Raw genomic sequence first — 57,129 nt, 5'->3', positions numbered from 1 at the left:
CTGTAATCGAATACCACGCCGGAGATAATTTTTACGAGTTTCCGGGGGATCACCATGCAGTGAACGGAAATGCAAGCAAGACAGGGCCGGCACGGCTTCTTGCCGGTATTGGCTACTGACAGTAACGCTCCAAGTGTTCCTGCTCCAATCTGGACCGCCGAACGAAGATGACCTCGACTTTTGCTGCCGAACTCACAGGATATCACAAAGATGCCCATTAACTCGGGTGAGCTCACAATCGCACCAATGATATGGCTGGCAGTCATAGGCATTGTCGGAATGATCGTCTGGAAGTTGATTGGCCCGAAGCGCTCAAATCTGCGTTTGATTGTGCAGATTGCATTCTTCGCTGCCATGACGTCAGTCATCATATTCGGAGACATCCCGTTAGGTCGCTCCGATGCCGGGGGCATTGATAATGCGAGCACGATACTGATTGCCTTCGCAAAACTTCTTTGGTGGCTTCATTTGTCATGGGCAGTGATCGGATTTGTACGCATTTTCCTTGTCCTCGAGGGCCGGCCACGTGAAGCACGGCTCCTCCAGGACATAGTCGTGGGCGCCGTCTATACATTCGCAAGTTTGTCCGCTCTTGCATTTGTGTTTGGGGTTCCAGTTGGGACTTTGGTAGCTACATCCGGTGTTATAGCCATAGCATTTGGGCTTGCCCTCCAGAGCACGCTTGGCGACGTCTTTTCTGGTATAGCACTTACGCTGGGACGTGCTTTCACGCTTGGCGACTGGATTCGTCTCAGCGATGGAGTTGAGGGGCGAGTTATCGCAAGTACTTGGCGTTCGACGCAAATACTAACCGTCGCCAACAATGTTTTCGTCTTACCCAACAGCGCACTGGCAAAACTTTGCCTGACCAACCTCAGCCGACCAAATGAAACGCATCTTCTTCAGATGAATTTAAGGATCAAGCCCACACGGGTTCCTTCTGCAATTGAGAATGTTTTGAATACAGCTCTGTGTGGTTGTAATTCCATCATCAAAGACCCTCTGCCGGTCGTGGCTCTCAAAGGCCTAGACGCGACGGCATTGGATGTCGATCTCTACTTCAGAGTCAAAAACCCTTCGAACATGATCAAGGCACGCAACGAAGTAATTGATCTGATCATGCGTCATTGCGAAGCGGCTGGGCTGGTATTAGCTCCGGCGTCTTCGCAAATCATAGTCGACGATGGCTCATCCGGTGTGGAAAACGACGAAACGATCGATACCCGGCTGCGTACAATGATCACGGAAACCCCGATCTTTGCAGAGCTCTCGGAGATGGAAAGAGAAAATCTGATCCAGGCTGGGGAATTCAAGGTCTATCAACAGGGCGATGCCATTGTCCAGGAGGGACAAGAGTTTTCATCGATCATGATAATGTGTGCGGGCGTTGTTGCGATGTCGCGAAACGATGAAGAACAATGGAGATTATCGCCGGGCGACTTCTTCAGTCATACGGGGTTGGGCGATAAAGCGCGGACAGAGTTTGGGCTGAACGCCTTGACGCCTGCGACGGTCTTCGAGGTCAACAAGGATGATCTCTCAAAGTTATTCAAGGAGAAGCCGTCTCTGGCGCGAGAGATTGCGACTAAACTTTCAAGGCAGGTTGATTTGAACAGGCATTCTACGGGGATGGAGATACATGGTGACCGTAATCCACACTCAGTATTGAAGGCAATTCGTACTATCTTCACCCATTAAGTGTTACGGAAATATCGAAAGCACATTGCGTTGTTAAGCAGAGGCAACGTGCTTTCTCTATCCCGATCGGCTACTTCCCGATTTGTCTCGCAGCTTTTGCGATTACTTCCGCAACTTTCTCGGGCTGGGAAGCAAACACCGCGTGACTTGCTTCGATCTCGGTCACATTGCTGCCTGCACGTTTTGCCATTTCACGTTCGAGGTCGGTGGTGGGGATGTGATCGAAGAAGGTGGCGTAGCCGATCTTGATGCTTTTCGGCAGGCTAATAAGATCGAGCGGACCTTGCCCGCCCAGCACCGGTCCGTACCAGCAAAAAGTACCGGAACGACGGAGTGAGGCCAGGGAGTCGTGGAAAGTCTTCGGTCCCGATCCGTCGTAGACGACGTTGACACCCACCCCATCCGTAAGTTGCAAGACTTCATCTGCGAACTGTCCGTCGGGCGCCATCCAGACATGACAACACCCCTCTTTGGACTGCGGCTGACAAGCTGCGCCGCAACATGGATGGCCGCATTTCCTTGCCTCGTTCGACGGAGTACTGTTACGATTGGATTAACGTTGGAGGTGATCGTCAGATGAAATTCCGGGCACAAATCATTCCTTCCGGCAATGCGACAGGCGTCGAGGTGCCTGACAACGTTATGCAGGTGCTCGGGCCTGCGGGCCGCCCACCCGTGACGATCACGATCAATGGGCACACCTGGCGCAGCAGGGTGGCGGCAATGCGCGGGCAGAGGCTTATAGGGATCAGTGCCGCCAATCGCGCTGCCGCCAGGATCAGCGAAGGCGATATCGTCGAAATCGATGTCGAACTGGACGAGGCGCCGCGAGAAGTTGCGGAGCCCGCCGACCTAGCGGACGCGCTCAATGATTGTCCGCAAGCCAGAGCGTCTTTCGACCGTCTGCCGTTTGGGCTTCGACAAAAACACGTCAGAACGATTGAGGAAGCCAAGAGCGCGGATGTTAGGAAACGGCGCATCGGCAAATTGATCGCCACTCTCGAAGGCTCGCCCCCGCGTAAAGTCTGAAAGCATTCTATCGAACCCATATGCCGCTGACCTGCCCAGAGGACATGTGACGAGGTTGTCATTTTAACTTTGTGCTTTCGAGAGATTATCTGAGTTTGGGTTTTTCACGCGATAGCGGTCGCAGTTTTCCAAGTGTCGAATGCATCGAGGCGATGGTAGCGAATTGTTTGTGTGGCGCGGCGACGAGATGGAACAGAAAAACCATTGCGGGCCGCTGAGTTCATGGAGACGAACCGTTGCAACGCTCCAGGTGACCAATGACCTTGCATGGTTCGATCCCGTTTTCGAAATCGCCAAAATTTAATCCCACCCCGTCAGGCAGGCGACTGCAGCCACAGTTAACGTGACGACACCGTTTAGTGCTTCCTACCACTTAGCATAGGATATTTTCTCCGTTTAGAAGATAGTCCCCCATAGCCAATAGTGCGAAAATTATCTCTCTAATTTGTTTCTCAAAACAAAATCGATAGGAGGACCGAAACGTGGTCTTGTTGCTGCTGCGCGCGGCACTTCATAACAAACAGGGTAGCATACCAATCTCGGCATTGGTGATGGCCTTCCTGTTATTCGGGCTTGTTGCGTGTAACTACAAGCTAGAGCGAAGCGCCGCGAGTTTGTCGTTTTCTCGAACTGCCTGCAAACGCGTGACAGTGTATGTTTCTACTGTCAGGGCCCCAGCGGATAATTCCGGGACTACGTTTACGAGTGGTTACTCACCGCACCTGAGATTTGTAAAGCATGTAATATCAATCCCACCTACTCACAAAGCAAACTTGGTTGAGTGGCCCAGTGCACCACCAGATCCGGCCAAGGAATTTGTTACACTCACATCCCGGAGCCTCACTGCAGACGAGTTTTATTCGGCTATAGTTTCTGCCAATCGTATCCCTTCTGTCCGACTATTTGTACATGGATATAATAACACTTATCAGGAATCGGTCTATCGGCTCGCACAACTTACAGCAGATTCCCATGATGGCCAGACCGCAGTGTTATTTGCCTGGCCGTCCCAGGGTAACGCGCTTAGCTACAACATGGACAGGCGCGCTGCGCTAGCTTCGACCGCCGGTCTTGCCGAGACAATTGAAATCCTCGTTCAGGGAGGAAAGATCAAGGTCGGCCTCCTTGCACATAGCATGGGAGCGTTGCTTGCGATGGAAGCCCTATCCGGGTTGAGCCGAACCTCTCGACTTCAAGTGGCTAGGCGTTTGGAAAATATAGTACTAGCCGCCCCAGATATCGATACTAATGATATGATCCGTCAACTAAATACGATCGGGCGACTTGCGCACCCACTGAACCTACTAGTATCTGGTGACGATGAAGCGCTGGCAATGTCCCGGATTATATCCGGTGGTCAACGAGTAGGGGCAGAAGACGTTTATAATCCATGGGTCAAGACGGTGGCTATGCGATATGGGGCGCGGGTTATTGATATTTCCGAACTCAGCGCTTCTGATAGTTTTCGGCATTCTCGGTTCACCGCGATGGTGTCACTCTATTCGAAGTTTCACAGTCAATTAGACGATCAATCAGCCACGAAATATGCTGGACCGGGTACTTATGTTTTTCATGCTGCGACCGCTCAGTTGGAGCCCACTGATCAATGAGTACATGTAGCGTCCACCATCGGTGTGAAGTTCGTTAACTACTGTACATCACAATTTACGTTGACATTCGAGTGTTACTTCGCGGTCAAACTATGGAATAGCCCCTTAATTGCCCGGACAGTTTCTGCCACTTAAATAAGTGATAGGACTACTGTTCACATTATGACTGGTAATAGCATTAAGATGGAAATTCTTTCCGGCCCTGAGCGGCGTCGACGCTGGAGTACAGCGGAGAAACTTGCGATTGTCCACGAAACCTACGAGGCGGACGCAACGGTCAGTCTGGTCGCCCGTCGTCATGGCATTGCGCCTAACCAGCTGTTCGCGTGGCGCAAGCTTGCGTCACAGGGTGCATTGGTCGCAACGGCAGCCGAAGAGGAGGTTGTCCCTGCCTCGGAATACCGGGCGCTTCAGGCTCAGGTGAAGGAATTACAGCGCCTGCTGGGCAAGAAGACGATGGAAGGGGAAATTCTCAAGGAGGCCCTCGAAATCGCCAGCGGCCCAAAAAAACGCATGCTGCACTCAATCTCGCTGCCGAAGGACGTTTTGCGATGAAAGCGGTATGCGAGACGCTAGGTGTTGCCCGGTCGAATATCGCGGCGCGAGCCACAGGCACCCTTTCCAAAGCCCGAGGGAGACCTCCGCTTCCCGACGCTGATCTGGTTGCTCAGATCAAGGCGGTCATTGAAGAAATGTCGACCTATGGCTATCGGCGCGTTCATGCCGTTCTGCGGCGCAAGGCCCGTGAACAGGGGCGTTCATGGCCGAACGCCAAACGTGTTTATCGCGTGATGAAGCAGCATGATCTGCTCCTTCAGCGCCATACCGGAGCTGCCGGTGAACGCAGACACGACGGGCAAGTCACCGTCGAGCGCTCCAATACCAGATGGTGCTCCGATGGCTTCGAGATCACGTGCGACAACAAGGAAAAGGTCCGCGTTGCATTTGCGCTCGACTGCTGTGATCGGGAAGCAATCGCTCATGTGGCCACGACAGAAGGCATCAAGAGCGAAGATGTGCAGGATCTTGTCATTACGGCGGTGACCTTGCCCCGTTGAAATAATCCATTTTGAAGTAAGCTCTGGCCCATTGAGAGGACCAGAGAATGAAGCGCAACCGTTTCACAGACGAACAGATCATTGGCATCCTGAAGGAGCACGAGGCGGGCACGCCTGTCTCGGAGCTTTGCCGCAAACACGGTGTCAGCGATGCGAGCATCTATAAATGGAAGGCCAAGTTCGGCGGGATGGACGTGTCTGAGGCCAAGCGGCTGAAGACGCTGGAGGACGAGAACACGAAACTGAAGCGGCTTCTGGCGGATGCGATGCTCGACAACGCCGCGTTGAAAGACCTTTTGGGAAAGAAGTGGTGACGCCCGCAGCCCAGCGGAACGCTATCGCGCATCTGATGAACCAACATCGGATGAGCGAACGGCGGGCGTGTAAAGCCATCGGTGTTTGCCGGATGACAGTTCGTTACGAAAGCAGCCGCATCGACGACCATGACCTTCGCGAGCGAATGAAGGCGTTGGCGCATGAACGCCGCCGCTTTGGCTACCGACGCATTCATGTCCTACTCAGACGCGAGGGGCACCTTGTGAACCACAAGAGGCTCTTCCGGCTCAATCGGGAGGAAAAGCTGATGGTGCGCAAGCGCGGCGGTCGCAAGCGAGCGATCGGCACACGAGCACCGATGCTGGTTCCGATGACGGCCAATGATCGTTGGTCACTGGACTTCGTGTCGGATCAACTCACCGATGGACGCAGGTTCCGGATTCTGACGGTCGTCGACGATTGCACCAGGGAATGCCTGGTATTCGTCGCCGATACATCGCTTTCCGGTCTGCGCGTTGCCCGCGAGCTTGACCGGATCATCGACGTGCTTTCTGACCTCTTCATCTTAAGGGGCATCCCGACGCACATTCGTTCCGACAACGTCCTAAGTGCGGAAGAAAATGGGCTTGGCAGACAAAGTTTCTCTGCTCGTCAGCATGCTCACGCTGCATGACGCTCGTCAAGTCACATCGTCGAACCAGGCGGCTTCCACTGGCATGGGAAAAGGTCTCGTCCATAGCAAACACAGGGTCCATCATTTTGGCCCTCACCGTCCTTAACACGAGCTTCTGATCCAGGTGGAAGACCCAAGCATTGTCTACAGGATCATCCGAAGGGTGCCCTCACGGCTCTAACTGAAAGAGGTTCTTCCACCTGGTACCCGCCCTTCAACGAAGGGCCGGTAGTCTGAACCGCTTTTGACGACGGCGTGTACGACACGCGCCATCTTGGCGGTAATAGCGGTCATTGCCTTGCGGCGCAGATCAGGATTGTCACGATCTCTCGCGATGTAACGTTCGAATTTATGTCGGAAGCCGTTCTCACGCTGGCGGATGGCAACTTGCCCAGCAATCCACAGGGTCCGCCGCAGCCGCGCGTTGCCGAATTTGGAAAGCCGGGTCTGGCCGCGATACTGACCCGATTGCTGTGTCGACAGATCCAGCCCGCAAAATTTGAGAAACTGACGGTGATGATGAAAGCGGCGTAGGTCCCCAGCCTCTGCAATGATCGTTAGCGCGTTGATCGGACCGATCCCGGGAATCTGCCGCAGGATCTGATAATCACGGCTGTGTCGCAGCAGCTCATCGGCCTGTGCTTCGATCTCGTTGCGTTGGCGGATCAGGCTGCGGGCTTCGGCGACAACCATCCGAAACATGCGAATTGCAGGCGCATCCAGCGGCAATGGCAGGCCAATAGAGGTGCGGGCAGTCTAATAAATATCCATTAAAATCTGTGACTTGCTGACTTTCCTGCCGACAACATCCCATGCCGCTTCGACGAACTTTTCCTTCGTCAGTATCGTGATGCTCGATGGTGTGGGGAAGGCATCAAGGAATGCGAAGAACCAGTCGCTGCGACTGTTACCTCGGAAACGCTCGATCTCTGGAAAATACAGCGGCAGGTAATGCGTCAGGATGCGATGTTGTATCTCGGTCTTGGCGTTAGCAATGGCTTCGTGTGTCTTCGACAATTCCTGAACGTCGTTGATGCCAGCACGCAAGGGATCGTGATAAACCTGCGTCGAATGGATCCTCAACATGTGCAGGATCACCTGCGCATCCTTAGGATCGTTTTTGTCCCAACCGTTGTGCAAGGCTTCTCGCGTGCGGGCAAGCGCCAACGACGACACCAACCGCGTTTCGAAGCCGGCTTCCACCAACCGCCAGGCGATCGGACGATGATAATTACCAGTTGCCTCAAAGGCGCAGACAACCGGTCGGTCATATGATTGCAAAATCTCGATCAGATGGTCATGTTCTGCACGCGTATTGAGAACAGACAACCGACGGCGGCGTTTATGGCCGGGTGCTTCGATCAACACTTCATTGCGAACCTTGGCGATGTCGATGGCTACCAACACGGCATCGGCAGGTATAGAATTCTGACTGGTCATGGTTGGTCTCTCCGGAATGAGTTGTGAACACTCACATTCTAGAGCTACTTCGACTGGCCATGGCCACCTCAAACGGTGCGCGCTTGCAGCAAAAAAGCTGCGCGCACTGTTTGAGGTGGCTCCAACTCTTCCTTCCGTAGGTGCTACGGCAGCGAGTTCACCAGCAACGCGATCCTGCAATGGACGGACAAGACTAAGGTGGATTGGCACTACATTGCGCCTGGCAAACCCATTCAGAACGCTTTCATCGAAAGCTTCAATGGACGGCTGCGAGACGAGTTCTTGAATGAAACCCTCTTCTCGTCACTGACCCATGCTCGATCAGCGCTTTCAAACTGGCGCGGCGATTACAACGATCACCGTCCACATTCTGGCCTCGGCTGGCTGACACCTGCCGAGTTCGCTCAGACCATCAACCCGCGACGTGATGCGGTGCTGCGCAGCCGAAATGGCTCCGCACTGCAACCCGCCGCTACCGCCCCAAATACAGCAACCCAAAACCGCTGGAGCGAACTCAAAACTGGATAAAACTTGGGGGCAAGGTCACCTTCGTCAAAACATTCAAGCGCGATTATGTCCGAATAAATCCGACGCCGGACGCCGAAACTGTCATGGCTCAACTGCCATCATGGTTCGAGCACTACAACAATCTTCACCCGCACAAGGCTTTAGGATATCAATCTCCACGAGAGTTCCTGAGCCGAAATGCTCAATCCTGAAAATGTCCGATGGTGTGGACACCTCCTACCGGCATCGCAATATGCCAAGATAGTGGTGTCTTTAACGGAGAGGTTGTTATGAACGGTCGCTTTATCATCGGAATTGATCTCGCAAAGAATGTATTCCAGTTGCACGGAATGGCGTCTGATGGATCAGTCGCCTTTCGAAAAAAGCTATCACGCGCAAAACTTTTGCCTTTCATCGCCGAGCATCCGACTTGCCTTGTTGCAATGGAGGCCTGCGCCGGAGCCCATCACTGGGGTCGCGAAATTGGAAAGCTGGGCCACGATGTGCGCCTTATTGCCCCTCAGTACGTCAAGCCTTTTGTAAAGCGTCAGAAAAATGATGCTGCCGACGCTGAAGCCATCGCTGAGGCGGCTTCACGACCCACCATGCGATTTGTTGGCGTGAAAACTCACCGCCAGCAGAGCCAAGCCATGGCGTTCAAAACTCGCGACCTTTTGATGGCTCAGAGAACGCAAACTATAAATGCCCTTCGCGGACACTTTGCGGAATACGGAATTGTCGTCCCAACAGGCCCGCAAAACATTCGCCAACTTGCCGCAGTCTTACACGAACCGGAGCCAGATTTGCCGGAGGCAGTTGTCGAGCTCGGTCGAGAACTCCTGAAGCACCTTCAGATGCTCAATGAACGCATTCAAACACAGGACGAGGTCGTGAGAAAGTCCGCACAGTCGGATGAAACGGCACGACGGCTTATGAAGGTTCCGGGGATAGGGCCGATAACTGCTGCAGCAATGGTCGCTCTTTCTCCAGATACATCAACCTTCTCCAAGGGCAGGGATTTTGCGGCCTGGCTTGGACTCACGCCGAAACAGAACTCTACAGGGGGTAAAACACGTCTTGGAAAGATGTCAAAGATGGGCCAACGTGATCTTAGGCGACTCTTGATTATCGGCGCAATGGCAGTTGTTCGACACACTGCCAAACAGGTCAGTGAAAAAGAGTCGTGGCTTGGACGGATGCTAGCGCGCAAACCAAAGATGCTAGTGGCAGTGGCGTTGGCAAACAAAATTGCTCGTGTCGCTTGGGCGTTGATGGCTCGCGGCGGGGTATATGAATCTCCAGCTACCGTCTGACTGCGGCGGCTAGAGTGTCGGCATGTGGGTGATCTAAGCGGAGGTTTATGGGCGAAAGTTGAGAGTGACGGGATCGGAAACCCAGTTAAAAACCACGTGCCCCGAGCACGCCTGTCCGATGTGGACCGAATCCCCGCACGAACCATAATGGCCAGCATCTAAAGCGATGCACTTCAACAGGCCGGACACACGACGGAACTCAACCACATGCTCATGACCGAAGAAAAAATCACTTGCATTGCGAGAGGTGTCCACACACGGTTTTTATGGGGCAACTCCAAACTAGGCGAAAACTCGAAACCAATTTAGATTATTGCCCCAGGCCAGTTGGCAAATTTATAATGAACTTCGCTCCTTTTGGCTGGTTGGGTTCTGCCACTAATCGTCCACCATGGCCTTCGACTATGGAACGGCAAATGGCAAGTCCCATGCCCATTCCGTTAATCTTCGCGGATACAAATGGTTCAAAGATGTTTTCGAATTCGGTGAGACCAATACCAAGATCGCTGATTTCGATGCGTATTCCTGCGTTCGTTGGACCCGCATTTATTCTGAGGACTCTCTCATCTTGAGAACTTTCCATGGCTTCTATCCCGTTGCGCATTAAATTCACTAGTACTTGGAGTATTTGTGTTCGATCTAAAATCAACCGTGGTAAGCTAGACTGTTCTTCGATGAATATATCGATTCGGTGTTGCAATGCATTTCCAGCCAACAGGGCTCGCGCTTCAGATATTATGTTTCCAATATCTGTAAGTATGCGCTCATCTGCTGAGTGTTTAAATAATGCTTTGATTCGATTAACTACATCGCTGGCGGTGTTAGCATCCCGTATGAGACGTTCAGCCGTTTGTTTTGCCCGCTCTAGATTCACCGGTGTTGCTGACAACCAACGATGACATGCATATGAATTTGCCACGACGGCAGCGAGTGGCTGATTAACCTCATGCGCAATTGAAGCCGATAGCTCGGCCAGACTTGCCGTTTGGCTAGCGCGAAAAAGCCTCTCCTGAGCCAAGCGCAGTGCTTCCTGAGCCCGCACTTCGCTATCGATGTCAATGCATATAACGTTCCATTGTACTATTTCACTAGCAGTATTATGCATTGGCACTGCGCGAGTTTCGACCCATCGGTATTCGCCGTCGAAGCGCTGCAAACGGTGCTTATGAGCGTAGGGTTCTCCTGACGAAAGGCATTGCGAATATCTCTTCTTAACTACTGCTACGTCGTCAGGATGAACACTTGTATCAAGCGTGGCCGCCAGCCGTGATTTTCCTGAACTATCCAACTCCTCGAGCTCATATCCAAGAAATTCACGAAATTGTTGGCTCCGGTAAACTGGCTCACCATTCGGCGCAGCACAGTCAACCATTGCCGGCAACGTCTCAACCAAGCGCGAAAGGAAACGTTCTTTTTCACGCAATTCATTTTGAGAAACTTCTTGTTCATGAATGTCAATGTTGGCGCCATACCAACGGATTATATTGCCCTCCTCGTCGCGAAGCGGGTTAGCATAACCCTGGGTCCATCGATATTCACCATCCCAGCGGCGATTTCGAAACTTGTGTTCGAATTTTTCTCCGGTTTTGACCGAATCGGTTATCTTGTCCAAGTAAAGCAGTCTGTCGTTCGGGTGTACGCTGCTTTTCAATGTCTCTGCAAGTCCTGGCTCGTCATCGCTTTTTCTTGGGTGAAGCCCCATATAGTCCTTCATCGTCTTGTTGATATATGCGGGGTGGCCTTCTGCCGAAATAGACCAGAGTTGGACCGGTACCGTATCAACTAGTTGTTCAAGTTCCCTCTCACGATTGCGCAGTGCCAACTCTGCATGCTTGCGTTCAGTTAAATCAAGGATATAGGCGACACCCTGTCTGCGCTGACCTTCGAAACAAGCGGCACCTATCAGTACGGGTACTCGACCCCCGTCCTTCCTGAAAAACTCTTTCTCCCTTGGTTGCATTAGACCTGTACTGGCAAGTTCCTGAGCTTCTTCAAGTGCGTGCGCCTCCTGCCACTCCGGAGGCGTTAAATCTAGCCAGCTAAATCCTCTTTCAAATTCTTCACGACTATACTGGACCATGTTAAGAAATGCGTCGTTCGCATCCAAAAGTTGTCCATTTAGATCCCACGTCACAATTCCGATAATGTTGGAATCGACCAGCCGACGAAGCTGACTCTCGCTGCGTCTTAGCGCTTCTTCCATCATCACTTGATCATGTATGTCATGACATAAACCGTACCATTGGATTATACGTCCGCCCCGATCACGCATGGGCTCGGCCCGACTAGACATCCAATGAAAAGCCCCATCCGCCCGGCGTAAGCGATAACGCATCGCGAATACCTCGCCAGTAGCGATACACCGACGAAGCGTCGAACTGAATTCCTTGGCGTCATCTTCGTGTATACAGTCAATAAGCACGTCCAACTTTGAGCGGCCAGGGCTTTCTAGGTCATCAGCGCTGAAACCAATGAAATCGACCATACGCTTATTGAAAAAACTAGGTTCGCCTTCATCCGTTAAACGCCACAAATGACTTGGAACCATATCTACTAATAATGAAAGTTCTTCCTCACGCGACCAATGTGCCCCGTTATCCACGGCGTCATTTTCTAAAGAGGTCCGATCTGCCATCGCCAATCTCCTGCCAATCTGTTAGATGCAGAAAACTCCCTTTTGCTATCATACCATATTTGAAATAAATCTGCCTTGTCCTCATCAAGTGCAGCGCAAACGTCTAGGAATAACAAAGGCCCATCACGAATACTATGGCTCGTGATGGGCAAATTATCGTAGATAGTAACTTGTCGAATCGTCGTTATCGACTGATGAATCTCAGTAAATCTTCATTTATAGTGTCGGCGTGGGTGGTTGCCATGCCGTGCGGAAAGCCTTTGTAGATTTTAAGTTCAGCATTCCAAAGCAGCTTCGCGGAGAGCAACGCCGAATTGGCATACGGAACCACTTGGTCGTCATCACCATGTAGCACCAGCGTGGGAACGGTTACGGCCTTCAGATCCTCGGTAAAATCTGTTTCCGAAAACGCCTTGATGCCTAGGTAATGCGCATTTGCCGCGCCCATCATACCTTGCCGCCACCAGTTCTGGATCAAGGCTTCGGAGGGCACGGCGTTCTGTCGATTGAAGCCATAGAATGGTCCGCTCGCGACATCCTTATAAAACTGTGATCGATTTGCCGCCAAGGCAGTTCGGAATCCATCAAACACTTCAATGGGTAATCCATCCGGATTCGATGACGTTTTTGCCATAATCGGTGGGACGGCACCGATCAGTACCAGTTTAGCGACGCGTCCGTCGCCATATTTGGCTGTATAGCGGGTTGCTTCTCCACCGCCGGTGGAGTGCCCTACATGGATAGCTTTTTGAAGATCAAGATGCGTGATGACCGCTGAGACGTCGGCCGCATAGTGGTCCATGTCATGCCCATCACTGACTTGGCTCGAGCGACCATGACCTCTGCGATCATGCGCTATTACACGATATCCCTTCGCCAGGAAGAAGAGCATCTGGTTGTCCCAATCATCTCCGCTCAAGGGCCATCCGTGATGGAAGACAATCGGTTGGGCGTCCTTTGGACCCCAGTCCTTGTAAAAAATCGCCACGCCGTCTTTTGTGACGACATATCCATGTCGGTCACTGAATTCCGTTCCGGAAGATTTCTCAGCTGAATTTGCGGAAGCTGGACCAAATGTGGCGCCGGCAGCTGCAAGACCAAGGGTACCGGACATGACTGTACGGCGGGTGGCCGTGATTGATAGCTGTTCCATATTATACTCCTATAGGCAGTCGAGACTGCATTTTCTGAATTTCATGAGCTGATCGGCTCACATGGGAACGCTAACAAAGTTGCCACTTGAGGTGACCTATCCCCGGGCTCAGTTCCGCTCCATCTTTGGGAGCAGTGTATCTGTCGCTTTGTTGAATGCGCAAAACCGCTTCCGCCCTAGCGACGAGCGGAGGTATCCGATATGAAGTTGTGCCCAAGCAGGCGGCGAAAGCTGAAGGACGAAGATTTCACCGGCCTTCGATCTAGTGATCAAATTGCTGCAATCATCGATCCCGCCGAGAGCGAGGCTTCATCGCAGGTGCAGCATGGTACATGCTTACCGATTACGAACATAGCTCAGGGAATAGAGATGTATCTACCATCGCATTGAACAATCAAAGCCTTGGATGAATAGTGTCATGGGACAATGCAGCTCATGCTCTTCTGACGGCCTCAACAAAGGACGGTGAAGAATAACCCTGAAGGAAAGATCATGACAAATCATGTACCAAACAGAGGGCTCGAATGGGCGAGTCTGACACTGGGTCTGGCCCTGGCTTATTGTATGTTTCCATATATTGATCGACCGTTGGTTGCGTGGAATGCAGGCTTTGTGGGTACGATCATTATTTGTTGTTCGATTACGGCAATCTGCCATTATCGTAGCTGGACCGAATGGGTCAATTTTGTACTTGGCTGCTGGACAGTGATTTCACCTTATGCACTCGGTTTCGAGGCACTGCTCTCGGCTACTTTGGTTCATATAGCGCTCGGTATCTGCATCGCTGCAAATGCTGCTATTCAATTAATTTGCGAGCCTGGAACAAAGACCTCGGAGCAGCCACAAAACGAACCCTTTTGAAGAAAGGAAACCGGAATGCAGCCAGGAGCTTGGTTCAGTTCCAACGTGACCGGATCGGGAGATATTGTTGGATGTGCCGGGCTCTGCGTGTGGTCTTGCTGTAACGCTCTTACCGCGATCGCACGCCATTGAGAAACAGAGTTACGGCGGAGGCCACCGTGGCCCGTGCCTCGCTTTCGGTAGGTGGAGTGCGCAATCCCAGCACAACCTGTAAATGAAGATTATCCCGGATCATTCCGACGAAATGCCCGGCTACAAGCAAAGGATCGTCTATCTGAATTTCTTTGCGATCGGCGGCAGCCTGGAGAACTTTAGCGAGATGAGCCGTGGTATGACCCGGCCCCCTTTCATAGAACACGCGCGCAAGATCGGGAAATCGCCCGGCTTCAGTGATGATGATGCGATAAATGCCCAGGACCGAAGGGCTCATGTAAACGTCCAGTAGGTGGTTACCAAAAGTCGTCAGCGTACCGGGCAAGTCACTTTGGGTAGTGTAGTCTAGAGAGAGTGCAGAGATCGCGCGATCCGCATTATCGGCAACCAGAGCCAGGAACAACCCCTCCTTGCTGCCAAACTCACTATAGATCGTTCGCTTCGAGCCACCGGTACGCTCTATGATCGCATCGATGCTGGTGGTTGCGTAGCCCTGCTCGAAGAAAAGCTCAGCTGCAGCACGAAGAATAGTTTTCCGTCGAAGTTTTGTCCGTTCGCTTTTCGTGTCGGTCACTTTATCGGCCTTCTTCAATAACTTCCGCTTGACCGGTAACCTACATTACCATAACCGTCAACGGTAACGGCAATTACCAATTGGTGCACAAGATGATGACCTGGAAGAAAAAGCAAATCGTTGGATTGGTGTTTTGTCTCAGCGCGATTGCAACCGCTGCAGGAGGTTGGGCGTGGGCGCGCTCGAGCGAGCGGACGACAACGGACAATGCCTATGTTCGCGGTAATACGACAGCAATCGCATCGAAGGTAACCGGATATGTCACCGTGGTTGATGTAGCCGACAACCAGACTGTACGGGCAAATGATGTTCTGTTCAGAATTGATGACAGGGATTTCCACGCACGTCTGGCGCAGGCTGAAGCAAATGTGCAGGCAGCACAGGCACATACCGACAATGTTGAAGCGGAGATCCAGCTTCAGCATATTCTGGTCAAGCAGGCGACGGCACAGAAACGGGCAGCAGAGGCAGATCTTGCTCTCGCGGTCAAAGCGTCTCAGCGACAGCGTGAACTTGTTCGCACAAATTCGGTCAGCAGAGCTCAGGTCGATGAAAGTGACGCTGCGAGGTCAAAAGCGGAAGCTGGCTTATTAGGCGCAGAGGCCGCGCTGGAGGCACAAGAAACACGTATCAAGGTTCTCACCACACAAAAGGAAGCTGCCCTGGCTGCTGTGCTTCAAGCCAGGGCTGCGCGTGACCTGGCCCGAATTGATCTCGACAATACAGTCGTCCGTGCTCCCTTTGATGGTGTTATTGGTAACCGTCAGGTTCGCGTCGGACGCCTGGTATCCCCCGGAGCTTCCTTGATCGATCTGGTGCCAATCAAGGACGTTTGGATTGTCGCAAATTTCAAGGAGACACAGATTGAGAATATTCAACCCGGTCAGTCGGCCCAGGTAACGGTCGACGCCTATCCCGGCATAATTATCGAGGGAAAAGTTGACAGTTTTGCACCGGGTAGCGGATCGGCCTTCAGTCTCCTGCCCGCTGACAATGCGACTGGCAATTTCGTCCGTGTCGTGCAACGTGTTCCAGTCAAGATCAAACTTGTTCAGAACCCAATTCCCGGCCGCCTGCTTCCCGGACTTTCTGCCCGAGTTCAGATCATTCTGGGGAGCGAGGGCTGATGATCTCTCCCCCAAGCGTCTCAAGCCAAACCAGGCAGAATACAGGATGCCTCCTCCTTGCTGGCATTGTGATTGCCACTTTGACTGAGGCGATTGCGGGTACCGCTTTGACGCTTGGCAAAGGTGATATAATTGGTGACGTTTACGCTACTCCCGACGAATTCGCCTGGCTCGACATCGGATATACGACACTAAAGATGATCGCGTTCCTTACAGCATCCTGGATTGCGACGACCGTTAATTTGCGGATTATCGTTGTTGGGGCAACTATGATGATAACATTGGCAAGTGCGGTCACTGCCTTGACGACCCGACTGGATTTGCTGATTGTTCTGCGCGCATTTCAGGGGTTTTCGGGAGGTCTCCTACTGGTAATCGGGCAAACTGTTATCTTTCGAGACTTTTCGCCTTCTCGCCAACCTGTTCTACAAGCCTTGTTTGCAACAGGGGCTGTGGTTGCACCGGCGACCATCGTACCGGCACTGCAAGGATGGCTATTGGACAGCTATTCCTGGACGTGGATTTTTCTCTCAGTAGTTCCTATCGGATTGCTGGCAGCAGGGCTTGTTTTCCTATCAGAAGAAACCATCGACACCCATATTCCCTATAGGCGCTTTGACTGGAGTGGCCTTCTGCTGTCATCAATCACGCTTTTCTGTCTCGTCTATGCGCTCAACCAGGGCGACCGCTGGAACTGGTTCGATGAACGTCGCATCCGGTGGCTGACCGGAATAGGTGTAGTGACGCTTTGCCTGTTTGTTGGTCAACAAGCGAGCCGGCCTGAGGATGAGGGACTGCTCGAGCTCAGTGTTTTCAGGTCCGTCGATTTTACGTTCGCATTCATAGTAAGTTTTGTAGCTGGTGCGGCATTGTTTGGAAGCACTTATTTGATTCCGAGTTTTGCAATCTCGGCCCTGGCTTTCACACCAACGGATACCGGTATGCTTTTGCTCGCCAGTAGCATTCTTTTTGTATTTTCGCTTTTCTTGTCTGCCTTCGTATTCCAGAGCCTGGGCGTTTCTCCAATTGCCACCGTACCCTTCGGGATCGTGATGATCATGATCGCTATGTGGCTCCTGTCAGGCTCCGCAGGCGACAGCGGAATGGACGACATGATGAACGCCGTTCTCCTGCGGGGCTTGAGCCTTGGCTTTCTATTTCTGTCTATTACCTTGATCGCATTCAGTAGGGTGGGTGCACGTAGTCTCCCTGCCGCAATCGGCATCTTCAATACTGGCCGCCAGTTTGGCGGTCTTCTGGGAATAGCTTGTCTTCAGTCTCTTATGACGCGGAATATCGCAGGCAATGTATCTGTGCTCGCCAGCCATATCACAGCTGGATATTCTGCTGTAGGCGATCGGTTAGGAACAAGTGTGGCAGTTCTCGAGGCCCGCGGGATGACTACGGCTGCTGCAAATCAGGCGTCCAAGGCGTTATTGAGCAAGGCTGTCGCGTACCAGTCTACGGTAATCGCTTTCGATACGGCATTTTTCACGATTGCATTGCTTTTCGTTTTTGCTGCGCCGACACTGATCGTTACCAAGATTATCTTGACGCGAATGGCGAGCGCCAAAAAGGGCTCGCATTCAACTTGTGTGGATTATCAAGACAAGGACATATCCACCGCTAGCCCTATCCAAGGTTACAAGAGCAGCCACAAGCGTTGACAACTAGTGCGAGGGCTGTTTAAGCGCTCAATGATCAAGCACGACCGCCACTATTCATAGCCCCCGCTTTTAACCTTTGTCACGTCTCAGGAGTAATTGTCAGTATTATCACTGACGCATAATCGGTGCAGTAAATTGCTGAAATTACCTTTGCTCTATTGCCAAAGCACTCTTGCGCTTGGAGCGCCAAGTCGTTGCATCGGGCTGGATCGCCAAACGGATTCGATACCGGTAACCGATGCGCAGCTTGATAGTTTCAGTCGAATTTCTTGAATAGCTCGTGTCGCGCTATTCTATTCGTTCGTTGTAATATTCTCCAGGCAACCGGCTGAAACATAACTCCTATACTTAGGTGTGGCGAGTATTAGACATAAAGTGTGTAATCGAGACACTTCCGATCAATAGCCATTCGTCGCCGTTCTCGTACATCATGGCCATGCAAGCGATAAGCACTCGATCGCTTTCGGAGGACGATCGCATGCATGTTCATGCAGAATTGCATCGGCGGTCCTACGGCAAATTGCCATTGCAAGTGATCCTTGAACTGGCGAGATCGCGAATCTGTTCCAACATACAATGGCAAATATGAGTGCACCTTTTCCAACAACGCCCGTCAAATGGGTGAAAACGGAGACACCTTATGAAACACGAAACCAACTTGAGCAAATCAGGACCCGACGAACTGGTGCCCTCCCGCTATGCATTGCACATCGGTGAGATTGACGTTCTGGTCATCAGCGATGGTGTGTTGCCTCTTCCAACCGAAATGTTGGGGCACAACATTGACCCGGACGTACGAGCAGAATGGTTTGACGATATGTATCTGCCACCGGATTCCTTTGATTGGTCGCTGAACGTGGTCGTAGTGCGTAGCGGTAATCAGACGATCCTCGTCGACGCTGGATTGGGTCTCGATCCTGACCTCAACTTGCCGCGCGCGGGACAGTTGGTCAAGCGACTGGCCGGTGCCGGTATTGATCTTGCTTCGGTCACTGACGTAGTCCTCACCCATATGCATATGGATCATATCGGTGGTCTTCTTGTCGAGGGCGTGAAGGAAAGATTGCGTCCTGATCTGCGGATTCATGTGGCGGCCGCAGAAGTTGAGTTCTGGGAATCGCCGGATTTTACATACGCTCACATGCCTGATGGCTTTCCGGATGCGCTCAGGGCAACTGCCAAACGATTTGTCGAGCAGTATCGGGATCAACTGTGCCTGTTTGATGAGCAATACGAAGTGGCACCCGGTGTGGTGGCCCATCGCACCGGCGGACACACGCCGGGCCACTGTGTAGTTCGTCTGGCATCTGGTGAAGACCGACTAACATTTGCTGGTGATGCCATCTTTGCTGTCGGATTTGATCATCCAGACTGGTATAATGGTTTTGAACATGACCCCGAGGAGGCAGCCCGAGTTCGTGTACGTCTTTTAACCGAACTCGCCGAAACCGGTGAACAACTGGTGGCGACCCATCTACCGTTTCCATCTGTGGGCCGTGTCGCGGTCGATGGTGACGCTTATCGTTGGGTCCCTGTCTTCTGGGATTACTGATTGATTTCATGATCAGGATTTTCCGGGCACACTCTCGCGAGTGTGCCCGGTGTTTTTTATCGTGCCAGATACCAGCATATCTCGTGAAAGAACATCTTCCTGGACACAACCAGCGACCTATCCAATGTATGGATAGGATTTGCTCTCTGCTCAGCCGTTCAAGGGCCCTGTTTGTCAAAGAACGGTTGGTGTCCATTCATTCCATTACAAATAACGACTGCCAGGCTTTCGATGAAGTCTCTGCTCTTCAGCTCCTGAGGAGGATCCGGATTTGATCTGTGCCTGATATGCTGTCTGCTTATCCCTTCGAACGGCAAAACGACTTTTATGACCCGAAGAATACATTGGTTTTCGGTCAAGCTGGGTAAGGGGGAAAATGCCTGCCGGATGCATTGAGAGATAAATTAATCAGACAGAACACCAGCGCTTACTGGATGGATTATCTGTACATCTTGAATGCCGACGCCGATGGGCTCTCAGCCGTGATGCAACGGAATGCGGATCGCTGCGTGGGAGGGACGCAGCGATCCGCCAATTGAGCGACAAACGTGGGAGGATATACGTTCCAGGCCCGACAGATAGTGTCAGGTAGTCGCTCAGTCTGACGGCTGGGTGACGTGAACCGCGCGAGCGTCGATTTGCAGGCGATTCCACAGATTGATAGTACCAACCATCACCGTCAGATTGACAATTTCGTAATCCTTCAATTGCGTTTTGATCAGTTCTTGATCGCCTCGCAGTTCTTCACGTTTTTCACCATTGATGAGTGCTTCGGTCAATGCGAGGGCTGCTCGCTCCTTGACGCTATAGAGAATTGATTTTCGCCAAGCGCTGACCATGAATAAACGCATCTCTGCTTCACCATTCGCGCGCGCTTCCACCACACTTGTTTTCATGCAGGATGCGCAGCCACTCATCTGTGAGACCCGCAACCGCACCAATCCGCTCAACGGATGCTGCCACACACTCGCATTGATCATTCTTTCAACCACCAGCAGACCTTTAATCGCTTCTGGCCTGGTAGTGTATGAGGGAATAGGCGACATCGTATTTGCCTCCCTTTCTGGTTGAAGATGACCTACTATGTTCAAAACTGGCATTCAGTTCCATTGTGCCGGGTAACTGGAACAGCCATACTTTGGTGCAATCCCATGTGTACTGACGATGGACGTAGCATTTCTAAAAGTCCAGATATGAATACTGATCTTGTTAAGTCGAAACGGCCGCGTTTTAACGGATTTGGCGTATTAGTTGAAACTGCGTCAAAATTGCAGTACGGCATAATCGCACCGTGCATATGATCGAGACTACCAAGTTAATAAATATAGGGTTCCCGACTACCCAGCTTTCTTGATGCGATCATCAAACAGGGATAACCGCGACTGAATGATTTTGCAGCTCACCTCGTCCGGTTCTAAGGCTTCAATCAGCAAACTGGTCATTTCCAGTTTCCAAGGGCAACTCCGGTGACGCTCGGCAATACTTGTTGACGAAGCTGGAAGGGACGTGAATGTGTCAAACGAAATTGGTTTGTATCTACCGGTAGTGATGCAATTTTAAACAGCACATCAGTTGCAGTAAGTCCGATCGTTCTTCAAGAAATGGCGGCGCTAGGTGCTTAGCCCTTATTGATAAAAATTAGGATCGGCAATGCCGATCCTCAGTCTAACCATATTTTGTTGTTTTATCATTGGCCCCACAGCAACCGACCTGGTTCCTGGGTGGAGCTGATTGGTTTGTATACGGTCTTGGGAGCATCTGGACCGTGACCAGCACGCACCTGCTTTACAGATGACGTTGGACGGCTGTCGGTTCTCGTTGATGGATATTGCCAATCCGATCCGATATGGTCACTTTGGGCAAGGACACTTCCACTCGAAAGAAGAAGTGCTGCAGCGGTTAGAATTATCGCTTTCATTGTGGTTCTCCAATGTTTCCGTTGTGCGATCTGCACAATTCGACGGTAGGAGCTTATTAATCCCTTGACGATCATCTGATCGAAAGGGGTGACCTATCATGATGCATAGTAATCAATCGGCGTTTGAATAGCTGAGACAATTCGTTACGGCATTAATCCATATGGTGGATAGTATTATCGAGGCTCGAGGCCGTACCGGATCACCTGGAGTAACCACAATCATTCTGACGATCATCGCAACGATGTGCTGAACCTAGACCTTGGTACAACCGGACAGATCCAACTGTTCGATAGGAGATGCTGGGAAGATGGAACATAGTTGACAACAACTTGTAAGAAGAAGTTGTTGGAGAAAGAGATGAAGAAGCTGACCAAAGTCCTGGCCTTTGCAGTAATGTTTTTGTCTGGAAACACTATCGCACAGCCAGTATTTTCCCAATCCAAGCCCACCATTGTTCTTGTTCATGGCGCCTTTGCAGAGTCCTCGAGCTGGAACGAAGTTATCTCTCGGCTCAAGCGCGACGGTTATAAAGCGATAGCTGCCGCAAATCCGCTTCGGGGCGTCATGGCAGATGCGGCAACTGTCTCCGCAGTTATTCGATCAATATCGGGGCCAGTTGTCCTCGTCGGACATTCCTATGGTGGTCCCGTTATTACAGAGGCCGCCAACGGCAATCCCAACGTGACTGCACTCGTCTATGTTTCTGCGTTCGCGCCGGACCGAGGTGAAACGTGCCTTGGCCTTTCGAACAAGTTCCCCGGCAGCACATTGGCGGATGCTATTTTTTCAGTAGAGCAGGGGCAGGGCGCCCATGATCTCTTCATTCGGTTAGACCGGTTCCATTATCAGTTTGCAGCGGATCTATCCGAAGACCAATCGGCGTTGATGGCGGCCACCCAACGTCCGGTCGCACAAGCCGCACTAGAAGAGAAATCTGGTTTTCCCTCGTGGAAGAGGTTGCCCTCCTATTCGATCTATGGATCGCAGGATCGAAACATACCGCCGGCCGCAATGGAATTTATGGCCAAACGTGCGGGCACAGTAAAAACTGTTGTCGTAGATGGAGCTTCCCACGTGGTGATGATCTCGCATCCGGAAGAAGTCGCTGCGCTGATAGAGGAAGCAGCTTCCGTACATTAGGCGCTCGGGCAACTACCGCCGTAAACAAATCTCCTGACAAAGACAATGACCCTGGGGCACGTTTGGCGAGCGGGGTCGGCTTGTGTGTCACTCCATTTTTGCAGACATGACAGGAACCCACCATGATCAAGACGTTTATCCGCATTGCGTTGGCAACCACTATTCCGGTTTCGACAGGTTTTGCACATGAAAAACCCAGTGAAACATCCACAGTAAGGGTCATTTACGACCAGGTGCTTCCGAATGTGCCGGGAAAGAGCATGAAGAGCGTGCTCGTGGAGTATGAACCGGGCGGTACTTCGCCTGCTCATACCCATCCTGCTTCTGCCTTCATTTACGCGACGGTTCTGGAAGGAGCTATCCGCAGTCAGGTCAATGATGGTCCGGTTATTACCTATCACGCAGGTCAGAGTTTCTCGGAATTTCCGGGTGATCGACACAATGTTAGTGAAAACGTCAGTCCGACTAAGCGTGCCCGTCTTTTGGCGATCTTTATCGTTGACACTGATGAAACGAACCTCACCACCAATGATTAGTAAAACCCTGACCTGTCGAGGAAGAAGAATATGTATATCCCGGCAAAATCTTTCATGAGTTCATCCAGGCAGAAAATGAAGGAGAGCGAGCAGTCCTCCAGTCGAGTGGGGGCTCGCTCCCAGTTTCATTCGTCCTGCAGGGAAGATGGCGGGATTGAAACGCCTCAAGAAAGTACGGGCTGCCCACGCGGACTTAATCCAAGCTGCCCATTCGCCTTGACTTGCAAGTCGGAAGGCCAAGTTTGCACTACCAAGACAAGGCATTCCCTTGTATTTTGACCCCTTGTATTTTGATGGTCAAGTTCTGGTTTCGGTCGCAGACTGGCAAACCGAATTGAAGAGGACGAAGAAGCACTTTTCTCCTCGGGTGGTATGTCAGTTGCCCCGAGCTAGTACCAAGCCTTGTTATCGAAAATCTTGCCTGCTGTTCCAGGCGCTGTTCTAGTAGAAATATCCGGTAAGCCGCACGCTTTCGGACCACAGGGCCTCTGCGATATCGGGATTGATTGCAAAAGGTCGCACGCCAAAGCGCTTATGGCTTTCCACCGGTGCGATATCGCAATCCTCACAATAAACGCCGCCAATTCCCGCCAACTCGGGGGCCGTGGCGCACCAGATCGTCGTGGCAGCGCCTTGCTGAGGCGTCTTCATATCGCGATCGGGATCTATGACTGGTGTTCCGTTTTCATCGATTGCGCCGAATGTGTCGATTTCCTCCCGGCTGAGGTGTCGCGCTAATGGACCGAATATAGAGCCGGGATGTACCGAAAATGCCCTGACACCGTGATCGAAACCACGAGCGTCGAGCGCTACGGCGAAAAGTGCATTGGCTGTCTTGGCTTGACCGTAAGCGAGCCATTTGTCGTAGGGTCGTTTCACAAAATCGAGATCTTCGAGCGCGAATCCTCCCAATTGATGTCCCCGTGAGGACATTACGATGACGCGCGCATTTTTGGTCGCACAAAGAGCTGGCCATAAAGCTGCGGTCAAGCGAAAGTGACCAAGATGATTAGTCGCAAACTGGCCTTCATGGCCTTCCGCATCGCGAAATAAAGGAGTGGCCATCACTCCCGCGCTGAGGATCAGAATGTCTAGGGAGCCATGCTCAATGACAAACCTATCCGCAAAGCTGCGGACAGAGGCGGGGTCGAGGAGATCCATCTCGAATAGTTCAACATTTGGAACATTCGATAACACCTTGCGGGCGGTGCTGGTGTCGCGCACCGGCACGATCACGCGGGCCCCTCTCCATGCCAACACGCGCACGGTTTCAAGGCCGAGATTTGACGCGCCGCCTGTCACAACGGCAGTCTTTCCAGTGAGGTCGATGTCGCGAATAACCTCTTGGGCAGTAGTATATGGGCCGAATGGGGTGCCGAGCGGCGTTTGACCATGCTGCATGTTCTTCTCCTGATTGTGCCACGAAAAGGTAGAAATTGATGACAGGAAAATCTATAGTCATATGGCTCGTTTAATGTAGAGATTGTCCGGTTCTGATGTACTACGATCCTCTTTCCCAGCTGCTGGATTTGATTGAAGCCAGCGCGACTATGTCCGTCGGACTTGAGGCTTGCGGGCGTTGGGCAATCGACGTGCCTCCTGTACGTGCCTTGAAATGCAACATCATCAGACAGGGTAGTTGTTTTCTGGAAGTGCAAGGTGAGCGATTGATGCTTGCTGCAGGAGACTGTTTCCTGATCGGCCCGGATCTGCCCTTTGTCATCGGGAGTGATCTGAATTGCTTGCCCATTCCAGCGGGTGAAGTCTTTTCGCAGAAAGCCTACAAGAACCATGCAAAACTGGACGGTGGCGCGGGGTCGGAGTTCCTTTGCCATAGTGGTCGCATGGATCTGCCTTTAAACAGCGAACTTCTGCGAGAAATCTTACCATCGATCGTCGTGATTCGAGCGGAAAGCATTGTAGCGGAACGCCTTCACTGGCTCACCGGCAGACTGGAAGAAGAGCTCGCCGGCGATGTTCCCGGTGGTGCGGCGATAGCTATTCCGATCATGCAGATGATTTTTATTGAACTGATACGTAGTCTGCCCGTTATGACTGAGCGCAGTTGGCTCTCCGCCCTCTCAGATCCCAGAATTGGCGGTGCATTGATGGCGATCCATTGGGACCCAGGGCACAATTGGCGGCTGGATGAACTTGCAGGCATCAGCCATCTTTCACGGTCCCAGTTCTCGGCACGGTTCCGTGCCGCCGTCGGACATAGTCCGATGGAGTATATTTTGCGCTGGCGTATGATGCAGGCGCACAAACTGCTGGCGCGACCGAATATGACAATTGCGTCTGTGGCTGCGCAGCTGGGGTACGGGTCTGAAAGTGCTTTCATCTATGCTTTTCGCCGCATCCTTGGTACGACGCCACGTCGAAGGCAGCAACAAATTCGATCGTCCGAGAATCCATAAAAATTATCAATTCCAGATAGTTGTAATAAGATACTCTAGCGTTACTGAATAGAATTTAACACTCCATCGGAGCTCGTTAACCGCTCGATCGCCGATACGGAGATGCCTTGCCGACGTTTCGCAAGCCTTAACCTGTCCGGTCAGCTTCATCAAAAATAAGGCAAGCGTTCTATAGATTTCCATAGCATGCAGATCGAGAGAGTTCAGGTTAAACTGAGCATGATGATCATCAGTGAATGCTGAAAAGGCTGCGGCAAATGACGTTTACTTCTATATCGGATGAAGACGATCATATTCAGGCGATTGAAGCTGCGCGAACTGTTGAACGCGTGGTGGGGATCGCCTGGGCGACCGATAAAGCTGGCGAGGTTATTTATCTAACCGAGGCGCTGCTTTCCCTTGTCCGATCCTCATTGGAGCAATTCAATAAACCGGTTGATCGAGCTTTATATGGCTGGTCAAAACTTATCCATCCAGATGACCTCGATGGTTTTGCGGCAGTATGGCTTAGGTCATTGCATACCGGTGAAAAATATAGTTTCGAACATCGGCTTTTGAGTTCGAGCGGCGCTTATCGATGGTGTCGCAGTTCCGGACAACCTTTGCGGGATAAGCAGGGTAGAATCCGTGCCTGGTATGGAACCATAATTAATGCCGATGTCCCATCAATTGATAGCGAGCGGTTCAACCTTGTAACGAACTTGGCGTTGGACAGAAAAGCGCGCTCTGATCAACCAGAAACGCTTGATCTTACCCACCCAGAAGAAAGGATATCGGCATCTCATGCCGCCGCTCGCGCATTCTGGACCGGTGTTCCGCAAATCACTCGACACCGTCAACGCCAGTCCGATGGGACATATCGCTGGATCGAGACCCGGTCGGAGCCAGGCTATAGCGTTAGCTTGGACATTGGAGACCTGGTCACCGAGCAAGACCCTCCTGAACAAACGGCGGCTGAGTTGTTTGGAAATGATAAGACAGAGCCTATGCGCTCGGCCAAGGTTGTGGAAAGCATTTTCGGCAATGGCTGGGCGTTTGACGCTGCAGGAAGATGGATATTCCTCCATCCGTTCGCACAGAGTTCTCTCGGTGTCACTCTGGACTATCTTAATGCGGCTGTAGATGAAGGGCACACTGCATGGAAACGAGTACTACATCCCGATGATTATGAAGAAGTTGCGGAAAAATGGCGTCACTGCCTGGCGACCGGAGACGACTTTAACGTAGAATTCCGTTTTCGACGTGCCAACGATGTGTATGTCTGGGCAAGAACCTCTGCCAGACCGGTACGCGACAGCAATGGCCAAATCGCAGGCTGGTACGGTATCGCACTCGATAATGATCTATATAAGAAAACGGTAACCGCGTTACGCGAGCGGGAACAAAGTCTGCAACAGTTGATAGACACAGTCCCTGCACTCGTCTGGAGCATTTCGGACAAGGGGTCGCCAACTTATGTCAACAAGCGATTTACCGAAGTAACAGGCGCGACGCTCGAGGATATCACCGCAGTCGACAAGTCTCCCAATCTCAGTGTCATCCATCCAGATGATATTCAAAAGGCAAGAGATGCCATTGACCGTTCCCTGACGACGCATGAACCGTATTTTCAAAGATACCGACAGTTGCGTTCTGACGGCAATTATCGTTGGACCGAAACCCGCGCCGAACCGTTGCGAGACGAAACCGGCGCGGTCGTCCAGTGGTACGGTGTCTGCGTCGACATCGACGATCTGGTAACTGCCCAAAAATCTCTGTCTGATCGGGAGCGCGAGCTTTCAATGCTCGTCGATATGGTGCCGAGCTTTATCTGGCGCCTTACCCCGGAAGGAGAGCCGAATTTCTTCAACAGGCGTTTGATTGATTTCTTCGGTATGGATGTGGAGGACGCAGAAAAGATGGGGCCAAAGCGTCTGGCAGCCATCATGGAAAGCACGACACACCCCGACGACGTGGGGCGGGTATCCCAGGCGCTCAACCACAGCATTGCCACTGGCGAACGCTTTTCGATGAGATACCGACTTCGCCGGGCTGACGGCGTATATCGCTGGGTTGCCGGACAGGCAGATCCACTGCGAGATGACGATGGACGTATAATCCAATGGTATGGTCTATCTACCGACATTGACGATCAGGTCAAAGCCGAGGATGCCCTTAGACACAGCGAGCGCCGTTATCGCGATCTTTTTCAGTACATGCCGATCGGCCTCACCCAGGTCGACGCCAAAAAACTTGTTCTTCTGTTCAATGAATTGCGGGCGCAAGGGGTGAACGACTTGCGCGACTATATAGACGAGCATCCAGAATTTCTAACACAGGCTGTCGAGGCTCTGGAGGTCGAAGAGGTTAATCAGCATATTCTCGAAATGTTTGGGGCCAAAAATGCCGATGAAATGCGTGGTTCCGCCACCCGTTATTGGCAGCCCGGCATGGACACGATTCGCCGTTCGATAGAGGCGCGCTATCGTGGCGAAGAGGTTTTTCAGGAAGAAACAAAAGTAATGCGCCTGGACGGTCGCGTCATCGATGTCCTCTTTACGACTGCACGACCTGATGCAGTGGCTGATAAAAGTCTCGTTGGATTCATCGATATAACCCAGAGGAAGCGCGCGGAGGAAGCATTACGGGAAAGGGAACGGTCACTTTGGCGTCTGGTGGAAGCTTTACCTGTCATGATCGACTGTGCTGATCCGAACGGCGAACCGATCTATCGGAGCGATCGATTGAGCCAATTTCTCGGCTATGGTCTCGACAGGCTCGACGAAGACGGCAAGCTCAATGCAACGCTTGATGCAGGAGTGCATCCTGACGATTTGGCCGGAGTGAAAGAACAATATGCACATTCACTCGCTACAGGGGAGCCATATGCACGTAGACATCGTTTACGGCGTTTCGATGGGCAATATCGCTGGGTTGAGACACGGGCAGAAGCAATGCGCGACGGACAGGGTAATATCGTTCAGTGGAACGTTATATGTCTGGATATTGATCGCGAAGTCCGAGCGCAGGATGAACTTCGTCTCACACATGAGAAATTAGCTCGAGCGAGCCAGGCCTCAAGCCTTGCAGAGCTCTCGGCGTCGATCGCACATGAGGTCAACCAGCCTTTGGCGGCTATTGTAGCCAATTCCCATGCCTGTCGGCGCTGGCTCACCGCCGAACCGCCAAACACCGAACGAGCCCTTAAGACTGTTGAACGCATCACACGGGATGCCACATCTGCCGCCGACGTTGTCGGTCGAATTCGAGCTCTGTTCAGGCAGTCGGCTGACGCAAAAAAGAAAATCACGCTGAATGACGTCATCGCGGAGGTGCGCGGGCTAATGACGGAGGAGCTGCTGCGCTGGCGGGTCCGCACCGTCGTCGAAATAGAGGCAGATTTACCGTATGTGATGGCGGATAGGGTCCAGATCCAGCAAGTCCTTTTGAATCTCATTCGAAATGCCATTGAAGCGATGGAAGCCATCACACGTGATCGCCACTTGACGATCAAGGTGGTTCGCGACGGAGGTTTCATTCAGACAAAGATCAGCGACCAGGGCGTGGGAATTACATCCCCGGAAAGAATATTCGAACCGTTTATTACGACGAAAGAACAGGGAATGGGCATGGGACTCGCGATTTCCCGTTCGATTGTCGAGGCACATGGTGGTTGCCTGTGGGCGGAAAAGAACGAGCCGTACGGAACGGCGCTAATTTTTACTCTCCCCGTGGAGGCGAAGGCGACAAGTGATGAGCATTAGCCAGTTAGTATTCATTGTAGACGACGACGAGCGCATCCGCGAAGCCTTGGAGGAACTTTTGGCTTCGTATGGCATGCGCACTATGTCATTTGGATCGGCAAGAGATTACGTCAATGCTCACAAGCCTGATGTTCCGTCTTGCCTCGTGCTCGATGTCGAACTTCCCGATATTAACGGTCTGGAACTGCAGAAACAGATTTCGGTGCAGGAACATCCGCCCATCGTCTTCATCACTGGACATGGCGATATTCCCAGTTCTGTTCGCGCAATGAAGCGGGGCGCTGTCGATTTTCTGACCAAGCCCTTCAGTGACGCAAAACTCCTGGCGGCAATCAATGCGGCAATCGAACAAGATCAACAGCTACGCAATAGTCGGGCGGAAATCGAATTGCTGAGACAGCGCTATGGAGAACTCACATCCCGAGAACGAGAGGTGATGCCGTTAGTCGTGAGCGGTCTCCTCAATAAGCAGGCAGCTGCCGAACTCGGCATAAGCGAAGTGACGTTGCAACTCCACAGAAGGAATGTCATGCAAAAAATGGCGGCAGCGTCGCTCCCTGATCTCGTACGCATCGCGGAGAGGTTGAAAATACCGATCACCCACTCGCGCAGATCAAAAGGGGAGGAACTATGATCGAGAACAAGCTCGTAATTGCAGTTGTTGACGACGATTCACGGTTACTGGAATCAATGGAAGATCTGTTGGAGTCGACAGGGTACATGGCTCGCTGTTTTTCTTCTCCCGTCTCACTGTTAACGCGGGGGCTTGGAGGTATAGACCTCGTTATAACGGACATCGGCATGCCGGACATCAATGGCTTCGAATTGCGAGAAATAGTTCAGGAGGTTCGTCCTGATATTCCTGTATTTCTCATTACAGGAAGGCACGAAATAGCAGACCAGGAGCGAGCTCAGGGAATAACAGGTTTCTTCAGGAAGCCGTTCGATGGACAGGCATTGCTTGCAGCAATTGGTGAAGCATTAGACAAGCGTCGAATGGAGGGTGGACATGAGAACTGAACAGCAGTCACACAATTTGAAACCAGGGCAATCGTCAAAACGCGCAACGGATGCGGAGCAGCCATTCGTTGTGATCGTAGATGACGATGAGGCCATACGAGAGGCACTCTTCGAGTTGATCTTATCGGCAGGGCTCAGGCCCATAGCTTTTGCCTCTACACGCGAGTTGATTGGAACCGACCTGCTGGAAGCACCGGGTTGTCTAATCCTTGATGTGCGCATGCCGGGCACAAGTGGGTTGGATTTACAGCGGCAATTGGCACAAAGCGGCAATCCCAAACCGATCATTTTCCTGACTGGTCATGGTGATATTCCGATGACTGTCGAGGCAATGAAAGCTGGCGCAGTCGATTTCCTGACCAAGCCGGTGCGAGATCAAACATTGCTTGATGCAGTTACGTCAGCAATAGAAATGGATGCGCAGCGACGTTCCCACGCAGTCATCGTCAAACGCAATATCGAGCACCATGAGACCTTGACCCCCAGAGAGCGGGAGGTCTTGCGGGAAGTGGCACGCGGTCGACTTAACAAGCAAATTGCTTTTGACCTGGGAATCAGTGAGGTAACCGTCAAGCTTCATCGGGGAAATGTCATGCGGAAAATGGAGGCATCTTCCATAGGGGAGTTGATTAGGATTTGGGAAACTCTGCCATCGCAGATCCAGAATGCATGATACGAACCCTGCTGGAGATTGATCGTTTCAAATGGCCGGGGTTCGGAAAAAGAGCGCGACATCAATCCAAGGCTGGTTTGTTGAAGATTCTGTCCTAATTGTCTGAAAACCTAAATATGGCCTCACGAGGAAGCCAATGCTTTTGCTCGGCTTTCGACCATATCGCAAAGAACGCGCACACGCGTGGGAACCAGGCGCTTATAGGCGTGCACAGCGTGAAATGGCATAGACGGAAGTGTTAGCATTTTCGAAATTTCGACCAGACTTCCTTTTTCGAGATCGTCCTTAACCACACAACGCATCACAACAGCTGCACCGAGACCATGTCTGGCAGCGGCTTTCAAAGCCTGGCCTGAATCGCAATCGACACGTCCTTGTGGGGCGAAGTGAGTACCATCATCCAGCTTTACGTCGTTCGGGTATCCATTGGCCATATACCTTGCAAAGGGCAACTTGGCGGCTTCCTTTATCGTGCCAGGCAAACCATGATTGTTCGCAAAATCCGGAGAACCGACCATAATCATTTCAAAATCGGCCAGTCGGCGAATGATCAAATCACCATTCTCGACCGCTCCCACCCGAAATGCCACGTCATAATCTTCGCGAATAATATCGACGTGACGATCGGTCAGGCCGATTTCAAGATGAATTCCTGGATAACGCGCAGCAAAGCCGGACAATATGGTGTCAAGAAACAGCGGAGCAAGTTCGCTAGACATGGAGAAGCGGACCCGACCTGATATCTCCTTGCGTGCAGTGATTTCATCATCGGCAATATCGAGTTCGCGAAGCAGGGGAGACAGGCGCTCGAATAGCAAATGTCCGTCTGCGGTCAGTACGAGAACACGCGTCGACCTTAGAAAGAGACGCGTATCGATGAGTCTTTCAAGTCGCCCGACACTTCTGGAAATAACTGAAGGGGACGTCTTGAGTAGCCGGGCTGCTGCACTGAAGGAACCTGCTTCCACAGTGCGCACAAATGCCAAAAGACCTGCGGTTTCATTCAAAAGGTTTGGCATTCGAACTCCGGAAGCAAAAGTGAAATACCCAGCCATGGGCTAATGGAACACTGATCAAATCCATATTTTACCTCCAGATCAATATGGAGAAAGTATATGGGTCTTCTCAAAGACAAGGTGGCCGTCATCACAGGCGGCAGCAGTGGCATCGGTAAAGCTACCGCTAAACTATTCGTGGAGAATGGAGCACAGGTCGTCATAACTGCTCGCCGACAGGACGCTCTAAACGCAGCACTGAAAGACATCGGCGGAAATGCCATTGGCATCTGCGGCGATGTCTCCGATCTTTCCCACCATAAACGGGTGGCAGATGAGATCTCCGATCGCTTCGGCACTTTCGATATCTATTTTGCAAATGCCGGTGTCATCGACCTTAAAGCGTCTGAGGCAGTGACTGAAGATATTTATGATCGACATTTCAACATCAATACAAAAGGTGTCTTCTTCGGTGTCCAGACATTATCACCTCTCATAAATGATGATGGCACTATTATTGTCACCAGTTCTCTGGCGGCAACCAAGGTCCTTCCCGATCATACAGTTTATGCCGGGTCGAAGGCGGCTGCGGTGGCATTTGTGAAGAACTGGGCTCTCGAATTCAAGCATAGACGTATCAGGGCAAATGTTATCAGCCCAGGACCCACAGATACTGAAATCCTGGGTAAACTTGGAATCTCAGATGTCGAACGCGAACCGTTTCTCAAGTTGATGGCCGAAACGATTCCCGTAGGGAGATTGGGAACAACTGATGAACTGGCACGAGCCGCTCTGTTCCTCGCTTCACAGGCGAGCAGCTTCATCAATGGCATTGATCTCCACGTCGATGGCGGAATGTCGCTTGTTTAAAGGATCTGGATTATGACACAGAATAATTCTGAAATTGCTGCTTTTGTTGAGAAACTGGCAGAAGTGGGCAGCCATTATCGCATGGACGAAATGGAAGAGTTATATTCGGAAGATCTGGCTTTCCTGGTGTTGACGCCAGATGGCGAAATCTCCCGCTTTTCGAAAGCGGGAATATTCGAGGAGTTCCGGTCACGACGAGACGCAGGAGAACTTCCTCTTCTTACCACAAAACGATTCCTTCATATTGAAGAGCAGGAAGATGAAGCCACTGTCATCCTCTTTCGCCAGATGAGTGAAAAAGCGACCCCTGCATTTTATGAACTGCGCCTTAGAAAGCAGGAGGGCAACTGGAAGGTTTGCGGTGAAACAGTATTGCCGTGGCCTGACCTTTCTCAAGCTGGCAGCTTTCTTCCTCCGCGAGAAAAGCAATTACCAGATCAGACCGGAACTTGAGTGAAAACTTAGCTTTCAAGCGGGAATAGTCGTGTTTGAACGACCGTAGATATATGAAACCTCGGTGGCGAACAGTTGCCACCGGGATCATTCAAATCCTGTCAACAAGTATAGATTGCTCGGTAAATTGAACTCTGCAAAGCTTCATCAATCTTAATATGCAGGTCAGGCGTTGTTCTCGTAACAAATTTCTCTCTGACACGTTTGCAAGTTGAATTTTTTCAAAGGTGATCATCGTGACTGGGATGCAAGAAGCTGAAGCATTGAATGGCGTACGTTTCCAGAGGCGGGCCTGGAACTGGGTGATTGAGTGTTTCGGAAGGGATCTGGCGAACGACAGAGCGGAAAGAAATCGTCGGTTTCTCGAAGAAACCGTAGAACTGGTCCAGTCTCTGGGATGCGACAAGACTACCATACTTCAAATCGTTGAATATGTTTACGCTCGGGACACTGGTATTCCTGAACAAGAAGTCGGCGGCGTTATGGTAACTTTTGCAGCGTTATGCGAGGCAAACAACATCGAGATGGCTGTTGCCGGGCGAAACGAACTCTCGCGCATATCGTCAGTCAAGGTGATGAGAAAAATCCGAGCGAAGCATTCTTTGAAACCGAAACTTTGAGCCAACGCTGAGATCAGGGATATGCCCCACCCCGTAAGCTGGATGTGAGCGCTGTTCTCGACGACCCTGCACCAATACTTTGGGCGTAAGTGGCCCAGTATGATGCACAGGATGTTCCATGCCATCAGCCAATCGACCCTATGTTGTCTCCCGCGATATTTTTGAAAGCAACTTGGTAAAGCAGTTTGAAAGCAGAGATCGCGATTGCGGCTTCAGCAGTCAGTATCAAGTTGGCATATCGGGATCTCTTGATGAAGGCACGAGATCACGCATCAATCGGATGGGTTACATGTCTGTCTACCGTGTTCACCGTCTCGATACTGGAAACTAGCCAGCACGTCCGAAACTCAGACGAATGTCTAGGGCGAAATGCCCACCATTACCGGCATCTCGTAAACAGGAGAAATCATCATGTCCAAGCATATCCTCATTGTTGGCGCCGGTTTTGCCGGTGTTATGGCAGCATTGGCTGCCTCTCGGCTGAGGCACGAAAAGAGCGTGTCAGCTGAGGATTTGAAGATCACCGTCGTGTCCCCCGAACCGGAGCTGGTCATCCGCCCCAGGCTCTATGAACCCGAGCCCGATAAAATGACGGCTCCTCTTGGGGATCTCTTCTCCGCTACTGAGATCAATTTCATTGCAGGTACAGTAGAAAAGATCGGCGTTGCTGGTAGCCAAGTTGCGATCATAGATGGCAATGGTCGAAGCTTCCTACAATCCTATGACAGACTCGTGCTTGCTGCTGGTAGTCGCGGTTTTCAGCCACCAATCCCCGGGCTTGAGGAATACGGCTTTGCCTCCAACCATCTTGAAGAAGCTGTAATACTGGATCAGCATCTGCACAGGCTTGCTGATCATCCGGCAAGCCCCGCACGAGACACAATTGTGGTAGGCGGAGCGGGTTTCACAGGATTGGAAGTCGCTACCGAACTCGAAACGCGCCTGCGTGGTATTCTGGGTTCGAAGGCTCATCCGCGCATCATCATTGTGGATCGGAATCCGCATGTCGCTCCAGCAATGGGAGAAAATCCACGTCCATATATCGAGCAGCGTCTCAAGGAACTTGGTATAGAGACCCGATTAAACACGGGAATTGCAAAACTCGACGAGAATTCAGTAACGCTTGATAACGGAGAACGGATCGAGACGGCGACAGTTATCTGGTCGGGAGGCATGCGCGCCTCACCGCTCACAAGTCAGCTCGAGGCAGAAAGAGACCAGCTCGGACGTATCATAGTGGAACCGGATCTTCGCGTACCTGGTCACGCTCAGATTTTCGCTACTGGAGATACCGCAAAAGCGGCAACGGACAATGAGGGAAATTTCTCGCTGATGTCCTGTCAGCATGCACGTCGGCTTGGCGCTTTTGCAGGCCATAATGCAGCCGCAGAACTCTTAGGCGAGCCGACCTTGGCGTATAATCAGCCCGCATATGTTGTTTGCCTTGATCTCGGCGCTGACGCTGCAATTTTTACACGCGGATGGTCCGGCAAAGTTGAAATCACCGGCACCGACGCGAAGAAGGTGAAACAGGAGATCAACACGGTCTGGATTTATCCGCCAGCTCCGGACCGGGCTACGGCATATGAGAATGTTTATATAGCGCGGACGGTCGATTTCTAGTTCGTTCTATCAACTGTCATCCTCGGAGAATTCGATCCGCTCGATCACGGGGAATGTCATTATGGCCCGCTTTGGTTGTCAAGCGGGCCATAATGAACATACAAGATCCAGCATTATTTCCCCGGCCCAAACTGTGTTTTTAAGGTGCACAACGGCAGAGCGCAATGAAGCTCTTTGCTGCCCGTGATGGCTCACTTTTGCGGAAGGCCAAGACCACTTCTGAGGTTATAGCAATACCACTTATATCGACATAACGTATGCCGGGAAGGCTGACGGCACTCATCGATTTTGGTACAAGCGCTACTCCGAGTTCGATCGCGACACGGCTTGCGATTTCGGTGAAATCCAGTGCATGCGCATTGATATTCGGTTCGAAACCGGCGCTTCGGCAGGCTTCGAGTGTTGTCCTGTGAAAGCCGATGTCGGCGGGCTGGCGCGATGTAAGGAAGGTTTCTCCCTTCAAGGCGCCGAGTTGCAATGTGCCACAATTCGCCAGAGCATGGGCTTCGTTCAACACGGCAACGAGCGGCTCACGCTTCACGATAAGGCTGGTCAAGCCCGGCGGCAGCGGGGCCGGCCAGCGGATGAAACCCATATCCAGCAAGCCTTCCGAAATGCGCGAGAGTTGCATCCGCAATTCCATTTCAGTGAGGTTGACCGCGACATCGGGATATTCCGCCCGGAATGTGCGGATGGTTTCAAAAACGATGCCGGAATAGGCGGCTGACGCTACGGTTATGTCGCAAATTTTTCATCAGGTTAAAGGCGGCCTGATCTTCAGACGCAATTATGCTGCAAGCTCCGCAAAGACCACGAATGGCGAGCGGTTGTCATTTGCGAACTGCTTCTTGCGGATCATATGTGCCACTTCGATGCCCGCGATTGTCGCTGAGGCTGAATGAAATGCCTTGAAGCCCAACATGTGTTTGGTAATTCGCTTGATAAACCGGTGATCCTGCTCAAGGATGTTGTTGAGATATTTAACCTGCAGGATTTCAATCATCTGGCTGTGACCGGTGATTTTCAGGATTGTGTTTACAGCTTGTGCTCCGGCCAGATTGGCTCCGCTTTTATCAATGACAATTTTGTCTGGAACACCGTTGGCTGCGATGGCTTTCTTGAAGAAACGCCGTGCAGCACCGAAATTCCGGCGTTCAGAGAGCATGAAATCAAGTGTTTGGCCTTCTCGGTCAACGGCTCGGTACAGATAGGTCCATTGACCACGAACCTTGATATAGGTCTCGTCAACACGCCATGACGCAAGCGTTCGATGTTTACGCTTCTGTGCCTGATCTGCGATCAGTGGCGCGTAACGGACAACCCAACGATTCAATGTTGCATGGTCAACGCTCACACCACGTTCGGCCATAATTTCCTGCAGGTCACGATAGGAACCGGGATAGCGCACGTAAAAGAAAACGGCGTAAAGGATGACACTTTCAGGAAAGTGAGCCCCTTTGAAATCGATTGCCATATCCTGTCACCTCACTCAATTATGCGCTCCGAAGGGACAGTAGCGCAGCAGAAGTGAAAATTTCGCGACAGAACCCTCAGCGCAGATTGGAAGCGGCGCACAACGATGGGGAGGCTGAGAAGATAAAGCGGACAAAGAGTGCGGAAGCGTCTGCTGCCGCCATGTCGATAACGGCGCGGGGAATCGCGGCCAGTCGCAGCATTATCGCAGAAGGCAATGCGAGAGCCCTTGCGGCCTTTCGAGCAGATACGACACTCACAGATGCCGACGCCATGGCGTTCATGATGGAAATCAACCGGCTTGAGGCGCTAAGGGACGCTGCGTCCCACGGAGGAAAAACAGTGTTGGTTACAGGAGATGCACATGGTGGAAATTATGAGACCAGAGCACTCTTAAGTGGGTTGGCTGATGAAGACGGTGCGAAATCGGAAAACACTGCGAAACGGGAAACTGGTTTGATCGGCACCGTGAAACAGCAGATTGCTCCGGTGAAGACAAATGAGGCCAAAGACGAACGGATCAACAAGAAAAATGATTAGTGTTTCGGGTCAAATGCTTCCTGAAGCAGACGAGGTCATCAGGATTTCTGCACGGAGAAGAAGGTCTTTATTCAGATCATTCGTGGCTGTGTTCCTTTGCGCTATCTCCGCGGGACAAGCAGCTTCCAGCGATGCCGTCGAAATTGATTTGCAGAACGGACTATCGGCCTGCGCCGATCTGAAGCCCGGGCAGGTGAGGAGGCAGGCGAACATTGTTTCCTTCGACGCGAGGTTTAATTTGCACCGGTCGATCGGAATGTGTGGATGCATGTCTGCATTGGTCAATTACACCGCCAGCGTGGACATCAACGGCATACGCCAGAAACTGCAGCAAGGTATCATTCCGCTTGCACGAGAGGGCGACAGAACACTGATCCTCGCATCCGATCAGAATCTGATTGCAGGTAAAGATGTCCGCGTCGAGCTGTCCTGCGCCGGACCACTGTGACTGAACTGATTTGGCTGCATGAACGCTATCATGACGCAAGTTTTGACTATTTTATCAAGCGTAGCGGTCCAGATTCACGGTGGTCGTGCTTAACTTAATGTAATGGTGCCCTGAATGAAAAATAGATCTTTCATAGCGGTCGTCATCGCGATTGCACTTGCCGGAATTAATGTCCCCGTGCGGGCTGACGGTTTTAAAATCCACGAGTTCACGCCCATCAAGCAGGAGTTCTGGTCGATTTTCGATGCCTCTGCGTATCATGCGGAAGAACCGACTAACTTTCGGATGTCCTGCTGCGGAACAGATGACGATCAACATTTGATGATCGCTATCGATCGCCATGTCGACGAGCAGGGACAGGAAAACAGAACCGACGACGGTTATCTCAAAGAGTTGGACGTCAGTTCCGAAAAAATCGGGTTTAAAATCGAGAAAATCGATGTCTCCCCTGCAGTTGGACGACTTATCCGCCTCCCGAATGTCGGTGGCTTGAAGGGGGTGAATATTTTTGTCGTGGAGGGCGGAGACAGGCTCACAATCCAGTCTGTCGCGCCGACCGAGGAGACCGCTGAGAACAATGCGCGGAAGGCCTTGGAAATAGCAAAAAAGCACGTCATTGGACGATGACCCGGTCTATGGGTTAAGCGCATTATTCAATTGTCTTCTGTTAAGTTTCAGCCCAGCGGTCCGTACGAAGATTTCATAGATAAAAAACTGAAATCGAACGCAGTGTCATCCTTCGCTTGAGCAATCACAGTGCTTGCAAACGATAGGCAACTGCGAAAGCGGATAGGTCGTCGTGTATTTCAGTTACATTGCCGGCAGATCGCAGTTCGATGCGATCATCAGTGTGGGTGCAAACATCAATGATTGCCTCACCGAGGACGAATGCGTCAAAGGAAGCGTTAAGTAGCTGGCCGCCCCCTTCATTCAGGGCGTGCATTGCCTTGTAGAGTGCCTCGGCCTGAGCGGGATCCAAAATCATGATGTGACTCCATCTTGGTATTGGCAGTCAGCATAATCCTGCCCGTGACGCTTGGTGGTCGTCATGCACTAATCCAGATCAAAAGTTGTGCGGAATGGTAATCCTCACTCTTGGCCTTATTAGAGGGCCTTTGGAAGGAGAGAACAAAGGCTACAAATTTTCATCATCGAAAGGCGAACAGATGACTTACACGTGGGAAGTCATCTGTTTTGACAGCACCCTGGTGCAGATGCTGCGGAGCAATTCGCCTCAGGTTCGACCCAGACGTCTACGCAACTCTTCATTCTCAGCACGAAGCTTTGCAGCAAGTTCTTGGCGTAGCTTGAGGTTCTCTGCTTCCAGTGCAACCAAGCTGGAAAGATCATCGCTGGACGACCCTGCCGACGGAGTGGGCGCTTTCTTTGTAGCAGCGTTCTTCCAGTTATAGTAGGTCTGCTCACTCACTTTAGTCTGCTGCAATGCAGCCTTGAGAGTGGTCTTGCCACCTTTTGTTGCTTTCTCGATAGAAGCAAGGATGGAGGCGCGCTGGGCCGGCGTGTACTTGTTGCGCTTGTTCTCTACCGGTGGTGTTGCAGCGGGTGCTGCTTTTGAAGCAGCTTTGGCCGCTTTCTCTGGTCTGGATGCGGCCCTCGTGGTTTTAGCGGCAGGTGCTGCAGCCGCCTTTGCGGGCCTAGGCTCAGCTTTTTTGCGTGGTGCACGGGTTTTCTTCGTGGCACCCACAGGCTCGGCGCTTCTCACCTCAACTGGTGTCTCGTTTACTGCTGCAATGGTTTCGTCTGCCATGGTATGCTTCTCCAGATCGATGTTTGGAAATTCATTTAGGCGTCAAAAATACAGGTCAATGGTTGATGTAACAATAAGGCCGTGTACATCATGTGTTCAAGATGAGATGAACTTGCTTTCAGGACATATCGATCAGGTCGGAGATTCTGTTGAGTGTTGAAAATCCGACGCGTAATATGTAGCTACTGGTAAAAGCCCTTTGACGCGCGTAGAGCGTGCCTTCAAATTTCCTCGGGAAAGCTACTCACGGATGAAAAATCCAAACCGTAATATTGTCGTTGAATATAAGAACAAGCGTACTCGCAAGGGCTCGTCGTCTTTGTGGGGAAATCTGGATTTGAAGTCGATTGCCCGGCAAGTGGAGGCCGATGCGCCCCAATCTCCAGTGGAGGCTCGGGTCCAGCCTGATCTATCCAAGCCGATTGAACGCAAAACTGAGACCACGACCATAAATGCTGTGCCGCAAACTGAGCCGGTCATCGAGCAAGTTGAAGAGGCTCTGAGCGAGCCAGAACTTTCCAACATGGACGCCTCGAAACCGGAAGAAGCACCCCTTGCAATGGAAGAGCTGCAAACGGCAAACATGGCGGGAAATGCTACTGTGAGGGAGAGAAAGCCGTCTGTTCGACGTCGTAAGAAAAAATCAGTCCCGTTTAAACGAGAAACGGTAAGTCGGATCGCAGCCGAGCCCGATATTCAGGCTGAATTGTCAGCTCTGGAAATCGAAAATGCCGATCTGAAACGTGAACTGGCCGCCAGATTGCGCATGGAAAACAGACAGTTGCTCAAAATGCTCCGACGATTGGAACAGCAGTAGAGAAACGGTCGCCAAGACTGTCCAGCCGTCCTCGATAACTGATCTGTTCATGCGTTCTGGTGACATGTGTAACGGCTGTGGTCGCCAAAACTATTGAGTTGTCGGGCTTAAGCTGACAACATTTCTGCATACTGTTGCGGCAGGTATAGGGAGGTCGATCACGATGAAGTCACTGGGGAAACGTCTCGTTGCGAGGTTGAAGAACTGGCGATCGCGGAAGAAGTCGACTTTGCCGGATGAATTGCCTGATGCTGGACCTGCAGCCGGCGAAAGCTCTGAGCAGCCTGAATCTATATTGGCAACGCGACTATCCATCAAAGTTACGACCACAGATCCCGATGAAATAAATGGCAAGGCAGCAGCCCCAAAGGTCGAGCCCGTCGCTTCTTCTGAGGTGTTATCGTCCGCTGAAGAGCCGAAAGTCCCTCAAGAAGCGCCAGTTGTTGTGGAGCCCGAGCGGAAAGAGGAGGGGATAGATGAAATTCTAGCCTCGCCTCCCGTTCTCAAATCACCGCAAAAGCAACGGCGCGTGAGAAAGCCAGGCCCCCAGACTGAAGACGGACCGGTGACAGACGAAGAACTGGAAGAGCTGGAAGCGGAAAATGCGCGGCTCAAGCTCCTATTGAATGAGCGGTTAAAAGCGAAGCAGCATGGTTCTGAAAACTGACAAGCTACTAAACTTCGGATAATTTTGATTCAGACACAGGGTATAGTGATGGCAGTTACATTGTTGCATGGAATCGGAAATCTCGTTTGCGACGGCGTTGATGTGGGCGGAGTCGAATTCAGCATTGCTAGCCCTGAAGATGGTCCGGATGTGACCAGGCGCGGAAAAGTGTGGGGGAACAAAAAGGCAGTTGCAGCAGCAATGAACGCCACCAAGACAGAACTTGCCGTGCCTGAAACCGGAGGCTTGCTTCTCCTGGATATTCAGGATCTGGACCGCGACGGTGGGGCGCTGTTCACTGTCTTACAGCCTGTCACCGTCTGACGACGGAACGGTCGTAAACTTATGTCGATCAACAAAAGTCAAAGATGATCGAAATTTGACTTTATGATAAATACCACTCCCAATATGCAGGAGCGGGGTCATGCATGGTCGTCTCGATTATCATAAATCAAAAGCGTTAAACGCCCTTCTCACCACCGAAGTCAATGAACGGTCGAAATCAGCACAGGATCGTCGTTTCGACGATTGGTTTGGCGAACTGTTTTCTGTACGATAGTCATTATGGTATGCATGTGCTGTGTTGCGACGTTCATGGTCATCGTCCACATCATCTAAATCCCCGACGCTCTTCCCGGACCGCCGGGGATATGCAGACATCTCCGGTCACGTTATCCGTGATGTTTACACGCGGCGGATCCTATCAAGTACGATCTCAAATTTGAAGTGTGCAGGAAACAATATCCGAAAACACGTATCGGGAATTTGGTAGGCGTCCGGGGCAGCGTGTCCAGGAATCGGATAGTATTGCGGTTCATTCACCGTTAGAGTCTATATCGAGTCACAAAATGCTCAAAACTACTTCGCATCATGCGGATATGAGTCATCGTGAAAGAAAAGGGTTCCGGTGCCGAAATGCTGTTATTAGCAGGCGCGGTATCCTGGAACCGATAGGAAACAATGCATCCTTTGGGCGCAACCAGCTTATTTCATTTGGTCGAGACAATACCGACGCTGCTTTCTCGAAGAAGTCATAGCGGGGAGAAACATTGCATCGCCGGTTAACCGGATATCGCTTTGGCTGGAGTCAACCACTATAGAACCGAGCGCAGGTCCGTTTTAACGAAGTCGTCTCCTACATAGAGCAATGGACAGCCATGCTCGTGAGCAACTTCATAGGAAAAGCAGTCACCATAGTTGAGCGAAGCTGGGTGAATGCCTTTGCCCCATCTGGCGTAAGCGTTGGCGACCCGGCGTGCGGAAGCGGCTGTCACGGATACGATTTCGAAGCCGAGCCCGGAAATCAACGCGTCAACCTCTTCACCGACATTACGTCGCGCAGCAACAATGAGGGCTTCAGTAACTGTTCCGGCGGAAATCAATAGCTCATCAGACTGTTCGATTGCCGTCATGCAAGCTTCGCCTTTGGGCTCATTGAGCACGATCGCCATGAGCGCGGATGTATCGACGGCGATCATATGGGCATCCCATCGTCGTCATAAAGAAAGTCCTGACTACGCGCAGCATTAGCCCCGGGTAATGCTTTCGCCGCCGCCGTTGCCCTCACCCTTTCCATCAGTGCGCGTCGGCCCTTGGGGCCGGGCGCTGCCGCAACGGCTACAAGCCGTGCGATCTCATGGCCGCGACGGGTCAAAATGACTTCATCCCCGGCTTCAGCTCGCTTTACCAGTTCGGTGAGCTGGCCTTTCGCGTCACTGACAGATACGCGCATGGTCCATGTTCCTTTGTGTTTCGCACATACTTAGCATAATAAATGGTCCATGTTATGGTCCATGTCAATATTGACCAGGCAACTGATATTGAATCTGATGGGTTGGTCCCGAACATTACAGCCTATGAGGATGCATCATTTCCAGCGCATCGATTACGTATGCTTGCCGCAAAAACAACATGCAAGGACAGATGGCGGCAGATTATAAATGAAGTCGAACGCATTCGAACGAAACATCGTCTGACCCTTCAGGAAGGTGTTTCAGAAGCGCAATTCCGTGAAATGACTGAAGTAGGCGTGAGTCTTGTCGTCCCGGCTGGAATCCATGACGCCTATCTGGAAGCGGTGCGCCCACATCTGATCACGCTCGAGGAATTCATCGGAGATGTTCGCACGGCGTGACAGCGGCAGTCACTATGCTACGTCCGCTGCTAGGAAGTATGACAGTCATTTGTCCTCCTTACTGGTCGCAAGACCCGCTACCGTAAGACCATAAACGAAATGAGCCGCGGGAATGCACGTGGATTGCCCGATCTGGCATGATGCGTTCAAGCTAATTGCATTGTTGCGCCATGGCATCTCGGTATCTTTATTGATGATGCAGGAACATAGGCCTGCTTGGGTGGATTATGTTTTGGGTGTGGAATAAAGCAGAAGCCAGATGTGATCCGCTTTTCTCTGATGTAACGGATATGTCCGTGAGGATTTGGGGCGTGGGGTATTCGGATTGCGGGCGGTTGAGCTGTTTTGCGGGGCAGGGGGCATGTCTCTTGGGTTGAAACGTGCAGGTATCGAAGTGGTCGGGGCATATGATGCCTGGGATCCCGCCGTTGAGACCTACCGTCATAATGTCGGGCCATATGTTCACAAACACGACCTGAAAGATATTTTCGCTGTTGCGCCTGCGATCGCCCGAATGGCCCCGGATCTGATCGCTGGCGGACCGCCATGCCAGGATTACTCGGTTGCGGGCAAGCGGGTGGAAGGAGAAAACGCGTCACTGACCCGGGCTTTTGCAATGCTCGTCTGTCTCGCCAGACCACAATGGTTTGTGATGGAAAACGTTCCACAGGCAGCCCGCTCCGAAGCGTGGGCAGATGGACGTAAAATGCTGGTGCGGGCTGGATACGGATTGAGCGAGTGCAAGCTGGACGCTTCCTGGTATGGCGTTCCGCAGCTCCGAAAGCGTCTGTTCGTTATTGGGCGTCTAGGAGAACGGCATGAGTTCCTCGATTCAAGCCTTGTTAAGGCGCGATCGGAACGCCAGACAGTCATCAGCGACGTACTGGATATTCCGGAAGGTTGGGTCTATGCGCGGCCTTTTCGCGCCGGACGCGGAGTTCGTGGTATCCATGAACCGTTTCCTACTGTGACGCGTACAGCCTGGGAACGGCTGACGGATCGCTATCTGAACAATCCCCATCCTGCCGATCCGGTTCCAGCTTCGCAGGCAGCGATGCTGACGACACTACATCTGGCGATGCTACAGGGTTTCCCGAAAGACTGGCAGTGGAAGGACGCAACGCGACAGGACGTTCATCAAATGATTGCTAACGCCGTTCCCTCTCCACTGGCCGAAGCGATCGGTCATGTCATCCTCGCGCGCGAGAACGGTCAAAGCATTCCCAACGTCGAAGGCCGTTTCATGAACTGGCTGATGGAAACGGGGCGCTCGCCCCAATCGGCACGCAATGTCAAGTCGCAGGTCAACCGGGCGCGCCGTCTTTTAGGAGGACGAACATTCTCCGATACAGGACTGGAATTGGCCCGGCTGGAACTGAATGCCGAATTCGAAACACTGACGGTTCGGACGAGATCGGATCTGCGTGCCGCTCTTCGTCTTTATGCAGAGTATCTCGATCGCAAAGGCAAAGCCGCCCATTCTCGCATCGCGAAGATTTCAAGAATGGCTGTTTGAGGATACGTATTCATCGAGCGCGTGAACCGGAGGCTGGAGCAATTCGGTTATCTGTTGCAAAGAAGTCAGGCGACTTCCTCATAACCGCGTTTGCGACGAACCGCGACAAGTCTACGAAGAAGTGCGTTGGCTGATGCTTCGTCCAGAACTGTTTGCTGCACGGATTGTCCAAGTGTCCCGATCCGTCCCCAGGATCGCATGACGCACCATTCGCCGAACAAATTCGGTTGAACCGATAAGGTGTAGAAGCGCCGCATATTGTTGTGCAGCTCGATCTTACGAAAATGTATTGGAAGTGAACTCTGTTTCGACATGCGCGCAGAATCCGACATCGAGGCGAGAGCGTCCAACGCATTTTATGAATCGATCCTCGCTGATCGATTCATGCCGTTGATGAAATCGCAGCGAGTCCATGGCGATATAAAAATCTGGCGCGATTTTAAATGCCAGGATGGCAGATCTCCCGGAAATGGAGCGATCGGTGCAGAAGCGCTCATTGTCACGTTTCCACCGCTCGTCTGGCGGTAAAGGCTGGGCATTTCAGGTCGTGATGCAATGGGAACGCTGATATGACTTGCCGGTGGGGCAACTTGATGTGGCGCTACCGTATTTCAGGGTACCCACATAGCGTATCAAATCAGAATAATTTGCAATCTTGCGATTCCAGCTTTTGGATTAACGTTGCGGGCATCCGGAAAACTGTTACGAAACCGGATTATCCGATTCATCGATAAACGACGTTTGAGAGTCGGGAACCGATGCAGGACGGTCCCACCGTGTTCGAGGGAGCGTCAGGGGGCGTAGAGCAAAAGAATCTGGTAGACAGGCGTTTTCCCAGGTAGGTCCTCCAGATTCAAACGCCGTTTGACGCCATATTCATTCCCGTAAGGGTAAATGGATTTTATAGAATTGATTTACGTCTTGGGCATGTCGTCATGAGTTGCCCGCAACGTACCACAACGTGTCTGCACGTCATTCCAATTTGCCCGCAACGCATTTCAAATCGAGACAATTTGCATTAATCCGATTCAAAACCTCAGAAAAGCGTTGCGCGTTTCCGCACAAACGTTGCCAGATTCGAGATTTCCGTTTCAGCTACAAACGGCGTTTGCCAGCTATGCCAAGCGCGGAGACAAGCGTTTTGTGCCAATTGGTTTGCGGCACACCATGGCTGTCAACAGAGCTGATAAACTGGAACATCCGTGACGACAGACCGGTAGAAGACGGAATGGTTGCGTAAAATAATGGGAGTGATAGGGGAGGTCGACGTGCTTGAAGACAGCCCCTACTAGTTCGGTGGGATGATATGGTCCCCATACGAGCAGGATTAAGGTGCAAGCCAAAGCTGGGCGCAATGAACAGATCACCCGGCGCGAGGCGCTGGAGCTATCGACTGACCGCTTGCAGTCTAAATATACAGGCTGAATGAGAAGCTGTGGAAGAGAGCTATACCAAGGTTCGGCATTGCTATTCTCCCGCAGCTCACCATAGGTCGATAGCGTAGGCGTTCTGCTTTTTTCATTTGGCGAGATTAAATGCGTTCAGCCCATTTTTTGAATCAATTGACGCCGGGCGATACCGCCGTCTGAGCGGTGTTTGAACGTGGCATCATGGCCGAATCCAGTACCTGCTGGCAAAATTCGTCGTCGCGCAGGATAGCATGGCGATTCAGAGCATCCAGAAGCAAGGAATCGAATTGATCACCACGAGCGCTGAACCGCTCCTGCACATAAGAGATCTTAAACTTCATTCCAAAATAGACGCATTGCTCAGCGTCCGACCAGGTTGGATCGAAAACCTCACCTTCACTGTTGACGAGCCAGGCATGGTGCAGCGGGATCGGCAATTCGAGATCGCAAGCATAGCCTTCGACATAGCTGAACTGCTTCTGGCGATGGTTGCGAGGCGAAATCACTTCGGCCTGCGCATTCGCAAAGCAGGCCTTAGGGATTGAGAAACGGGCATTTTCGGACTGTGCCGATACGCGCCAGAACTTGCCATGAGACAGGAGAGTGGTTGCCACTCCCCAACCCGGTTCTGTATTGGCCGAATCCGTTATGTATTTTTTGAGAAGTGTGGCGATGGCGACCAGGTCCCCGCTATAAATCTGCATGCAATAATCCTTTTAAATAATATAGGCCCGATGAGTAACACGTCATCGTATGTAGAATGACACCATCAAAAGATAGGGTAGGCAAGCCCCTGATTCAAACAAACTGCGATACGGGGTGGGATAGTGGCTCCACCATGTTTTTATGAACGGCGATGTGATTGCGTGCCCAGCCATTCGTAGCGCAGCAGACACTGCCCTCTTTACCGAACGCCCTTGGCGATTAGTTCCGATGCCGTAGTCGGAGGGACTCCAGGCCCGGCTGCTTGTCCGGTTGTTCTTCTGTCGAGGCCCGCCATTTCCGCATGGCAATGTTCAAGGTTCGCAACCTGCTCTGATCTGGTCCGTGGCCTTATAATCGAAGAATCGTAAGCGAGTTTTTGTTGTCGCATCTGTTGTAAAGAGTGCCATTGCTTGCCGCGGCTGAAGAATAGCTGCAGAAGCAGCGACCTTGTTCCAGCAACAAATCAATCGTGGCGATGCGAACGGCGTCTGCGGTGGCCAGCCCTGCGAGCGACATGGATTGCAATGATTTTCCCGCACTACATCTGGAATTGTGAGGCTGGAAAAATGACGTGCAGACACATCAATCCAGATTGTGGGCAAGTCACGTAGATTTTTTTCCGATTTGCAGTAACTGGATTCTCAACTCGAGATTTGCGTTACAGAGTTCCGGACATGTGTTGCCAGATCCGGGATCTCCGATTCAGCGGTAAACGCCGTTTGCGGGCAGGCGTGGGATGGTGAAAAAATGCTTTGCGCCGACGGTTTTCGAGCTCAAGCTTTGATTATTGGTACGTGATCTGGAGTAGCCATGACATCGAGCAGGCAGCAGTCGGAACGTTTGCGCAAGCAGCGCGAACGGCAGAAGGACTATCGCGATCGTTTGAGGGTACAGCGCAAACCGACGCGTGACGACATAGCACGAGTGCTGCTGCATTTTATGATCGTCAAAGCGGTGAAGTCTGGCAATCAGGACGGGACGGAGAAGCTGATTGATATGCTTCTTGATGCGCTGACGGATCAGGGCTTCGATAAAGATGCTTCATTAGAAGTCATTGATGACCTGATTGTCAGATACACAAAAAGCGGCTGGGATTTCCGTCGCAAGATGCATCTGAGGCCCGGCGGGGTTCTTGACGACACCGAACATTGAGGATCGTTTTCCAAACCATACCGTTTCGATTTCAACCTGAAAATTTTACAAACGTAGTTTGTGCTTTTTGTCTGTTGTCCCCCCATTACTTCATGAAACGCTGTTTGCACATGAATCGGATTTCTCAAGGTTAACGGAGGCGGACGATCGTCGAGGCTTAAGAAGAGAAACAACGGGATTGCTCAGGATCGTCGGTGGTAACGTCACCGCTATCCATGAAAAATATGCAGGACATTTCGCTGCTGAAGCCCATCCTGTGGATAACTTCAAGCTCCACATTTAGGCTTCCTCAAAAACTCAATACAAAGCAAAAAACCTATGGCCACTACGTTTTATCACTGTTTTAGTGAAGCCAAAAAAGCCGGTTATATCCGGGACTTAGATAAAAATGCTTAATTGGGATCTTTTTTCGTTCCGGATCCTTGCAGCGCAATTCAGATCCTGCAATAGTCGCCTTGCCTGATTGATCAGGCGCCTCCATCCCGGTGCTGGTAACACCTGAATGGAGACTGACTTAGCCTGCCAACACAGGAGCCAAGCTTATGACAACTCTTATCGATATTCGTGGCGGATTAAAAGATCCACTATCAGAATTCCATGTCGACATAGCGGCTCCGCAGCGGAGATAATTTCCGCTTCTGACGCGTTCGGTGCTCTTTAAGGCACGAACTCCCAATTTCCCATTCTGTCAGTCTGGTCGTGTGCGTTCGCGCGCAACGCTAAGATCTTCGCTGTCTTCAAAATCTGTGGCCACTCGCAATGGCAACCTACCTTCACACCCATTTGACTCCGGCGACCAACAGTCGCTTTGGAGATGGAGAAATCATGTTTGCAGAAACCGTAATTGGCTACATTGATCTCATTGAACACAAATTCCCGCAGCGAAGCTACAAGCGTGAATTAAACGCAGCGCTACACCTGTCGTTATGTTTTCATTTGATTGACCGTGCTCATGACAGAAGTAGCCGGAAACGAGCTTTGTCAGAGCAGATATTCCGTTGTGCCTTATGGAACACCGGCGAAAAAATCATCGGCCTTATTGAAGAAGCTGTAGCAAAAGCGGCGGTAAAGGTTCAAAGAGATTTCCGCTCATCTCGTTCTATGCCACTCACGCGTGATACTTTCAATGACGTGATCGAGTCTGTCACATCGAAATCCCTCGCAGACGAAAACGACACAGACCGAAGCGCCTCGGAACTTCCGACAGACCCTTACACATTCGAATTGGTGTCCTATGAACAGGAGCGCAAATGCCTCCGTGTGCTCAGTCTGATTTATGGCATCAGCGGCCATAAGGGGGCTCTGGATCAATGGCGCATTGAAGCATCGACCGCCTCAGCATTGTGGGAGCGGCTGGCGCAACAGTATTATGGCATTGATATCGATCACTACGAATTCGTGCTGATCGACCCATTGCTTAGTGAAAGCCTACCCGAGGAGGGGATCTGGGCGCTATCCGATCTCGATGGGCTACTGGGGATCCCGGAGATCGCGGAAAAAGTGTTGGGCGTGCAAGAGGCTCTCAGAGAAGAACTCATCAAATGGCTTGGCGACACATTCGCGAAAACCGAAGAGGAGCAAGCGCGGCTGATTGATGAAGAGATCGCGCAGATGGCGTTTGAAGCACTCGACAGCAAGTCTGGGCCGGAGATTCAGATTTTGACGCCGGATAACGTGTTGCGCTGAGCAGACAGGGGCCGATCAGTCGATGCGTCGTGCGAAGCTTGTGAAACTACGTGGCACGGACTTATCCGTTATGCAGTAGAGCGGACGTTCACTGCGATGCAGACGAACAGGGGTATCTGCCATTCTCAATGGCGAGCTAAAGACCAACCGATGGGAGCAAAGGCAATAGATAAGGTAGCGGAGAATCTTCTGCCCAGATATTCGGGGTGAATGCCTGTGTCACGCTGAACGGCTCAGCTTTGCTCTCAATAACAATCAAATGCATGGAAATTCAGGAAACACCCCCGGACGCGTCATTGCGCGCCCGAACGGTCCATCATTTTGTTCATTCATCAGGAACACGGCATGACAGTTACAATCAAAAATGGAAACTACAATCGCGAGCAGCTCGAGCTTGAAATCAGGATGCTGAAAGCTCTGGTCGATGATCTGCAGCGGATATTGGAGGGTGATTATCCAGACGAACAGTTACTGACAAATTCACCAGCGATCACAAGCTGGAAGCTGAGTGCACGGCGGGCAACGTGTCTGGAAGGCGTATTATTCGAACATCCTCGGCTCCGACAAATCGTACCGCATGGCATCACGTCCGAGCTCTGGCTTCTGGATCTCGACCGGAACTATGCCCGCACATTCAGCCGCTTTTACCGGCTTGGCCAAAAAGACATCGGGCAATGAGAAAGAATGAAACTGATCAGGCTACGCACATCAATCGGCAGGACAGCCGGCGTGGAAGCTTCGCCATGTCTGTCAGAAACGCGGCGGCCTGTCATGGAGAACCAGACACGAAAACGGCTTCGAGATTACCAATAGGAATAGAGAGGGAACGGCATGAAACTCTGGATCTGGTCTGATGTGCATAATGAACTGCAGGAAGTCGTTTATCCACCACGTGAACAAGCGCCGGACTGTGATCTGATCATGATTGCCGGCGATCTCAATGCGGCGCCAGATCTCCATTTGACACTAGAATTCCTGATCAGGCGCTACGAGAAGCCTATTATCTATGTCCCCGGAAATCACGAATTTTATCAGAACAAGTGGATGATGAACGACCGGGACCGTTCGCTTGAAAGCGACAGGCAGACCATCAAGGCAATCGAGGCGCTTTCTCTGCAATGGCCGCAACAGTTTTATTGTCTTGATGCGGATGAGGTGATTATCGACAATACGCGCTTCATTGGCGCAAGCCTATGGGTCGATTTCCTGATGAAACTCCCCGCGAAGTCTGATTTGCCGCAGCGGATGTGGATGGCGCGCCAGATGCTCAATGATTTTCATGCAATCTCCATGCAGGACGGCAAACGATTCACGCCGGAGGATATGCTGGAGCTACATCGTTCAGATGCAGCTTACATTCGAAAAAAGCTGGCAAAACCATTTGACGGCTCCACTGTGGTATTGACCCATCACATGCCGCATCCCGATTGCACGCCGCCGGCTTATGCGGGGCAAGAGGCAAATTTTCTGTTTGCCTGTGGCGCAGAGGCTTTCAATAACATCCTGCATTCCGAACAGGCCCCGGATATATGGATCTGTGGTCATACACATCATGCCTTTGACGTTCAGATCGGCCGAAGCCGCATTGTCTGCAACCCCTATGGGTACCGGTGGGAGCAGGGCAGAAACGGCTTTCGGTGGGACTGGGTGATAGCCATGGAATAACCGCCTGTACGGAGCACAGGATTCTGACTGACAGGGAGCTAACAGGCATCGGGCGATAAGGAAGCCTGTAGCAAAAGGAGGGCCAAAGCCAATCACATGAACACCTCTCGTGTCTGCTGCCATCGATTTGCCCGTGATACGGTAGCATTCCGATCTCCAGGTCGCTTTTCCGTCGTGGTCGCCGAGCGGGAAGGAATTATGGTGGTCGGCGGATAGGGGCAAACGTCGTGCCTGCTATCCAGATCTAAGCCGAGGTCCATCGAACCCGATGTTTTGGTAAGGGGTATTTTTAACGTGGGCCGGATAAATAGCGCTTTCGACCCTCCCGATATTAAAATCCGCGATTTGATTGCGGATGCCACTGACGCGCCCCAACATGCGACATTATGTCATGAAATAGGAATTAAAACGCATCGAAATGAAGCCATTTTGGGGCCATTTGGGCACCATTGGACCTGTTACAAAAGCATAAGCATTTGATATTATTGTAATATTATGCTTTACTATTGAAGGTAGCGCTTTTTGAAGCTGACAGACAATCATTTTCAAGAAAGGATTTTTCAATGATTGGAACTTCGCCTTTAGACTACGGTATCGACAAAACGAGCAACGGCATTGCAGCGCGCATGCTCAAGGATTTTGAGGAGGGACATTTTTCGTTTCTTGCCGATGAGGCCACCGTCGAAAAACGCTATAATCAATCAGGACAAGGTTCAGTCTGGCACGATTTCAGACGAGCCTGTCGCGCTTATTCCACGCTTAATGGATGTGTGGTGATTGTTGATGACACGAACCAATGTTTTGTCGATAGCGTTGATATCCATGGTGAGTACGAATTCGATTTCGCGAATGAATTCGCTCGCCGCGCAGCCCCAACCTATCGCGAGCGGTTGCTCGCACTTGGAAAGCAAGGCCCTGTCCGGTTGACGCTCTACAGACTTCCCCGGGCCAACTACGAAAACACCGCATGGGGCCATTTCTGGGAGCGTGGAGAATATATTGGCGAAATGAGAATGGCACTCGCGTAAGCGGCCATTTAGGAACCCATAGTCTATCGAAATATGAAACCGGCAGCACGCGTCATACGTGCTCCCGGTTTTCTTATTTGGGTTGTCGGCTTCAATTCGTCAGGTCTGGTGAAACCCGGAATCAGCCATTCAGCACGGTCGTCGCAGACCTGGCGGGTGTGACGACAGGCTTCTTCGAGCGCGATCCAGATGGTCGGCCGATTGCCTCAGGGTTTGCGCTCTTGGCTGTTTGTCAAACTTTAACGTCCCAAACCTGCCAATTGTGCTTGTCGCAACGGTCGTATCTATCCAGTCACATAATTCTGTTCAGCGCCCAGTTAGAAATTTTCATCGGCGTTCATGATCCGTTTGCGCCGGTGGCTGATTGGTCTCACACTATATCTATTGGCTTGTTAGAGATGATAAAATGTTAAAAGAAATTCCATGGGACATATTCGGCGAGAACGCGCAGGTGCTTGATGAAGCGGACATTCCGGTTTGTGACGGGTGTGCGTATTATTGTATCTTGCAATATGCAGGTGTCGATCGGTTGATCTCACGGCTGCGCATTTTCGATCTGGATACCGAATACTGCTATTCGCTGTACGGTCATTTTTCGAAAATTAATGCGATCGTCCTTGCTGGTAGCTTGCCGCCGGCGCTCAAAGAATTCGACGGCGTGCGCTGCCAGGTCGGTCAGCTCGAAGTCAGTAGTGGGAGCTTCTACGGAGCTGCCCCCATGACCCCACCGGCAACCAAGTACGCACTAAAAGTGGTAGATCCAGGTAACACGACGCTTGCTCAAAATGAGATGTACACAGTGTGGGGTTTCGGAATTCGTCCTTGTTCCGCGCACGAAGCTGAATTCGCCACCTTTGCCGCAGAGGAGGCGGTGCGTCGGGCGATAGAAATCGCAGCCGAGGGTGAATGTCTGACTGACGATAGACGGCCGTGAAAGAAGATCGGTGGCATTTGACCCGGAGAAGAATGAACGGTCGGGATCGGTTATGAGAAAACTGATATCACGAATTTATCCATGATGAGAATCCAGCAATGATCTTAAGAAACACAAAATCAAACCCGACGGAACCTGGCGATCCCGGGTAGCGCTGACAGACTCTAAGGCCGGTATTGTTGAATTCCAAAAGCTGCGACGGATTTACCCGTGTGCGTTGATGACGGCCAAAAAGGCCGGGCCATAGCGTTCGAGTTTTGCATCGCCGACACCGGGCACGTCGGCCATTTGGGCGCGGGAGGCTGGTCTGGCTGTGGCCAGTTCGATCAGTGTCCGATCGTGAAAAATGACGTAAGGCGGGACATTTTGCGTGCGCGCGATCTCTAGCCGCTTCTCACGTAGCGCCTGAAACAGCGCCTCATCACGCTCCGAAAGGGCGGATGTTACCGATTTTCCACGCGAAACAGTCCCACGTGATGGCTTCGATTTCCGCGGGACACGCAACATGAGCGCCTGCTTTGCGCGCAAAAACTGCCTGCCTGTCTCCGAGATCGACAAACCGCCGTGCCCGGCAAAGTCGACATCAATCAGCCGCTGTGCGACCAACTGCCGTACGATCGCGCGCCGGGTGTGATTGTCATGCTCGCGGCCAATTCCGAAAGTCGAAATCTGGTCGTGGCCGAAGCGGCTGATGCGCTCATCGTCGACGCCAAGAAGGACATCGACAATATATGCTTGCCCGAACCGCTCCCCGGTTCTGTGAATGCAGGACAATATTTTCTGTGCAGCTATTGTCCCATCGAAGAGGGTTGGTGGCTCGGCGCAGGTATCGCAATTGCCGCATGGTTCGCATCGATCACCGAAATAAGAAAGCAGCACCTGTCTGCGACAGTTCGCCGTTTCGGCCAACCCGAGGAGAATGTCGAGTTTCTGCCGCTCCATCCGCTTGCGCTGATCAGGCGCGTCGGATTCCTCGATGAAGCGGCTGCGCAGGACGATATCGTCATAACCGTAGAGCATCATCGCCTCGGCTGGCAGTCCGTCACGTCCCGCACGACCTGTCTCCTGATAATAGGCTTCGATGCTCCCCGGCAGATCGATATGGGCGACGAAGCGAACATCCGGCTTGTCGATGCCCATCCCAAAGGCAATCGTCGCCACCATGATGACCGCCTCGTCGTGCTGGAATCGTGCCTGGTTCGCCTCGCGCGCGGACTTTTCCATACCGCCGTGATAGGAGAGGGCGTCGTAGCCCAGGCTGCGCAGCCATTCGGCCGTTTCTTCTGTCTTCCGTTTCGAAAGACAGTAAACGATGCCGCTTTCGCCTTGGTGATCCTGTAGAAAACGCTTCAACTGCGTGCGGGGATTGTCCTTCTCCATGATCGCATAGCGAATATTGGGACGGTCGAAACCGGCGATGAAGGCATCGTGCTCATCAATCTGCAGATGCGACAGGATTTCGGCACGTGTCGGCTCGTCGGCGGTTGCGGTCAATGCCATGCGTGGCGTGTTGGGAAACTGCGCCATCAACACATCAAGCTGCCGATAGGACGGCCTGAAATCATGCCCCCATTGCGACAGGCAATGTGCTTCGTCAATAGCGATCAGCGAGAGAGGCACATCGCGCAGGCGTTGCAACGTATCCGGCCTGAGCAGTGTTTCAGGCGCGACATAGAGCAGATCAAGCGCCCCGGCATGGATATCTCGCCACAAGGCCAGTCTGTCATCGCCAGCAAGGTCGGAATTAAGCGCTGCAGCTTTCACACCCGCCTGCCGGAGCGCGGAGACCTGATCGGCCATCAGCGCCAGAAGCGGTGAAATCACTAACCCCATGCCCGGCCGCACAAGGGCGGGAATCTGATAGCATAGCGATTTGCCGCCGCCTGTCGGCATCAGGACGAATGCATTATTGCCTGCTATCGCGTGCGATATGATTTCAACTTGCCGCCCGCGGAAGGCATCATATCCATAAATGGTTTTGAGAATGTGGAGCGGGTCGGTCGTCATCAGTCGTCATGTCATCGCTTGTTGTATAGATTCCACAGCCACATTCATAGCAGACCTCAGCGGAAAACCAGTCTTTATCCGAGGCATGAGCAGACAAAGGGACAATCTACCGATCATAAATGCAGTTTTTAGTGATCTGCCCCTTCAGCGGCAGATTCTCTTTGAACGAACAACAGCACCGCTCAGTCGCGTAGCCAGTTTTCGACCCTCAGAGCACGGATACGTGAGAATTCTCCGGTATTGGCCGTGACTAACACCATCCCGAGCGCATAAGCATGGGCAGCGATGAGGAGGTCATTCGGACCGATGGGCTTGCCAACGGCTTCTAATTCGGCTCGGATTCGCCCATATTCGGCGTCGGCAGGCGTATCAAGTGCGAGCACTTGTATACTTCCAAGAATGGCCTCGATGTGCGCCAGCAGCTTCGGCGATCCTTTCTTGGCGCATCCAAAGCGTAACTCCGCTGCCGTGATGATACTGACGCAAACTGCTTCTGGTCCAACCTCGGCGATGCGTCTGGCGACAGCGCCCTTGGGGTTTCGTGCAAGCTCGGACACGACATTGGTGTCGAGCATGTAGAGGGCGCTCACAGGTCGATTTCTTTCAATGGTAGCAGGGTATCGTCAATATCAGGGAACTGATCTTCCGGTCCAAGTGGTTCCAATCCAGCAAGCACTTCCAACAGGTTCGGGCGACGCACCGGCTCTATGATAAGTCGATCTCCATCGCGATGGATCATCACCCGGTCGCCGGGAAGTTCGAAGTCAGCTGGAATGCGTACCGCCTGACTCTTATTGTTACGGAAGAGTTTTGCTTCGCGGGATGGTGTAGGTTCGGAGTGTCGGAGCTGTGGCATATTGGTCTCCTTTGTATATACACGAGTATATACAACGTGACAGGATAAATTTCAAGCGGAGCGGGGTCGCTAGCGCGCAATTGTACGTCGTTCAGCGATGTTGTAGCGGTTCATAGTGGGCACCAAACTAAGATGTGGGATGGCATCGTCGGCGGTGGGAGTGCACAGTGGAGACGCCATTCTTCGTAATTATATATGCAAAATAATAACGGAGTTATCCGTGATGGGAAAATCCCGGGCGCATAAATGGCAACGAAGGCAAAGGTTCTAGATAAAATATATAAGAAAATCAATAGTTTATCAAAAATCGCATAATATGTATTATGGAACACAGTTATTGATATTACTGATAATATTATGCTTTGATGCGTTGATCACCTTTATTCGGCATTGTGAAATTTGTGCTTTCATACTGACGGGCGGATTAACAATAAGCCCTCCGATTTATGTCCGCGGGTCTCACCCACCGTACTGCTTATTGGGCCCGCCCAAACCTGAATTCTGAGCGGTCAAAGATAGATCCACACTCGCCGCCGATAGCACCGCTGCCGCCAGCCGCCATAGTATCGCTGCCTTTCGCACACGCGGCGCCAAACTCTTCGTCTGTGTCGACGAGGTGGGCGATGATGATGCCGGCGATAACCATGATGGCCGCCACGATGACGGGATCGCCGGTCTCGACTGCCTGCTGGCTGTGGCTGGATGCCAGACGTTTCTGTATCGAGCGCCTTCAGGTCGGAAAGAATATCTTCGCCTACCGGGATACCGGCTGTTGACGGTGTCGGTTGAGATAGTTGCGCGAAAGCGACGGCTCCCGCAACACCAAACAAGCCTGCCAGAAATGACCTTCGATCCATCTACAAAAGAGAGGTGGCTTCTCTATTCGGCGAGCTAAAGTCAAGCGCTTCGATATTTCACAATCTCCGCATTTCATGGTCTTTCGCAGGTTCTTGCTTCTCTCCGGAATCGGCGCTTTGGCCCTTCCACTA

At 51.8% G+C, this 57,129-nt stretch carries 53 protein-coding genes and 7 pseudogenes (1 of these 60 only partly in view); 40 read left to right on the top strand and 20 right to left on the bottom strand.

Annotated elements, in window-relative coordinates; genetic code table 11:
* Both F9K91_RS21650 and F9K91_RS21645 read left to right on the top strand, forming a co-directional pair.
* Window positions 1–119: the final stretch of a cupin domain-containing protein gene (locus F9K91_RS21650; protein WP_151678703.1), read on the top strand. Its footprint begins 259 nt before the window's first position; the window shows 119 of its 378 coding nt (coding positions 260–378); its start codon lies beyond the left edge, outside the window; it ends in the stop codon at window positions 117–119.
* A 91-nt stretch (window positions 120–210) separates the two neighbouring features.
* Window positions 211–1,698, top strand: a complete 1,488-nt coding sequence (locus tag F9K91_RS21645; protein ID WP_151678702.1) for a mechanosensitive ion channel domain-containing protein — start codon at window positions 211–213, stop codon at window positions 1,696–1,698.
* 70 nt (window positions 1,699–1,768) lie between these two features.
* Here F9K91_RS21645 and F9K91_RS26730 read toward each other — a convergent pair.
* Window positions 1,769–1,903 (bottom strand): annotated as a pseudogene (locus F9K91_RS26730) (alpha/beta hydrolase); the annotation flags it as partial.
* 371 nt (window positions 1,904–2,274) lie between these two features.
* On the opposite strand from F9K91_RS26730, the gene F9K91_RS21635 reads away from it, so the two are divergent.
* A complete protein-coding gene (locus F9K91_RS21635; protein ID WP_151678701.1) occupies window positions 2,275–2,727 on the top strand; it encodes a YdeI/OmpD-associated family protein in 453 nt (150 codons plus the stop codon).
* Between the two features lie 104 nt (window positions 2,728–2,831).
* Here the strand turns inward: F9K91_RS21635 and F9K91_RS26805 are convergent.
* A pseudogene (locus F9K91_RS26805) lies at window positions 2,832–3,017 on the bottom strand (IS6 family transposase); the annotation flags it as partial.
* Between the two features lie 261 nt (window positions 3,018–3,278).
* Between F9K91_RS26805 and F9K91_RS21625 the strand changes: the two are divergent.
* From F9K91_RS21625 to F9K91_RS21615, 3 genes and pseudogenes are all read left to right on the top strand, one after another.
* Entirely contained in the window at window positions 3,279–4,337 is a 1,059-nt protein-coding gene (locus tag F9K91_RS21625) for an alpha/beta hydrolase (protein ID WP_235913347.1), read from the top strand.
* 162 nt (window positions 4,338–4,499) lie between these two features.
* Window positions 4,500–5,380, top strand: a pseudogene (locus F9K91_RS21620) (IS3 family transposase); the annotation flags it as partial.
* Window positions 5,381–5,442: 62 nt separating this feature from the next.
* Window positions 5,443–6,272, top strand: a pseudogene (locus F9K91_RS21615) (IS3 family transposase); the annotation flags it as partial.
* A gap of 224 nt (window positions 6,273–6,496) precedes the next feature.
* Here F9K91_RS21615 and F9K91_RS21610 read toward each other — a convergent pair.
* A pseudogene (locus F9K91_RS21610) lies at window positions 6,497–7,784 on the bottom strand (IS110 family RNA-guided transposase).
* A 147-nt stretch (window positions 7,785–7,931) separates the two neighbouring features.
* Here F9K91_RS21610 and F9K91_RS21605 point away from each other — a divergent pair.
* The 3 genes and pseudogenes from F9K91_RS21605 to F9K91_RS21595 form a co-directional block, all read left to right on the top strand.
* A pseudogene (locus tag F9K91_RS21605) lies at window positions 7,932–8,312 on the top strand (integrase core domain-containing protein); the annotation flags it as partial.
* 20 nt (window positions 8,313–8,332) lie between these two features.
* Window positions 8,333–8,503 (top strand): annotated as a pseudogene (locus tag F9K91_RS21600) (integrase core domain-containing protein); the annotation flags it as partial.
* Window positions 8,504–8,581: 78 nt separating this feature from the next.
* A complete protein-coding gene (locus F9K91_RS21595) occupies window positions 8,582–9,604 on the top strand; it encodes an IS110 family RNA-guided transposase (RefSeq protein ID WP_151678700.1) in 1,023 nt (340 codons plus the stop codon).
* Between the two features lie 310 nt (window positions 9,605–9,914).
* Here the strand turns inward: F9K91_RS21595 and F9K91_RS21590 are convergent, their stop codons facing one another.
* Together F9K91_RS21590 and F9K91_RS21585 are read right to left on the bottom strand one after the other, a co-directional pair.
* On the bottom strand, window positions 9,915–12,239 hold the full coding sequence (locus F9K91_RS21590) for a PAS domain-containing sensor histidine kinase (RefSeq protein WP_151678699.1): 2,325 nt from the start codon (window positions 12,237–12,239) through the stop codon (window positions 9,915–9,917).
* A 184-nt stretch (window positions 12,240–12,423) separates the two neighbouring features.
* Entirely contained in the window at window positions 12,424–13,392 is a 969-nt protein-coding gene (locus F9K91_RS21585; protein ID WP_151678698.1) for an alpha/beta fold hydrolase, read from the bottom strand.
* A 492-nt stretch (window positions 13,393–13,884) separates the two neighbouring features.
* Here F9K91_RS21585 and F9K91_RS21580 point away from each other — a divergent pair, with 492 nt between their 5' ends.
* Window positions 13,885–14,253 carry an SPW repeat protein gene (locus F9K91_RS21580; protein WP_151678697.1) on the top strand — a complete coding sequence of 123 codons (369 nt, stop codon included), beginning with the start codon at window positions 13,885–13,887 and terminating at the stop codon, window positions 14,251–14,253.
* A 109-nt stretch (window positions 14,254–14,362) separates the two neighbouring features.
* Here F9K91_RS21580 and F9K91_RS21575 read toward each other — a convergent pair whose 3' ends face one another.
* Window positions 14,363–14,998 carry a TetR/AcrR family transcriptional regulator gene (locus F9K91_RS21575; protein ID WP_151678696.1) on the bottom strand — a complete coding sequence of 212 codons (636 nt, stop codon included), beginning with the start codon at window positions 14,996–14,998 and terminating at the stop codon, window positions 14,363–14,365.
* Between the two features lie 74 nt (window positions 14,999–15,072).
* Between F9K91_RS21575 and F9K91_RS21570 the strand changes: the two genes are divergently transcribed.
* The 3 genes from F9K91_RS21570 to F9K91_RS21560 all read left to right on the top strand — a co-directional run bounded on the left by F9K91_RS21570 (window position 15,073) and on the right by F9K91_RS21560 (window position 19,326).
* The gene (locus tag F9K91_RS21570; protein ID WP_412842190.1) at window positions 15,073–16,107 is read left to right on the top strand and encodes an HlyD family secretion protein; all 1,035 of its coding nucleotides are present in this window, start codon (window positions 15,073–15,075) and stop codon (window positions 16,105–16,107) included.
* Window positions 16,107–17,774, top strand: coding sequence for a DHA2 family efflux MFS transporter permease subunit (locus tag F9K91_RS21565; protein ID WP_151678695.1), 1,668 nt, complete (start codon window positions 16,107–16,109; stop codon window positions 17,772–17,774). The genes F9K91_RS21570 and F9K91_RS21565 overlap by 1 nt, the downstream gene beginning before the upstream one ends.
* Before the next feature lie 640 nt (window positions 17,775–18,414).
* A complete protein-coding gene (locus F9K91_RS21560; RefSeq protein WP_151678694.1) occupies window positions 18,415–19,326 on the top strand; it encodes an MBL fold metallo-hydrolase in 912 nt (303 codons plus the stop codon).
* A gap of 596 nt (window positions 19,327–19,922) precedes the next feature.
* Here the strand turns inward: F9K91_RS21560 and F9K91_RS21555 are convergent.
* On the bottom strand, window positions 19,923–20,372 hold the full coding sequence (locus F9K91_RS21555; protein WP_167522250.1) for a carboxymuconolactone decarboxylase family protein: 450 nt from the start codon (window positions 20,370–20,372) through the stop codon (window positions 19,923–19,925).
* A gap of 1,230 nt (window positions 20,373–21,602) precedes the next feature.
* Between F9K91_RS21555 and F9K91_RS21545 the strand changes: the two genes are divergently transcribed.
* Complete coding sequence (locus tag F9K91_RS21545; RefSeq protein WP_151678692.1) at window positions 21,603–22,385, top strand: alpha/beta fold hydrolase; 783 nt, start codon at window positions 21,603–21,605, stop codon at window positions 22,383–22,385.
* 122 nt (window positions 22,386–22,507) lie between these two features.
* Window positions 22,508–22,921 carry a cupin domain-containing protein gene (locus F9K91_RS21540; RefSeq protein WP_151678691.1) on the top strand — a complete coding sequence of 138 codons (414 nt, stop codon included), beginning with the start codon at window positions 22,508–22,510 and terminating at the stop codon, window positions 22,919–22,921.
* 441 nt (window positions 22,922–23,362) lie between these two features.
* Here F9K91_RS21540 and F9K91_RS21535 read toward each other — a convergent pair whose 3' ends face one another.
* Entirely contained in the window at window positions 23,363–24,322 is a 960-nt protein-coding gene (locus tag F9K91_RS21535) for an SDR family NAD(P)-dependent oxidoreductase (RefSeq protein ID WP_105731608.1), read from the bottom strand.
* A gap of 95 nt (window positions 24,323–24,417) precedes the next feature.
* On the opposite strand from F9K91_RS21535, the gene F9K91_RS21530 reads away from it, so the two are divergent.
* From F9K91_RS21530 to F9K91_RS21510, 5 genes are all read left to right on the top strand, one after another.
* On the top strand, window positions 24,418–25,338 hold the full coding sequence (locus F9K91_RS21530; protein WP_151678690.1) for an AraC family transcriptional regulator: 921 nt from the start codon (window positions 24,418–24,420) through the stop codon (window positions 25,336–25,338).
* Window positions 25,339–25,595: 257 nt separating this feature from the next.
* Complete coding sequence (locus F9K91_RS21525) at window positions 25,596–29,081, top strand: PAS domain-containing protein (RefSeq protein WP_105731610.1); 3,486 nt, start codon at window positions 25,596–25,598, stop codon at window positions 29,079–29,081.
* Entirely contained in the window at window positions 29,071–29,715 is a 645-nt protein-coding gene (locus F9K91_RS21520) for a response regulator transcription factor (RefSeq protein WP_036588374.1), read from the top strand. Before F9K91_RS21525 ends, F9K91_RS21520 begins: the two co-directional genes overlap by 11 nt.
* On the top strand, window positions 29,712–30,101 hold the full coding sequence (locus F9K91_RS21515) for a response regulator (RefSeq protein ID WP_105731611.1): 390 nt from the start codon (window positions 29,712–29,714) through the stop codon (window positions 30,099–30,101). The genes F9K91_RS21520 and F9K91_RS21515 overlap by 4 nt, the downstream gene beginning before the upstream one ends.
* A complete protein-coding gene (locus F9K91_RS21510) occupies window positions 30,091–30,774 on the top strand; it encodes a response regulator transcription factor (RefSeq protein ID WP_036588380.1) in 684 nt (227 codons plus the stop codon). The genes F9K91_RS21515 and F9K91_RS21510 overlap by 11 nt, the downstream gene beginning before the upstream one ends.
* Before the next feature lie 122 nt (window positions 30,775–30,896).
* On the opposite strand, the gene F9K91_RS21505 is transcribed toward F9K91_RS21510, so the two are convergent.
* Entirely contained in the window at window positions 30,897–31,793 is an 897-nt protein-coding gene (locus F9K91_RS21505; RefSeq protein ID WP_105731612.1) for a LysR family transcriptional regulator, read from the bottom strand.
* A 96-nt stretch (window positions 31,794–31,889) separates the two neighbouring features.
* Between F9K91_RS21505 and F9K91_RS21500 the strand changes: the two genes are divergently transcribed.
* The 4 genes from F9K91_RS21500 to F9K91_RS21485 all read left to right on the top strand — a co-directional run bounded on the left by F9K91_RS21500 (window position 31,890) and on the right by F9K91_RS21485 (window position 35,335).
* Entirely contained in the window at window positions 31,890–32,639 is a 750-nt protein-coding gene (locus F9K91_RS21500) for an SDR family NAD(P)-dependent oxidoreductase (protein WP_105731613.1), read from the top strand.
* A 12-nt stretch (window positions 32,640–32,651) separates the two neighbouring features.
* On the top strand, window positions 32,652–33,092 hold the full coding sequence (locus tag F9K91_RS21495; RefSeq protein ID WP_105731614.1) for a hypothetical protein: 441 nt from the start codon (window positions 32,652–32,654) through the stop codon (window positions 33,090–33,092).
* A 245-nt stretch (window positions 33,093–33,337) separates the two neighbouring features.
* A complete protein-coding gene (locus F9K91_RS21490; protein ID WP_105731615.1) occupies window positions 33,338–33,712 on the top strand; it encodes a hypothetical protein in 375 nt (124 codons plus the stop codon).
* A gap of 411 nt (window positions 33,713–34,123) precedes the next feature.
* A complete protein-coding gene (locus F9K91_RS21485) occupies window positions 34,124–35,335 on the top strand; it encodes an NAD(P)/FAD-dependent oxidoreductase (protein WP_151678689.1) in 1,212 nt (403 codons plus the stop codon).
* 139 nt (window positions 35,336–35,474) lie between these two features.
* Here the strand turns inward: F9K91_RS21485 and F9K91_RS21480 are convergent, their stop codons facing one another.
* The gene (locus F9K91_RS21480; RefSeq protein WP_268891694.1) at window positions 35,475–36,074 is read right to left on the bottom strand and encodes a LysR family substrate-binding domain-containing protein; all 600 of its coding nucleotides are present in this window, start codon (window positions 36,072–36,074) and stop codon (window positions 35,475–35,477) included.
* A 48-nt stretch (window positions 36,075–36,122) separates the two neighbouring features.
* Window positions 36,123–36,809 (bottom strand): IS6 family transposase, encoded by a 687-nt coding sequence (locus tag F9K91_RS21475; RefSeq protein WP_151678688.1) that lies wholly within the window; start codon window positions 36,807–36,809, stop codon window positions 36,123–36,125.
* A gap of 53 nt (window positions 36,810–36,862) precedes the next feature.
* Here F9K91_RS21475 and F9K91_RS21470 point away from each other — a divergent pair, with 53 nt between their 5' ends.
* The 3 genes from F9K91_RS21470 (at window position 36,863) to F9K91_RS21460 (ending at window position 38,423) form a co-directional block, all read left to right on the top strand.
* Window positions 36,863–37,348 (top strand): SPFH domain-containing protein, encoded by a 486-nt coding sequence (locus F9K91_RS21470; protein ID WP_151678687.1) that lies wholly within the window; start codon window positions 36,863–36,865, stop codon window positions 37,346–37,348.
* Window positions 37,308–37,796, top strand: a complete 489-nt coding sequence (locus tag F9K91_RS21465; protein WP_151678686.1) for a DUF2195 family protein — start codon at window positions 37,308–37,310, stop codon at window positions 37,794–37,796. The genes F9K91_RS21470 and F9K91_RS21465 overlap by 41 nt, the downstream gene beginning before the upstream one ends.
* 114 nt (window positions 37,797–37,910) lie before the next feature.
* Entirely contained in the window at window positions 37,911–38,423 is a 513-nt protein-coding gene (locus tag F9K91_RS21460) for a hypothetical protein (protein WP_151678685.1), read from the top strand.
* A gap of 124 nt (window positions 38,424–38,547) precedes the next feature.
* On the opposite strand, the gene F9K91_RS21455 is transcribed toward F9K91_RS21460, so the two are convergent.
* Complete coding sequence (locus F9K91_RS21455; protein ID WP_235913341.1) at window positions 38,548–38,781, bottom strand: hypothetical protein; 234 nt, start codon at window positions 38,779–38,781, stop codon at window positions 38,548–38,550.
* Between the two features lie 249 nt (window positions 38,782–39,030).
* Window positions 39,031–39,564 (bottom strand): transposase, encoded by a 534-nt coding sequence (locus F9K91_RS21450; RefSeq protein WP_151678684.1) that lies wholly within the window; start codon window positions 39,562–39,564, stop codon window positions 39,031–39,033.
* 250 nt (window positions 39,565–39,814) lie between these two features.
* Between F9K91_RS21450 and F9K91_RS21445 the strand changes: the two genes are divergently transcribed.
* From F9K91_RS21445 to F9K91_RS26595, 4 genes are all read left to right on the top strand, one after another.
* On the top strand, window positions 39,815–40,381 hold the full coding sequence (locus tag F9K91_RS21445; RefSeq protein ID WP_151678683.1) for a hypothetical protein: 567 nt from the start codon (window positions 39,815–39,817) through the stop codon (window positions 40,379–40,381).
* A gap of 163 nt (window positions 40,382–40,544) precedes the next feature.
* Window positions 40,545–41,048: a hypothetical protein gene (locus tag F9K91_RS21440; RefSeq protein WP_151678682.1), complete on the top strand. Its 504-nt coding sequence runs from the start codon at window positions 40,545–40,547 to the stop codon at window positions 41,046–41,048.
* Between the two features lie 48 nt (window positions 41,049–41,096).
* On the top strand, window positions 41,097–41,372 hold the full coding sequence (locus F9K91_RS21435) for a hypothetical protein (RefSeq protein ID WP_235913340.1): 276 nt from the start codon (window positions 41,097–41,099) through the stop codon (window positions 41,370–41,372).
* Window positions 41,373–41,472: 100 nt separating this feature from the next.
* Window positions 41,473–41,607, top strand: a complete 135-nt coding sequence (locus tag F9K91_RS26595; RefSeq protein ID WP_268891693.1) for a hypothetical protein — start codon at window positions 41,473–41,475, stop codon at window positions 41,605–41,607.
* 535 nt (window positions 41,608–42,142) lie between these two features.
* On the opposite strand, the gene F9K91_RS21430 is transcribed toward F9K91_RS26595, so the two are convergent.
* The gene (locus F9K91_RS21430; RefSeq protein ID WP_151678680.1) at window positions 42,143–42,526 is read right to left on the bottom strand and encodes a type II toxin-antitoxin system VapC family toxin; all 384 of its coding nucleotides are present in this window, start codon (window positions 42,524–42,526) and stop codon (window positions 42,143–42,145) included.
* On the bottom strand, window positions 42,523–42,780 hold the full coding sequence (locus tag F9K91_RS21425) for a type II toxin-antitoxin system Phd/YefM family antitoxin (RefSeq protein WP_112591074.1): 258 nt from the start codon (window positions 42,778–42,780) through the stop codon (window positions 42,523–42,525). Before F9K91_RS21425 ends, F9K91_RS21430 begins: the two co-directional genes overlap by 4 nt.
* Window positions 42,781–42,822: 42 nt before the next feature.
* Between F9K91_RS21425 and F9K91_RS21420 the strand changes: the two genes are divergently transcribed.
* Window positions 42,823–43,182, top strand: coding sequence for a type II restriction endonuclease (locus F9K91_RS21420; RefSeq protein WP_235913339.1), 360 nt, complete (start codon window positions 42,823–42,825; stop codon window positions 43,180–43,182).
* Between the two features lie 361 nt (window positions 43,183–43,543).
* Entirely contained in the window at window positions 43,544–44,698 is a 1,155-nt protein-coding gene (locus tag F9K91_RS21415) for a DNA cytosine methyltransferase (RefSeq protein WP_235913338.1), read from the top strand.
* Between the two features lie 65 nt (window positions 44,699–44,763).
* On the opposite strand, the gene F9K91_RS21410 is transcribed toward F9K91_RS21415, so the two are convergent.
* Both F9K91_RS21410 and F9K91_RS21405 read right to left on the bottom strand, forming a co-directional pair.
* A complete protein-coding gene (locus F9K91_RS21410) occupies window positions 44,764–45,012 on the bottom strand; it encodes a WGR domain-containing protein (RefSeq protein ID WP_151678679.1) in 249 nt (82 codons plus the stop codon).
* Window positions 45,013–46,256: 1,244 nt separating this feature from the next.
* Window positions 46,257–46,811 carry a hypothetical protein gene (locus F9K91_RS21405; RefSeq protein WP_151678678.1) on the bottom strand — a complete coding sequence of 185 codons (555 nt, stop codon included), beginning with the start codon at window positions 46,809–46,811 and terminating at the stop codon, window positions 46,257–46,259.
* Between the two features lie 811 nt (window positions 46,812–47,622).
* On the opposite strand from F9K91_RS21405, the gene F9K91_RS21400 reads away from it, so the two are divergent.
* The 6 genes from F9K91_RS21400 (at window position 47,623) to F9K91_RS21375 (ending at window position 53,277) form a co-directional block, all read left to right on the top strand.
* Entirely contained in the window at window positions 47,623–47,964 is a 342-nt protein-coding gene (locus F9K91_RS21400; RefSeq protein ID WP_112593132.1) for a hypothetical protein, read from the top strand.
* 825 nt (window positions 47,965–48,789) lie between these two features.
* Window positions 48,790–49,650, top strand: coding sequence for a hypothetical protein (locus tag F9K91_RS21395; RefSeq protein ID WP_151678677.1), 861 nt, complete (start codon window positions 48,790–48,792; stop codon window positions 49,648–49,650).
* A gap of 345 nt (window positions 49,651–49,995) precedes the next feature.
* Window positions 49,996–50,328: a hypothetical protein gene (locus F9K91_RS21390; protein WP_151678676.1), complete on the top strand. Its 333-nt coding sequence runs from the start codon at window positions 49,996–49,998 to the stop codon at window positions 50,326–50,328.
* A 153-nt stretch (window positions 50,329–50,481) separates the two neighbouring features.
* On the top strand, window positions 50,482–51,315 hold the full coding sequence (locus F9K91_RS21385; protein WP_151664428.1) for a metallophosphoesterase: 834 nt from the start codon (window positions 50,482–50,484) through the stop codon (window positions 51,313–51,315).
* 563 nt (window positions 51,316–51,878) lie between these two features.
* Entirely contained in the window at window positions 51,879–52,343 is a 465-nt protein-coding gene (locus F9K91_RS21380; protein ID WP_112593126.1) for a hypothetical protein, read from the top strand.
* Window positions 52,344–52,749: 406 nt separating this feature from the next.
* Complete coding sequence (locus F9K91_RS21375) at window positions 52,750–53,277, top strand: hypothetical protein (protein WP_151678675.1); 528 nt, start codon at window positions 52,750–52,752, stop codon at window positions 53,275–53,277.
* A gap of 204 nt (window positions 53,278–53,481) precedes the next feature.
* Here the strand turns inward: F9K91_RS21375 and recQ are convergent, their stop codons facing one another.
* From recQ to F9K91_RS21360, 3 genes are all read right to left on the bottom strand, one after another.
* On the bottom strand, window positions 53,482–55,284 hold the full coding sequence (gene recQ / locus F9K91_RS21370) for a DNA helicase RecQ (RefSeq protein WP_151678674.1): 1,803 nt from the start codon (window positions 55,282–55,284) through the stop codon (window positions 53,482–53,484).
* A gap of 182 nt (window positions 55,285–55,466) precedes the next feature.
* Window positions 55,467–55,874: a type II toxin-antitoxin system VapC family toxin gene (locus tag F9K91_RS21365; RefSeq protein ID WP_024899200.1), complete on the bottom strand. Its 408-nt coding sequence runs from the start codon at window positions 55,872–55,874 to the stop codon at window positions 55,467–55,469.
* A complete protein-coding gene (locus F9K91_RS21360) occupies window positions 55,871–56,140 on the bottom strand; it encodes an AbrB/MazE/SpoVT family DNA-binding domain-containing protein (protein WP_024899201.1) in 270 nt (89 codons plus the stop codon). The genes F9K91_RS21365 and F9K91_RS21360 overlap by 4 nt, the downstream gene beginning before the upstream one ends.
* A 623-nt stretch (window positions 56,141–56,763) precedes the next feature.
* Here F9K91_RS21360 and F9K91_RS26060 point away from each other — a divergent pair.
* Complete coding sequence (locus F9K91_RS26060; protein ID WP_167522248.1) at window positions 56,764–56,916, top strand: hypothetical protein; 153 nt, start codon at window positions 56,764–56,766, stop codon at window positions 56,914–56,916.
* Window positions 56,917–57,129 lie beyond the last annotated feature (213 nt).

The sequence above is a fragment of the Brucella tritici genome, assembly GCF_008932295.1.
Classification (GTDB): domain Bacteria; phylum Pseudomonadota; class Alphaproteobacteria; order Rhizobiales; family Rhizobiaceae; genus Brucella; species Brucella tritici.
The sequence above is the reverse complement of the archived record's forward strand: the minus strand, read 5'-3'. Positions and strand labels throughout refer to the sequence as shown.

Bases quoted from the DNA above. Each gene is read 5' to 3' on its own strand.
- F9K91_RS21645 (WP_151678702.1), top strand. From the start codon at position 211: ATGCCCATTAACTCGGGTGAGCTCACAATCGCACCAATGATATGGCTG.
- F9K91_RS21635 (WP_151678701.1), top strand. From the start codon at position 2,275: ATGAAATTCCGGGCACAAATCATTCCTTCCGGCAATGCGACAGGCGTC.
- F9K91_RS21625 (WP_235913347.1), top strand. From the start codon at position 3,279: ATGGCCTTCCTGTTATTCGGGCTTGTTGCGTGTAACTACAAGCTAGAG.
- F9K91_RS21595 (WP_151678700.1), top strand. From the start codon at position 8,582: ATGAACGGTCGCTTTATCATCGGAATTGATCTCGCAAAGAATGTATTC.
- F9K91_RS21590 (WP_151678699.1), bottom strand. From the start codon at position 12,239: ATGGCAGATCGGACCTCTTTAGAAAATGACGCCGTGGATAACGGGGCA.
- F9K91_RS21585 (WP_151678698.1), bottom strand. From the start codon at position 13,392: ATGGAACAGCTATCAATCACGGCCACCCGCCGTACAGTCATGTCCGGT.
- F9K91_RS21580 (WP_151678697.1), top strand. From the start codon at position 13,885: ATGACAAATCATGTACCAAACAGAGGGCTCGAATGGGCGAGTCTGACA.
- F9K91_RS21570 (WP_412842190.1), top strand. From the start codon at position 15,073: ATGATGACCTGGAAGAAAAAGCAAATCGTTGGATTGGTGTTTTGTCTC.
- F9K91_RS21565 (WP_151678695.1), top strand. From the start codon at position 16,107: ATGATCTCTCCCCCAAGCGTCTCAAGCCAAACCAGGCAGAATACAGGA.
- F9K91_RS21560 (WP_151678694.1), top strand. From the start codon at position 18,415: ATGAAACACGAAACCAACTTGAGCAAATCAGGACCCGACGAACTGGTG.
- F9K91_RS21555 (WP_167522250.1), bottom strand. From the start codon at position 20,372: ATGTCGCCTATTCCCTCATACACTACCAGGCCAGAAGCGATTAAAGGT.
- F9K91_RS21545 (WP_151678692.1), top strand. From the start codon at position 21,603: ATGAAGAAGCTGACCAAAGTCCTGGCCTTTGCAGTAATGTTTTTGTCT.
- F9K91_RS21540 (WP_151678691.1), top strand. From the start codon at position 22,508: ATGATCAAGACGTTTATCCGCATTGCGTTGGCAACCACTATTCCGGTT.
- F9K91_RS21535 (WP_105731608.1), bottom strand. From the start codon at position 24,322: ATGCAGCATGGTCAAACGCCGCTCGGCACCCCATTCGGCCCATATACT.
- F9K91_RS21530 (WP_151678690.1), top strand. From the start codon at position 24,418: ATGTACTACGATCCTCTTTCCCAGCTGCTGGATTTGATTGAAGCCAGC.
- F9K91_RS21525 (WP_105731610.1), top strand. From the start codon at position 25,596: ATGACGTTTACTTCTATATCGGATGAAGACGATCATATTCAGGCGATT.
- F9K91_RS21520 (WP_036588374.1), top strand. From the start codon at position 29,071: ATGAGCATTAGCCAGTTAGTATTCATTGTAGACGACGACGAGCGCATC.
- F9K91_RS21515 (WP_105731611.1), top strand. From the start codon at position 29,712: ATGATCGAGAACAAGCTCGTAATTGCAGTTGTTGACGACGATTCACGG.
- F9K91_RS21510 (WP_036588380.1), top strand. From the start codon at position 30,091: ATGAGAACTGAACAGCAGTCACACAATTTGAAACCAGGGCAATCGTCA.
- F9K91_RS21505 (WP_105731612.1), bottom strand. From the start codon at position 31,793: ATGCCAAACCTTTTGAATGAAACCGCAGGTCTTTTGGCATTTGTGCGC.
- F9K91_RS21500 (WP_105731613.1), top strand. From the start codon at position 31,890: ATGGGTCTTCTCAAAGACAAGGTGGCCGTCATCACAGGCGGCAGCAGT.
- F9K91_RS21495 (WP_105731614.1), top strand. From the start codon at position 32,652: ATGACACAGAATAATTCTGAAATTGCTGCTTTTGTTGAGAAACTGGCA.
- F9K91_RS21490 (WP_105731615.1), top strand. From the start codon at position 33,338: ATGCAAGAAGCTGAAGCATTGAATGGCGTACGTTTCCAGAGGCGGGCC.
- F9K91_RS21485 (WP_151678689.1), top strand. From the start codon at position 34,124: ATGTCCAAGCATATCCTCATTGTTGGCGCCGGTTTTGCCGGTGTTATG.
- F9K91_RS21475 (WP_151678688.1), bottom strand. From the start codon at position 36,809: ATGGCAATCGATTTCAAAGGGGCTCACTTTCCTGAAAGTGTCATCCTT.
- F9K91_RS21465 (WP_151678686.1), top strand. From the start codon at position 37,308: ATGAGGCCAAAGACGAACGGATCAACAAGAAAAATGATTAGTGTTTCG.
- F9K91_RS21460 (WP_151678685.1), top strand. From the start codon at position 37,911: ATGAAAAATAGATCTTTCATAGCGGTCGTCATCGCGATTGCACTTGCC.
- F9K91_RS21455 (WP_235913341.1), bottom strand. From the start codon at position 38,781: ATGATTTTGGATCCCGCTCAGGCCGAGGCACTCTACAAGGCAATGCAC.
- F9K91_RS21450 (WP_151678684.1), bottom strand. From the start codon at position 39,564: ATGGCAGACGAAACCATTGCAGCAGTAAACGAGACACCAGTTGAGGTG.
- F9K91_RS21445 (WP_151678683.1), top strand. From the start codon at position 39,815: ATGAAAAATCCAAACCGTAATATTGTCGTTGAATATAAGAACAAGCGT.
- F9K91_RS21440 (WP_151678682.1), top strand. From the start codon at position 40,545: ATGAAGTCACTGGGGAAACGTCTCGTTGCGAGGTTGAAGAACTGGCGA.
- F9K91_RS21435 (WP_235913340.1), top strand. From the start codon at position 41,097: ATGGCAGTTACATTGTTGCATGGAATCGGAAATCTCGTTTGCGACGGC.
- F9K91_RS26595 (WP_268891693.1), top strand. From the start codon at position 41,473: ATGCATGGTCGTCTCGATTATCATAAATCAAAAGCGTTAAACGCCCTT.
- F9K91_RS21430 (WP_151678680.1), bottom strand. From the start codon at position 42,526: ATGATCGCCGTCGATACATCCGCGCTCATGGCGATCGTGCTCAATGAG.
- F9K91_RS21425 (WP_112591074.1), bottom strand. From the start codon at position 42,780: ATGCGCGTATCTGTCAGTGACGCGAAAGGCCAGCTCACCGAACTGGTA.
- F9K91_RS21420 (WP_235913339.1), top strand. From the start codon at position 42,823: ATGGTCCATGTTATGGTCCATGTCAATATTGACCAGGCAACTGATATT.
- F9K91_RS21415 (WP_235913338.1), top strand. From the start codon at position 43,544: ATGTCTCTTGGGTTGAAACGTGCAGGTATCGAAGTGGTCGGGGCATAT.
- F9K91_RS21410 (WP_151678679.1), bottom strand. From the start codon at position 45,012: ATGTCGAAACAGAGTTCACTTCCAATACATTTTCGTAAGATCGAGCTG.
- F9K91_RS21405 (WP_151678678.1), bottom strand. From the start codon at position 46,811: ATGCAGATTTATAGCGGGGACCTGGTCGCCATCGCCACACTTCTCAAA.
- F9K91_RS21400 (WP_112593132.1), top strand. From the start codon at position 47,623: ATGACATCGAGCAGGCAGCAGTCGGAACGTTTGCGCAAGCAGCGCGAA.
- F9K91_RS21395 (WP_151678677.1), top strand. From the start codon at position 48,790: ATGTTTGCAGAAACCGTAATTGGCTACATTGATCTCATTGAACACAAA.
- F9K91_RS21390 (WP_151678676.1), top strand. From the start codon at position 49,996: ATGACAGTTACAATCAAAAATGGAAACTACAATCGCGAGCAGCTCGAG.
- F9K91_RS21385 (WP_151664428.1), top strand. From the start codon at position 50,482: ATGAAACTCTGGATCTGGTCTGATGTGCATAATGAACTGCAGGAAGTC.
- F9K91_RS21380 (WP_112593126.1), top strand. From the start codon at position 51,879: ATGATTGGAACTTCGCCTTTAGACTACGGTATCGACAAAACGAGCAAC.
- F9K91_RS21375 (WP_151678675.1), top strand. From the start codon at position 52,750: ATGTTAAAAGAAATTCCATGGGACATATTCGGCGAGAACGCGCAGGTG.
- recQ (WP_151678674.1), bottom strand. From the start codon at position 55,284: ATGACGACCGACCCGCTCCACATTCTCAAAACCATTTATGGATATGAT.
- F9K91_RS21360 (WP_024899201.1), bottom strand. From the start codon at position 56,140: ATGCCACAGCTCCGACACTCCGAACCTACACCATCCCGCGAAGCAAAA.
- F9K91_RS26060 (WP_167522248.1), top strand. From the start codon at position 56,764: ATGATGATGCCGGCGATAACCATGATGGCCGCCACGATGACGGGATCG.